The sequence below is a fragment of the Pedosphaera parvula Ellin514 genome (genome assembly GCF_000172555.1).
Lineage (GTDB): Bacteria > Verrucomicrobiota > Verrucomicrobiia > Limisphaerales > Pedosphaeraceae > Pedosphaera.
In genome coordinates this window covers 1-57,671 of sequence record NZ_ABOX02000039.1, presented here as the reverse complement: position 1 = coordinate 57,671, position 57,671 = coordinate 1, and the positions used below count along the sequence as shown (strand labels likewise).

General features: G+C 51.8%; 31 protein-coding genes and 1 pseudogene (1 of these 32 running past the window's edge). 23 read left to right on the top strand and 9 right to left on the bottom strand.

What is annotated here, in order from left to right; genetic code table 11:
- The 6 genes and pseudogenes from CFLAV_RS23330 to treY form a co-directional block, all read left to right on the top strand.
- On the top strand, window positions 1-1,236 hold the 3' portion of the coding sequence (locus CFLAV_RS23330) for a glucose-1-phosphate adenylyltransferase (RefSeq protein WP_007417314.1). Its footprint begins 75 nt before the window's first position; only the last 1,236 of its 1,311 coding nucleotides appear in the window; its start codon lies beyond the left edge, outside the window; the stop codon is at window positions 1,234-1,236.
- A 159-nt stretch (window positions 1,237-1,395) separates the two neighbouring features.
- On the top strand, window positions 1,396-4,788 hold the full coding sequence (treS, locus tag CFLAV_RS23325) for a maltose alpha-D-glucosyltransferase (RefSeq protein ID WP_007417313.1): 3,393 nt from the start codon (window positions 1,396-1,398) through the stop codon (window positions 4,786-4,788).
- On the top strand, window positions 4,760-6,631 hold the full coding sequence (gene treZ / locus CFLAV_RS23320) for a malto-oligosyltrehalose trehalohydrolase (RefSeq protein WP_007417312.1): 1,872 nt from the start codon (window positions 4,760-4,762) through the stop codon (window positions 6,629-6,631). The genes treS and treZ overlap by 29 nt, the downstream gene beginning before the upstream one ends.
- A 4-nt stretch (window positions 6,632-6,635) precedes the next feature.
- On the top strand, window positions 6,636-9,074 hold the full coding sequence (locus tag CFLAV_RS23315; RefSeq protein WP_007417311.1) for a DUF3536 domain-containing protein: 2,439 nt from the start codon (window positions 6,636-6,638) through the stop codon (window positions 9,072-9,074).
- A pseudogene (locus CFLAV_RS36635) lies at window positions 9,071-9,454 on the top strand (alpha-amylase family glycosyl hydrolase); the annotation flags it as partial. The gene CFLAV_RS23315 and the pseudogene CFLAV_RS36635, both read left to right, overlap by 4 nt.
- A gap of 610 nt (window positions 9,455-10,064) precedes the next feature.
- On the top strand, window positions 10,065-11,957 hold the full coding sequence (treY, locus tag CFLAV_RS33730; RefSeq protein WP_083809106.1) for a malto-oligosyltrehalose synthase: 1,893 nt from the start codon (window positions 10,065-10,067) through the stop codon (window positions 11,955-11,957).
- A gap of 89 nt (window positions 11,958-12,046) precedes the next feature.
- On the opposite strand, the gene CFLAV_RS23305 is transcribed toward treY, so the two are convergent.
- Window positions 12,047-13,072, bottom strand: a complete 1,026-nt coding sequence (locus tag CFLAV_RS23305; protein ID WP_007417308.1) for an SDR family oxidoreductase — start codon at window positions 13,070-13,072, stop codon at window positions 12,047-12,049.
- Between the two features lie 218 nt (window positions 13,073-13,290).
- On the opposite strand from CFLAV_RS23305, the gene CFLAV_RS23300 reads away from it, so the two are divergent.
- From CFLAV_RS23300 to cls, 5 genes are all read left to right on the top strand, one after another.
- Window positions 13,291-14,358 carry a glycosyltransferase family 4 protein gene (locus CFLAV_RS23300; RefSeq protein ID WP_050785926.1) on the top strand — a complete coding sequence of 356 codons (1,068 nt, stop codon included), beginning with the start codon at window positions 13,291-13,293 and terminating at the stop codon, window positions 14,356-14,358.
- On the top strand, window positions 14,348-15,292 hold the full coding sequence (locus tag CFLAV_RS32930) for a glycogen debranching N-terminal domain-containing protein (RefSeq protein ID WP_007417306.1): 945 nt from the start codon (window positions 14,348-14,350) through the stop codon (window positions 15,290-15,292). Before CFLAV_RS23300 ends, CFLAV_RS32930 begins: the two co-directional genes overlap by 11 nt.
- Window positions 15,228-16,559, top strand: a complete 1,332-nt coding sequence (locus tag CFLAV_RS32925; protein ID WP_160164645.1) for an amylo-alpha-1,6-glucosidase — start codon at window positions 15,228-15,230, stop codon at window positions 16,557-16,559. The genes CFLAV_RS32930 and CFLAV_RS32925 overlap by 65 nt, the downstream gene beginning before the upstream one ends.
- 173 nt (window positions 16,560-16,732) lie before the next feature.
- On the top strand, window positions 16,733-18,139 hold the full coding sequence (locus CFLAV_RS23290; RefSeq protein ID WP_007417304.1) for a sensor histidine kinase: 1,407 nt from the start codon (window positions 16,733-16,735) through the stop codon (window positions 18,137-18,139).
- 111 nt (window positions 18,140-18,250) lie between these two features.
- Entirely contained in the window at window positions 18,251-19,615 is a 1,365-nt protein-coding gene (gene cls, locus CFLAV_RS23285) for a cardiolipin synthase (RefSeq protein ID WP_007417303.1), read from the top strand.
- 54 nt (window positions 19,616-19,669) lie between these two features.
- Here the strand turns inward: cls and CFLAV_RS23280 are convergent, their stop codons facing one another.
- Entirely contained in the window at window positions 19,670-20,698 is a 1,029-nt protein-coding gene (locus CFLAV_RS23280; RefSeq protein WP_007417302.1) for a ThuA domain-containing protein, read from the bottom strand.
- A 220-nt stretch (window positions 20,699-20,918) separates the two neighbouring features.
- On the opposite strand from CFLAV_RS23280, the gene CFLAV_RS23275 reads away from it, so the two are divergent.
- The 10 genes from CFLAV_RS23275 to CFLAV_RS23225 all read left to right on the top strand — a co-directional run bounded on the left by CFLAV_RS23275 (window position 20,919) and on the right by CFLAV_RS23225 (window position 29,087).
- Window positions 20,919-21,608 carry an NUDIX hydrolase gene (locus CFLAV_RS23275; protein ID WP_040549873.1) on the top strand — a complete coding sequence of 230 codons (690 nt, stop codon included), beginning with the start codon at window positions 20,919-20,921 and terminating at the stop codon, window positions 21,606-21,608.
- Window positions 21,609-21,623: 15 nt separating this feature from the next.
- The gene (locus CFLAV_RS23270) at window positions 21,624-22,457 is read left to right on the top strand and encodes a TIGR02452 family protein (protein ID WP_007417300.1); all 834 of its coding nucleotides are present in this window, start codon (window positions 21,624-21,626) and stop codon (window positions 22,455-22,457) included.
- Window positions 22,458-22,488: 31 nt separating this feature from the next.
- Window positions 22,489-23,436 carry a DUF1152 domain-containing protein gene (locus CFLAV_RS23265; RefSeq protein WP_007417299.1) on the top strand — a complete coding sequence of 316 codons (948 nt, stop codon included), beginning with the start codon at window positions 22,489-22,491 and terminating at the stop codon, window positions 23,434-23,436.
- A gap of 33 nt (window positions 23,437-23,469) precedes the next feature.
- Window positions 23,470-24,096 carry a bifunctional nicotinamidase/pyrazinamidase gene (gene pncA / locus CFLAV_RS23260; protein WP_007417298.1) on the top strand — a complete coding sequence of 209 codons (627 nt, stop codon included), beginning with the start codon at window positions 23,470-23,472 and terminating at the stop codon, window positions 24,094-24,096.
- Between the two features lie 5 nt (window positions 24,097-24,101).
- Window positions 24,102-24,635, top strand: a complete 534-nt coding sequence (locus tag CFLAV_RS23255; RefSeq protein WP_007417297.1) for an NUDIX hydrolase — start codon at window positions 24,102-24,104, stop codon at window positions 24,633-24,635.
- A 6-nt stretch (window positions 24,636-24,641) separates the two neighbouring features.
- A complete protein-coding gene (locus CFLAV_RS23250; protein WP_007417296.1) occupies window positions 24,642-25,544 on the top strand; it encodes a metal-dependent hydrolase in 903 nt (300 codons plus the stop codon).
- A gap of 393 nt (window positions 25,545-25,937) precedes the next feature.
- A complete protein-coding gene (locus tag CFLAV_RS23240; protein WP_007417294.1) occupies window positions 25,938-26,510 on the top strand; it encodes a hypothetical protein in 573 nt (190 codons plus the stop codon).
- Entirely contained in the window at window positions 26,507-27,472 is a 966-nt protein-coding gene (locus CFLAV_RS23235) for an ADP-ribosylglycohydrolase family protein (protein ID WP_007417293.1), read from the top strand. The genes CFLAV_RS23240 and CFLAV_RS23235 overlap by 4 nt, the downstream gene beginning before the upstream one ends.
- Window positions 27,472-28,527, top strand: coding sequence for an ADP-ribosylglycohydrolase family protein (locus CFLAV_RS23230; RefSeq protein WP_007417292.1), 1,056 nt, complete (start codon window positions 27,472-27,474; stop codon window positions 28,525-28,527). The genes CFLAV_RS23235 and CFLAV_RS23230 overlap by 1 nt, the downstream gene beginning before the upstream one ends.
- A 5-nt stretch (window positions 28,528-28,532) precedes the next feature.
- Window positions 28,533-29,087, top strand: a complete 555-nt coding sequence (locus tag CFLAV_RS23225; protein ID WP_007417291.1) for an RNA 2'-phosphotransferase — start codon at window positions 28,533-28,535, stop codon at window positions 29,085-29,087.
- 63 nt (window positions 29,088-29,150) lie between these two features.
- On the opposite strand, the gene CFLAV_RS23220 is transcribed toward CFLAV_RS23225, so the two are convergent.
- Entirely contained in the window at window positions 29,151-29,843 is a 693-nt protein-coding gene (locus tag CFLAV_RS23220; protein WP_007417290.1) for an arylesterase, read from the bottom strand.
- Window positions 29,844-29,948: 105 nt separating this feature from the next.
- On the opposite strand from CFLAV_RS23220, the gene CFLAV_RS23215 reads away from it, so the two are divergent.
- Both CFLAV_RS23215 and CFLAV_RS23210 read left to right on the top strand, forming a co-directional pair.
- A complete protein-coding gene (locus CFLAV_RS23215; RefSeq protein ID WP_202796948.1) occupies window positions 29,949-30,647 on the top strand; it encodes an ABC transporter ATP-binding protein in 699 nt (232 codons plus the stop codon).
- Complete coding sequence (locus CFLAV_RS23210; RefSeq protein WP_007417288.1) at window positions 30,640-33,228, top strand: ABC transporter permease; 2,589 nt, start codon at window positions 30,640-30,642, stop codon at window positions 33,226-33,228. The genes CFLAV_RS23215 and CFLAV_RS23210 overlap by 8 nt, the downstream gene beginning before the upstream one ends.
- Window positions 33,229-33,314: 86 nt before the next feature.
- Here CFLAV_RS23210 and CFLAV_RS23205 read toward each other — a convergent pair whose 3' ends face one another.
- The 6 genes from CFLAV_RS23205 to CFLAV_RS35705 all read right to left on the bottom strand — a co-directional run.
- Window positions 33,315-43,145, bottom strand: coding sequence for a cadherin-like domain-containing protein (locus CFLAV_RS23205; protein ID WP_160164644.1), 9,831 nt, complete (start codon window positions 43,143-43,145; stop codon window positions 33,315-33,317).
- A gap of 14 nt (window positions 43,146-43,159) precedes the next feature.
- On the bottom strand, window positions 43,160-44,143 hold the full coding sequence (locus tag CFLAV_RS23200; RefSeq protein WP_040549869.1) for a peptidylprolyl isomerase: 984 nt from the start codon (window positions 44,141-44,143) through the stop codon (window positions 43,160-43,162).
- A gap of 26 nt (window positions 44,144-44,169) precedes the next feature.
- Window positions 44,170-46,911: a Calx-beta domain-containing protein gene (locus CFLAV_RS37015; RefSeq protein ID WP_007417285.1), complete on the bottom strand. Its 2,742-nt coding sequence runs from the start codon at window positions 46,909-46,911 to the stop codon at window positions 44,170-44,172.
- Between the two features lie 19 nt (window positions 46,912-46,930).
- A complete protein-coding gene (locus CFLAV_RS23190) occupies window positions 46,931-55,795 on the bottom strand; it encodes a PA14 domain-containing protein (RefSeq protein WP_007417284.1) in 8,865 nt (2,954 codons plus the stop codon).
- Window positions 55,796-55,810: 15 nt separating this feature from the next.
- Entirely contained in the window at window positions 55,811-56,368 is a 558-nt protein-coding gene (locus CFLAV_RS23185) for a hypothetical protein (RefSeq protein WP_007417283.1), read from the bottom strand.
- A gap of 27 nt (window positions 56,369-56,395) precedes the next feature.
- Window positions 56,396-57,671 (bottom strand): hypothetical protein (locus tag CFLAV_RS35705; protein ID WP_007417282.1); only part of this gene is annotated, 1,276 nt, incomplete at its 5' end.

Sequence of the window (57,671 nt, the reverse complement as noted above, 5' to 3'; positions counted from 1 at the left end):
ACGCGTTTGTTCCCCCTCACAAAGGACCGTTCCAAACCCGCAGTGCCGCTCGGTGGCAAATACCGGCTCGTCGATATCCCGATCTCAAACTGCATTAACTCCGGCATGCCGAGGATTTTCCTGCTCACACAGTTCAATTCCGCCTCGCTTCACCGTCATATTTCCCAATCTTACAAATTCGATGTGTTTTCCGCGGGGTTCGTAGAAATCCTGGCGGCGGAACAGACACTTACCGATACTTCCTGGTACCAAGGCACAGCGGATGCGGTGCGCAAGAATTTCATCCATCTCTCCAACCTGCATTTTGATTACCTGCTGATTCTCAGTGGTGATCAGCTATATCGGATGGATTATCGGACCATTGTCGCGCAACACATTGCGAGCAAAGCCGATGTCACGGTATCGACAATTCCTGTCACACGCGACCAGGTACCGGGATTCGGAATTATGCGAATGGATCCGGATTTTCGAATCACCGAGTTCGTTGAAAAACCAAAAGACCCCGCAGTTCAGGACAAATTTCGACTGGGACAGGAGTGGTACGAGAAGCTGGACATTCATGGAAATCAGGAATTGTTTCTGGCTTCAATGGGAATTTACGTATTCAGTCGTAAAGCATTGTTTGACCTCGTTGAGGAGTCGCTGCATGACTTTGGCAAGGATGTTATTCCGCAAGCCATTCGCACACACCGCGTTTGTGCCTATGTATTCCAAGGGGCCTGGGAAGATATTGGAACGATTCGGGCTTTTTTTGACTCCAACCTTGATCTCACAACCCTGCAGCCGAGATTTAATATTTTTGACATGACCGCCCCGATTTTTACCAGGCCAAGGTTTCTGCCAGCGGCAAAGATTAACGGCGGCATAATTGAGCAATCGCTGATCTCGGAAGGTTGCATCATCACGCGCGCCAAAATCACACAGAGTGTTCTAGGTTTACGCAGTATCATTGGAGAGTCAGCCCAATTGGATCGAACCATTGTTATGGGCAGCGATTACTATGAGACAGGGAACTCGATTAAGCAGCATGAAGCGGAAGGCAAGCCCCGGATTGGTATTGGCAGGAATACCCGGATCGATAATGCCATAATTGATAAGAATGCCCGCATAGGTGACAACTGCACCATTTCCCCTGTTGGCAAGGCGAAGGAACTCGATCACCCCCTCTATTTCATTCGTGATGGAATTGTAATCATTCCAAAGAATGGGTTAGTCCCTCATGGGACAACCATTTAGCTATCCTTTTAGAATCTACTGAACTTCATATGAGAGCCCGAATACACGCTTCAAGCCCTTGAACGTTAGACTCAGCAGTGGAAATTTAAAAGTGGCCTCCTTCCCATGGGTATCCTGGGAGGCTTGTCTCCCATACCGGCCAATTAACAGATTTTAAAGATGGCAAGAAGTAAAAAACAGCTGATTCTGCTCGATAAAGACCCACTTTGGTACAAAAATGCAATTATCTATGAACTGCATGTCAGGGCATTTTTCGATAGTAACGGCGACGGCATAGGAGACTTTCGTGGCCTGACACAAAAACTGGATTACCTTCAGGACTTGGGGGTAACGGCACTCTGGCTGTTGCCATTTTATCCCAGCCCGCTCAAGGATGATGGTTACGATACAGCAGATTATTATTCCATAAACCCGATATATGGAACCCTGGCTGATTTCAAAACTTTCATAAGAGAAGCCCATCAAAGAGGCCTGCGTGTCATTACCGAACTTGTATTGAACCATACATCCGACCAACACCGCTGGTTCCAACGAGCCCGGCGTGCCAAGACCGGTTCGCCAGAACGCGACTTTTATGTATGGAGCGACACGCCTGAAAAGTACAAAAATGTCCGCATCATCTTCAACGATTTTGAGCCTTCCAACTGGACGTGGGATCATGTGGCCCAGGCATACTATTGGCACCGGTTCTATTCTCATCAGCCGGATCTGAATTACGACAATCCCCGGCTGCATAAGGAAATAATCAACGTCCTGGACTTTTGGCTCGACCTGGGTGTTGACGGATTTCGCCTGGATGCAGTTCCTTATCTCTACGAACGTGAAGGAACTTCCTGTGACAATCTCCCGGAAACCCACGAGTATCTCAAAACCCTGCGAAAGCACCTTGATGACAAATATGGCGATCGGATGTTGCTTGCGGAAGCCAACAACTGGCCCGAAATCGCCGTAACCTACTTTGGCGCCGGTAAAGGGGACGAATGCCAGATGGCCTTTCATTTTCCGCTTATGCCCCGTCTTTTCATGGCCGTCCGCATGGAAGATCGAATTCCCATCGTTGACATCATGGAACAAACCCCTCCCATTCCCGAAACCAGTCAGTGGGCGTTGTTCCTGCGCAACCATGATGAGCTGACGCTGGAAATGGTGACCGATGAGGAGCGGGACTATATGTACCGCGTTTACGCCAACGAAGCCAAGGCGCGGATCAATCTCGGAATCCGCCGCCGATTGGCTCCTCTATTGGGAAATGATCGTAAAAAAATTGAGCTTCTCAACCTGCTGCTTTTGTCAATGCCGGGAACCCCGGTGGTTTATTACGGCGATGAGATTGGGATGGGCGATAATATTTTCCTCGGAGATCGTAATGGTGTGCGGACACCCATGCACTGGAGTTCGGACAAGAATGCCGGCTTCTCGCGCGCGTCACCTCAAGCCCTGTATTTCCCCATCATCCTCGACCCGGAATATCATTACGAATCCGTAAACGTGGAGGCCCAACAACGCAATCCTCATTCCCTGCTCTGGTGGATGAAACAGGTCCTGACCCTGCGCAAACGTTGGCATGCGTTTGGTCAAGGGTCGCTTGAATTTTTAAAACCCAATAACCGGAAAGTTTTGGCTTTCATCAGGCGACACGAACAGGAGCGCATCTTGGTGGTTGCCAATCTCTCCCGCTTTACTCAGCCAGTTGAATTGGATTTGTCGGCTTTTAAAGATGCCATTCCCCTGGAACTTTTCGGTCGCACCGAATTTCCTCAGATCACTGAAAAACCTTATTTTCTAACTCTGGGGCCGCACATGGCTTATTGGTTCTCCCTGGAACCCCGGCCAGTCGGGGAGGCGAAACATCTGCCGGTCGCCACTCCTGTTCTTACCACGCTCACCGTGTCGGATGCATGGGAGGAGGTTTTTACCGGACGCGCTCGCCGTGAACTGGAGAATTGCCTGCCCGGCTATCTGAAGCTCCGCCCCTGGTTTAACGGTCTGGGAAGGGAGATACGTTCCGTGCGTATCAAGGAAACCATTCCATTCAACTTTGATTCTGAAAAAGGAATGATCTGTATTGTCGGGGTGGACTATGTTCAAGCGGACCCGGAGCAATATCTGATTCCTCTCGCCTTTGCCTCCGGGAAGAAGGCTGAACAGGTCGGAACCGATTATCCCCACTTGGAGGTTGCGCGCTTGCGCCTGACCGGACGTGAGATCGAAGGCATACTGTATGATTCAGTCTGCAACAAAGCCTTTGGCAGCACGCTGCTGGAAGCCATTGCCAAGCGGCGGACGTTTCGCGGGAATGAAGGTGAATTGACAGTCACTCAAACCTTTGCGCTGCGAACAAATCGTGACGGCTCTCCGCTGCCCAAAGATGCCATGCTTGACAAGGCTGAACACAGGAACACTTCAATTCAGGTTGGAGAAAAGTTTCTGATCAAATTATTTCGCAAGATTGAGGCTGGAGTGAATCCGGATTTGGAGGTTGGCTTGTTCCTGACCGAGAAGAGGTTTTCCCATAGCCCGCCGGTAGCCGGATTATTGGAATATCAAGGAAACACCGGCACCTCCTCCAGCATTGGCATCGCTACAGTGTTCGTGCCCGGCAGCAGGCTGGCCTGGGATCTGACCCTGGATTCTCTGGGCAGATTTTTCGAACGAGTCCGGACCCTGCCCGAGCAATCTCAGTTGTCTCCTGCTGTTGATGGCACGGCAGTATCTCTGGTCGATAAAGAAATCCCGAATGGAATCCTGGAAATTCTCGGTGCTTTTTCCGAATCTGTCCGACTTCTGGGACAACGCACTGGCGAGCTCCATCTCGCTCTGGCTTCGGATTTGGAAAACAAGGATTTTGTTCCTGAACCATTCACACCTTACTACCAACGCGCCCTTTACCAATCCATGCGCAATAGGACCGTTCATTGCGTACGGTATCTCCGAGGGCAGATCAGTCATTTGGCGGGAGCAGAAGCACAGTTATTGGAAAAAGTTGTTAATTCCGAGAGTGATATCTTGAAGCGTCTTCGGGCGATTTATGAAACACGCATCACCGGGATGCGCATTCGTTGCCACGGCAATTTCCACCTCCGGCAAGTACTCGATACAGGCAAGGATTTCATGGTAATCGACTTTGAAGGCGAACCGGCACACACGTTGGGCGAACGCCGGATTAAACGCTCCCCGATGTACGACGTAGCGGTGATGATTCGTTCCTTGTATTACGCAATGCATTCTGCGGTCTTGAAGCAGGTTGAGCTGGGGACCTTCCATCCCGAAGACGTGGCGCGTTTGGAACCTTGGATGCGTTTCTGGCATTTCTGGATGAGCGTGATTTTTTTGAAGTCTTATTTGCAGGTGGTTGGCAGGACTGATCTCCTGCCTCAATCCAGGGAGGAGCTTGCTGTTCTGCTGCAGGCGCACTTGCTTGAAAGGGCGGTATTTGAAACTGCCTATGAACAATACCATCGCCCTGATTGGATAAAAATTCCCATGCAGGGCCTTCTTGAGTTGCTGGCAGCGGACAATAACAATGAATCAAAGAAATCAACCAATCCTTGAAGCGAGCAGGCTTCAACTGGGTGCCACCTATCTCGGTGAAGGGCGTTGCTCCTTCGAGGTTTGGGCACCCAATGCCAAAATAGTGGAGTTACACCAGGTCAGTCCAAACGATCGCATCCTGCCCCTGCGCTCCGAACGGGGTTATCACCGAGCAACCTTCGAGAAGGTTGCACCGGGAGCACGATACTTCCTGCGGCTTGATAATACAATTGAACGACCGGATCCGGTTTCAAGGTTTCAACCCGAAGGAGTCCACGGTCCTTCAGAAGTTATTGATTCATATTTTGAATGGACCGATTCAGACTGGTTTGGGCTGCCTTTGCGGGACTACATTATTTACGAACTCCACGTTGGCACCTTCACTCAGGAAGGAACATTTGCAGCGATTATTCCCTATCTTCCAGAGCTAAAGGAACTGGGCATTACAGCGATAGAATTGATGCCCGTAGCCCAATTTCCGGGCGATAGAAATTGGGGTTACGATGGCGTGGACTTGTTTGCGGTCCAGAACTCCTATGGTGGACCTAATGAACTCAAACGTCTGGTCAACGCATGCCATCAGGTTGGTCTCGCAGTCATACTGGATGTTGTTTACAATCATCTGGGTCCTGAGGGGAACTACCTGCGTGACTTTGGAAACTACTTCTCGGAGGATTACCACACCTTTTGGGGGCCAGCTCTCAATTTCGATGGTCCCGATAGTGATGAAGTCCGACGATTCTTTCTGGAAAATGCTCTCCATTGGCAAACGGACTTCCACATGGATGCCTTGCGTCTCGATGCAATCCATGCGATCCGAGATGCCTCGGCTTTTCCATTCTTGCAGGAACTCTCGCAAATCACTCAACGAAGATCCGAGATGCTAAATCGAAGGTTTCACTTGATCGGCGAAAGTGACCTTAACAACCCAAGGGTCATTTTACCCGGGAACCTCGGCGGGTATGGTTTGGATGCACAATGGAGCGACGACTTCCATCATTGCCTTCATGTGCTGCTCACTGGAGAGAAGAATGGTTATTACGCGGATTTCTGTGGGATTAAGCGCCTGGAAAAATTCTTCCGCGAAGGTTACACCTACACCGGAGAGTATTCATTGACGCGCCGTCGTCGTCACGGTCTTCCGCCAAAACTGAACCAGGCAAAACAATTCGTGGTTTTTTCTCAGAACCACGATCAAATCGGAAACCGGATGCTCGGGGATCGGTTAGCCAACCTCTGTTCCTTCGAAGATCTCAAATTAGCTGCTGGTTGCGTCTTGCTCTCTCCCTTTATCCCGCTCCTGTTCATGGGCGAGGAATATGGCGAACGCGCCCCTTTCCAATATTTTATCAGTCATACGGATCGCGGCCTGGTTGAGGCGGTACAAAAAGGCCGTCGCGAGGAATTTGCAAACTTTGTCTGGGAAGGTGAGGTGCCCGACCCGCAGGCTGAATCCACCTTCAATGCCTGCAAGTTAAATCACCGTTTGCGCACGCACGAAAGTCATCAAAATCTTTACGACCTCTACCGGGAGTTAATCGAGATTCGAAAATCGGTTCCCGCCATCACCAACGCTGAAAAGGACTCCTTGGAGGCTCAGGCGAGCGAGTCACAAAACGTGTTGTTTGTCCGGTACTACACACCTGATGATGAAATCTGTCTCCTCTTTTGTTTTGCACAGGAACTCACGACCTGCACCTGGGAAATACCAATTGGTGGCTGGCAAAACATTCTCGACTCCGCGATGGAACGTTGGAATGGCAAGGGCAGCAAAGTCCCCCATGAAATTCGCTCCAATGGAAGGCTCACCATTACTTTAAGTCCAAAATCCTTCGTCGTGCTACGACGAATCAAGCAGACGTAATAACATGGAAAAATTCATTTGCATCCACGGCCATTTTTATCAGCCCCCCCGGGAAAACCCATGGCTTGAAGAAGTCGAGTTTCAGGACTCAGCGTCTCCATACCATGATTGGAATGAACGGATTACTGCTGAATGCTATGCGCCCAATACCTGTGCCCGGATGCTCGATGGCGAAGGTCGCATCCAGAAGATCGTCAACAATTATTCAAAAATCAGTTTCAACTTTGGTCCCACCCTGCTCGCCTGGATGAAGGAGAAGGAACCGGATGTCCACGACGCCATCGTGGCAGCGGATCAACTGAGCCAGCAGAATTTTTCCGGCCACGGCTCCGCACTGGCGCAGGTTTACAATCACATGATCCTGCCACTGGGAAATCGCCGTGATAAATACACCCAAGTACTATGGGGTATTGAAGATTTTCAACATCGTTTTGGAAGGAAGCCCGAAGGAATGTGGCTGGCGGAAACTGCTGCGGACACGGAAACGCTCGAGGTCCTGGCGGAACAGGGAATAAAATTTACCATCCTCTCCCCATATCAGGCCAGTAGGGCCAGGGAAATTGGTGCTCGTAATTGGCGGGACGTAGACGGAGCGCGGATTGACCCAACGCGTGCCTATTTAATCAAACTCCCCTCCCGGCGAAGCATTTCGGTATTTTTTTACGACGGCCCCATCTCCCAGGGGGTCGCTTTCGAGCGCCTGTTGACGAGCGGAGAGAAGTTCGCAACTCGATTGCTGGGGGCTTTCTCAGACCGCGCGAATCGTGATCAACTGGTCAACATCGCCACGGACGGAGAAACCTATGGCCATCATCATAAGCATGGCGAAATGGCATTGGCTTATGCGTTACAATTCATCGAGAACAACAAATTTGCACGTCTTACCAACTACGCTGAATTTCTAGAGACACATCCTCCCACGCATGAGGTGCAAATCCATGAGAAAAGTGCCTGGAGTTGTTCTCACGGCGTAGGCCGCTGGATGGCCGATTGTGGGTGCAACTCGGGAGGTCGCGCGGGATGGAACCAGGGCTGGCGTGCCCCTCTGCGCGAAGCTCTGGACTGGCTGCGAGATCAAATCACCCCTCTATTTGAAGCGAAGGGCGCAGAGTTGCTGAAGAATCCATGGGGTGCACGCGATGCCTATGTGCAGGTCATTCTGGACCGACATCACGCAAATGTGGATAAATTCCTAACTGAGCAGGCAAATCATGAACTCAATGAAACGGAGAAAGTCCAGGTTCTCAAGCTCATGGAACTTCAGCGGCATGCGATGCTGATGTACACCAGTTGCGGCTGGTTTTTCGATGAAATATCAGGAATCGAAACGGTCCAGGTGATCCAATATGCAGCGCAGGTCATCCAATTGGCTCAGGAAGTATTTCATGAGGATCTCGAGCCCACATTTACCGGGTTGCTCGCCAAGGCTAAGAGCAACATTCCTGATCACCAGGATGGCGCCTGCATCTACACAAAATTCGTGAAGCCGGCCATGATTGAATGGAACAAAGTCGTGGCACATTATGCGGTTAGTTCCATTTTTCGCCCCTACTCCGCAAACCCGAAAATCTTCATGCGCAGTTTTGAACAGGAACACCGTGAAGATTTCTCCGTTGGCAAGGCAAAACTGGCGATAGGCAGAACTAAAGTGACCCATGAGGTGACGCATGAAAGCGCCCATCTGAGCTACGCGGTTATTTACCTGGGCGAACACAACCTCGCCGGCGGGGTCCAACCGGCTCAGGCGCAGGAAGATTATGAGCTGCTGAAGAAGGAGCTCGAGGAGGCGTTCCAGCGGGCCGATTTTCCAGAGGTCATCCGTCGCATTGATCATCATTTCCACGGATCAAATTATTCCCTGAAATCCCTTTTCAAAGACGAACAGAAAAAGGTGCTTTATCAAATTCTCTCTTCCACGCGGGAGGACCTCGAAAACAGGTATCGTTTAATTACGGAAAGATATGCGCCGCTGATGCATTTCTTGACCGACCTGCGGGCCGATCTGCCACTCGCCTTGCAGACTGCCGCAGATTTTATTCTACAAATAGACATAACCCGGGGTTTCTCGGCCGAGGACGTCGATCTGGAGAAACTTCGAAAGTTGTGCGCTGAAGGCAAGGCCAGGGACGTCAATGTTTTTGATGAAGATCTTTGTTACACAATAAAAAACCGCCTCGAAAACATGATGCGGGATTTTGCCGCCAACCCCGAGAACATGTCGCTTCTGCGGACCATGGAAGGGCTTACGGACATTGTTCGAACAGCGCCCTTGGACTTGAATCTGTGGCGTGTGCAGAACTTGTATTACGAAATGTTGCAACTCGCGGTGCCAAAATTTCGCGCGGCAGCCACGCAAGGCGATGTGATTTCCAAGGATTGGATGAACCTCTTTTTATCGTTGGGAGATCACCTGGCATTTGAAGTCAACCCTTTGGAAGCATGAGCAAATCACCGGGCTTGAGAAATACCAGACAACAAGGCCGCCGCACTCCATGCACAACCTATCGGCTTCAGTTCAATGCGGGCTTCACCTTTAAAGATGCCACAAAATTACTCCCTTATTTGAAGGAATTGGGCATCACCGATTGCTATGCATCACCGCTTTTTAAGGCCACTCCTGAAAGCAAGCATGGTTATGACGTTTGTGATTTTCAGGTACTTAATCCCAACCTGGGCACCGAGGATGATTTCAATGAGTTTACCAGCAGGCTGCGCGAGCTTGGAATGGGACTTGTCCTTGACCTCGTGCCCAACCACATGGGCATGAATCTCTCCAACCGTTGGCTCTTTGATGTCCTGGAAAACGGACAGCAGTCGCCGTTTGCCAGCTATTTCGACATTGATTGGCAGCCTCTAAAATCCGACCTGCACGACAAAATCATTTTGCCCATTTTGGGAGATCATTATGCAAGCGTACTTGAGAAAGGGGAGCTGCAACTGGTTTGGGACGATGACACTCTAAAGATAGCGTACTTTGATAAAATGTTTCCCGTTTCGCCCGCATCGTCCACCCCCATCCTTGAAAATGTAATGAATGAATTGGGTGCAGGCAGCCAGGCGATCTCCTCACAAATCAAGGCCATAATCTCTGATGCAGAGGATTCAAATTCCAATAAACTCCGGCTATCATCGTGGAAATTGGCACTTCGACAACTCCACAATGAATCACACTCCCTACAGCAGGCTATTCAAACAGTTTTAGGGAGGATCAATGGGAATGTGGATTCGCCTCAAACTTTTAATGTTTTGCATGATCTACTGCAAAAGCAGCATTACCGTCTTGCCTATTGGAAGGTCGGACCTCAGGAGATTAATTATCGCCGTTTCTTCGACGTGAACGAATTGATCTCAGTTCGAATGGAATCAGCCGACGTTTTCGCAGCGGCTCATGAACTCGTAATCCGCTGGCTGGCAGAAAGGGAAAGTAACAGGTTTGCGGGTAGATCATCCGGACGGCCTTTGGAATCCGGAACAGTATCTCGCCCGGCTGCAAAATACATTCCGCAAAAACCGATACAAGACCGATTCCGCCTCTCTCCCTCTTTATGTAGTGGCAGAAAAAATACTCACGAAAGACGAGCTTCTTCCCGAGGGTTGGCCGGTGGATGGGACCACCGGTTATGACTTTTTAAACCGGGTTAACGGAATCTTCATCGATTCCACCAATGCAGATGCGTTCGCTGACATTTATCAAACCTTTACTCACTGCGCCGGGGAGTTTTCAGAACTGGTTCACTCCTGCAAAAAGAGAATTCTCGATGAATTCATGGCAAGCGAGCTAACCGCCTTGACGCATCGGTTGAAGAGTGCCGCCCTGAGTTCCCGTTACGGGCAGGATTTTACTTTCAAGCTATTGCATGAGGCATTGGGAGAGATCATTGCCGCGTATCCGGTTTATCGCTCCTATGCAACCGAGACGTCAATAAAACCGACCGCGATCGAAGCAAGACACACCGAGGAAGCGATAAGCGCTGCGAAACAGCGCAACTCAAAAACGGATCAGGCAGCATTTGATTTTATCAGGAGTTTGCTGCTGCTGCAGCTGCCGGCGGATCTGGACGAAGCGGGGCGGCGACATTGCCGGGAATTTGTGCTGAAGTTTCAGCAACTCACCGGTCCGGTTATGGCAAAGGGGCTCGAAGATACCGTCTTCTACATCTACAATCGATTCGTATCATTAAATGAAGTGGGTGGCAGTCCTGAAGAGTTCGGAACCTCCCTCGCACAATTCCACCAACACAACCTTAGGATGGCCGGGCGCTGGCCTCACAGCATGCTCGCCACATCAACACACGATACCAAGCGAGGGGAGGATGTTCGCGCACGGCTCAACGTCATTTCCGAAATGCCGATTGAATGGAGAGCGGCTGTGGAACGATGGACTTCTTCAAACAGCAAATACAAAACCGAAGTCGCAGGAGCGCCCGCTCCGTACAAAAATGACGAATACCTCCTCTATCAGACACTGCTTGGAGCGTGGCCCTTTGACGCGGACCGTTCAGGCATGTTCGATGATTTCAAGAAACGTTTGCTTGCTTACATGTTCAAGGCGATTCGTGAAGCAAAGACCAACACTACCTGGAATGATCCCAACCAGGCCTACGAGGAAGCTGTAAAAACTTTCATTGTAGAAATTCTCGACCTTAATACTCCCTTCATGACGGATTTTCGGGAGTTTCAGAGCAAGGTCGCCTACTTTGGAATCTTTAACTCTCTCTCGCAAACCGTCCTCAAGCTAACCGCACCCGGAGTTCCCGACACCTATCAAGGAGCAGAGTTGTGGGATTTCAGCATGGTTGATCCTGACAATCGCCGCCCGGTCGGCTTCAGTCTGCGACAGGAAATGCTTATCAATTTACGGAACGCATCGGGGAAAGGCGGTTCCACCCATGGCTCGCAATTTGAAAAGCTTCTTGGCGAAACCCATACGGGAGCCGTCAAAATGTTCACTGTTCACCGGGCACTGGAGTTCAGGCGGCAACATCGAGTTCATTTTGAAAAAGGGGATTACGTCGCACTGAGTGCGGCAGGGAAAATGAAGAACCATGTCTGTGCCTTCGCACGCTGTCATGGGAGCAAAACCACCATTACTATCGTCCCACGGCTGGTGGTATCGCTCACCAATGGTCGACAAATGGCGCCAACTGGTAAAGAAGTGTGGGCAGATACCTGGCTTGCCCTGCCCTTCTCCAAAGCGGGAGATAAGTTTTGCAATGCGTTCACGCATGAGACGCATACGGTGCAATCGCAAAACAATGAGCCGGGAATATTCTTGAGCGATGCTTTGGCATATTTCCCTGTGGCCCTGCTTGAGAAAGTAGATTGAAGAAAGGCCTGAGAGCTTCGAGAAAACTCTCCTGGATTTAAGTTCTTCCGATTGTATTGGAGTGCTGATCGTCGTTCAAACGCACCTGATCAGGCGGTCGCTTTCGTTAGCCGATCCCGCACCTCCGCTATTGAGGAATGCTTTTGCTTACGGTATTTGTAAAATGCAAAGCCGGCACCCGCAAGAAATACTGCCGCCGCCGCAGTAATTATATTCCTGGCCTTGTGATCAGTGTCCAGCCAACCTCCATGTACAGAATTATATTCCGGCATCGGCGCGAACAGGTTGCCTTGCGAATGAGCGACAGGTTTGTCCAGGAAATGCTTCCTCTCAACTTTTGCAGCCACGAGGCGCTCCGAAAGCTCCGTTGAAAATTTGCGGAGCAAAACCAGGTGCCTGGCGGAACGTCCCACAAGCACTTCCCGCTTTGGATTTACGATACAACCAAGAATGGCTTCCGCAACCTGTTCCGGCTTGTAGACCGGAGGAAGTGCTTCTACAAAACGTCCGGTAAAATTGGCGGCATGTTGAAATATTGGTGTGTCCATGGTTGCTGGCAGCACAGTGCAAACATGTATATGCGGATCATTTTGCAACTCCATTCGTAAACTTTCCGAAAACCCGTTGATGGCAAACTTGCTGGTTGCATAGGCTGTAACGTATGGTGCGCCGGACTTTCCAAACGCGGAAGAAATGTTAATAAGAACTCCCCGTCCCTGTTTTCGAAAATGAGGCAGGGCCGCCCTGGCACCATGAACGCATCCAAACAGATTCGTCTCGATCACCCGCCGAAAGGCATCTGGTGGAGACTCCTCGAATTTGGAGTATAAAGCCACACCTGCATTGTTCACCCAGACATTGATTCTCCCATAAGTTTCAATTGCCTGATGTGCCAGCGCTTGCACCTGACTTTCATCGGTTACATCTGCCGTGACAACCAAAGCCCGCCCTCCCATCCGCTCACATTCCTCCGCAACTTCGCGCAAGGCCTTTTCCTGCCTGGAGGCCAGCACCACGGTTCCGTGTTTCCTTGCAATTGCGAGGGCGGTTGCTCTGCCGATGCCGCTGGAGGCTCCGGTTATAAGGATGATGGAATCTGAAATGTTTTCGGACATATGCTCCTTATGAAATGATTTATCCTTGCTGGTGAGCTAAAAACCGATGCCATGATTTGTAAATTAAGATTAAGGCGTCTTTAAAATATGCGCACTGGGGGAACCTACCCAAAACGACGGCGGCGACTTTCCTCTGCCAAACAGGCGTGATATAGTTCTGTGTTGAAAACAACACAATGTGATCAAAGGAAGGCGGGATTTAGACCATGCGTATTGCAATGATTTCAACCCCGTTTCTGGCGGTTCCTCCCAAGGGCTATGGCGGAACGGAACTGGTCATATTTGAATTGGTGGAGGGGCTCGTGGATCAAGGACATGAGGTGACCCTCTTCGCCACAGGTGATTCCAACACCAGAGCTGCTCTTTGTTATCTCTATAAGAAATCCAAGTGGCCGCCGCATCCGATTGTTGATTTGAACCATGTCACCTGGTCGTTTTCCCAAATCAATTCCGGCAAGTTCGATGCCATTCATACCCATTCACCCTCGGCTTTGGCCATGAACCGCCTGGTTCCGGAGCTCCCAATGATCTATACCATTCACCATGAACAGGAGCAGGAGCTTTCGGAATATTATTTGAATTTCCCGGAGGTTCATTACGTGACGATTTCACAGAACCAAAAGAGTTTGGAAACCCCTCTTCCACATTGTGATGTGATTCATCACGGACTGGATCCTTCCCGTTTTGAATGCGTTGATGTACCCAGGGATTATGTCTGCTTTATTGGGCGCTTCTCCAAGGATAAAGGACCACACACGGCAATCGACGCCGCGGGTAAAGCCCATCTCACAATTCATGTGGCAGGTGAAGTGCATCCTGACAGCGCGGAATTCGCTGGAAAGCTGCTCAAACCCAGACTCAACCTGCCGCACGTAAAATGCATCGGATGTGTCGGAACCAGTCAAAAGGTACCCCTGCTGCGCGATGCGAGAGCATTGCTCGCTCCATTGGAATGGGAGGAACCGTTCGGCCTGGTCCTGATCGAAGCCATGCTTTCGGGATGTCCGGTTGTAGCCTATCCTCGCGGAAGCGCGCCCGAATTGGTGGAAGCAGGTGTTACCGGCTACCTTGTCGCTTCGGTTGAGGAGATGGCTGAAACCATCAAAAAGGGTGGATTGCTGGACTCATTTGACAGGCGACGCTGCCGTGAACGCGCCACGGAACGATTCAGCCGGACGCGCCTGGTCACTAATTACTCCGCTCTATATGAACGGGTGATTTCAGCTCGCGCCAGACAACCTTGCGCTCAAAGAGCGAATCTATCCTTATTGTCGTATGAGCGTTGAATTCGCTGAAGCCCCGCTGATTCCCATTGGCATGGAAGAGGCTGTAGGGCATCGCGCGCTTGAATGTGCCGCTCAAACTTCCACTGAGAATACGGTGGTGTTAAAACATGACCGCTATTTTCTTATCACCGACCACCACGGTAATATCATCGCTCCATGTCAGCAATCTCCTCTGGGGCTCTATTACGAGGATACCCGCGTTCTCAGCCATTATGAATTGAAATTGCGAGGTGGGACACCAGCACTCCTCTCGGTTCAGGTGTCCCATGGCTATAGGGGACAGTTTGATCTCGCCATTACCGACGCTGAGTTCGGAGGAAATAGTTGGGATCCAAAAAACTGCATCCATATCCAACGTGAATTATTGATCTCAGAATCAATGATTGAGCGGATCACCCTATCTAACTATCTGCCCAGGGCAATTGACTACTGGATGGAATTGTCCCTTGCTGCTGACTTTTCGGATATCTTTGAAGTCAGAGGATGGAAACGGGAACGCATTGGACAATTTTACGCTCCTCAGATCAATCATTCTTCCATCCGCTTTCCCTACTGTGGAAGCGACAACAGCCTGATGATGAGCGCGATTAAATTTCATGAACCTCCCACTGAGTTGCATGCCAAAGGAGCTCGTTGGAAACTGGCCCTGCCACCCAAGGGCAACTTCCAGATCGAATGGGAAATCCAGGCTGGCAGGGAAAACAATGATCAACATGTCTGGACCGGATATGGCGTGGAGGAATTGCATACGAGCATGGATGAGCAGTATGCTAAATGGTCTGCCGCCTGCACCCATTTTCATACCAACCAGAACGAGTTTGAATGCATTCTGAATCGGGCCACCGACGATCTGCGTGCACTTTATGTTCATGATGATAAAGAAAAGATTGTTTCCGCAGGCATTCCCATGGTACTCAGCACCATTTGGACGTGACGCCTGCATCACTTCGATTCAAACACTCTCACTGAATCCGCAAATCGGTGTTGATACCCTTAGGTTCCTCGCGCGGTACCAGGGCAGGCGCGAAGATTCCTTCACGGAAGAACAACCGGGAAAGATCATGCACGAACTGAGGCGTGGCGAACTGGCCCGAAGCGGCGAGATTCCCCACGTTCCTTATTATGGGACGATTGATGCAACGCCACTGTGGTTGATACTTCTGCACGAAACCTGGCAGTGGACTGGAGATCTCCACCTGGTCCGTGAGCTGATGCCGAATGCTGAGCGAGCACTGGAATGGATGGACCGTTATGGCGACATGGATGGGGATGGTCTGATCGAATACAGCGGCACCTCCAGAAAAGGTTTGAACAATCAAGGTTGGAAAGACTCCGGCGATGGCGTGCCCTTTCCCGATGCCACGCTGCCACAGCCTCCCATCGCCCTGGTGGAAGTCCAGGGTTATGCCTACGATGCCCTAAGGCGGACTGCTGAACTCTATTCCGCGCTCGGAAACGAGCCGCTCTTCAGAGGCCTCAAGAAGAAAGCTGAGGATCTACGTGAGAAGATCATTCAAGCTTTTTGGATTGAAAACCTTGGCATGTTTGCTCTTGCCCTCGACGGCAAAAAGCAAATTGTGCCAACTATTACATCAAATGCCGGTCATCTGCTTTGGAGCGGGGTACCGGATGCGGAGCAGGCGGGAAAGGTCGTCAAACACCTGCTCAGTCCTGATATGTTCTCCGGCTGGGGTATTCGCACCCTAAGTTCCTCCCACCGTGTATATAATCCCATGAGTTATCATAATGGTTCAGTTTGGCCACATGATAACTCAATAATTATAGCAGGCCTGACGCGGTATGGGTTTTCCCATGCGGCAGTGCCCGTGGTTCGCGGAATGTATGATGCTGCAATCCATGGCGAATCACAACGCCTGCCCGAGTTATTCTGTGGGATGTCTCGGACTCAGGCCACGCATCCTGTTTGGTATCCGGTCAGCTGCTCTCCCCAGGCATGGGCCTCAGGTGCAATGTTTCTGTTCATGCAAACCATGCTCGGGATCAAAGCCGAGGCACCGGCAAATGTTTTGCACGTACGGAATCCTGTGCTTCCCGACTTTCTGGATGAACTTACCATATCAAACCTCTCCGTGGGACATTCCAAAATATCTCTCCATTTCAAAAGGCATGGAGACCGTACCTTATCGAACCTGCTATCTGTTTCAGGCGACCCGATTCAGATTCGGATTGAACTAACCTGATACCTCGGCCTGCCTCATGACTTGATTGTGGGTCACAACGAGTCGAGCTGATTTCGTTAAAAGCCTTTCATTGCGCTTTTGTCCTGTGTTCATATACTCGGGTTGGATGAAAATTACTCAGTGCACCACAGCCGCAAATCAGACTGTGGTCCCTGAATTGAACGAAGTTATCTGTGAGTTCCCCTTTTAATAAGTTTGTAGCTGGTAGTTTCACACTGGCACTGGTCATTTTCGCATCCATTGGCGTCGTAACCTTCCGCACGACCAATAACCTGATTCATACAACTGAGCGGGTTGCACATACGCGGGAAGTACTGGAAACATTGGGCTCGCTCCTCTCTGAACTGGACGAAGCAGAAGTGGGCGAGCGTGGTTATGTAATTACGGGAAACCAGGAGCTTCTGGAGCCTTATCATTCCGCTCTGCGCCAGATCAAACACGAAGCCAGTCGACTTCGGACGCTGACTCAAGATAATCTTCAACAACAAGGGAGGATGGACAAAATGGATCCTCTCATTAATTCAAAGCTCACCAACATCGAACAGATCATCAAAATTCGATCGTCGCAGGGATTTGAACTGGCAGCGGCTGCTGTTGCCGCTGAAGAAGGTAGGCAGGTGATGGATAAAATCCGGTCTCTGGTTACTGAAATGAAATCAGAAGAGGCACACCTCTTGAAAGGCCGCACTGAAATATCCCACACGGATGCCACTACTGCACTCGAGTTCTCACGTGCGGGTACGATCACAGGTTTTGTCCTGCTTCTGTTATCTTTTTACTTTTTGCGTTATGAAATAAAACGAAGGGAATTGGCCAGGCAGGAAGTTACAAACCTTAATGAATATCTCAAGAGTCGCACGGCCAAACTCGAATCCGCGAACGAGGAACTTGAAGCTTTTTCGTATAGCGTGTCTCATGATCTGAGAGCTCCGATTCGCCACATTAGCGGCTTTGTCGATCTTCTCAGCAAACAGGCGTCGGTCTCCCAGGATGCAAAGAATGCGCGCTACCTTAAGTTCATCAATAATGCAGTGCACCACATGGGTGCCTTGGTTGATGACCTGTTGTCCTACTCCAATATGTCAGGTGCGGAATTGCGCATTGAAACAGTGGATCTAGGCCGCTCGCTCAGGGAGGTAAAGGACAGTCTGTCCGATTCTTACGCCAAACGCTCCATCGTCTGGTGCATTGATGAAAACTTTCCAACGGTCCAGGCTGATTCTTCCATGATCCGTCTGGTTTTTGTAAAACTTTTGTCAAATGCCATCAAATATACTCGTCCGCGTTCAGAAGCACACATCACGATTCAGTATTCCTCCACCCGGTCGGAACACCTTATCGAAATAAAGGACAATGGCGTCGGCTTTGACATGCAATATGTAAACAAGCTTTTCGGTGTATTTCAAAAGCTCCATCATCCGGACGAATTTGAAGGCACAGGGATCGGCCTTGCCACAGTTAAGCGGATCATTTCACGACATGGTGGACGGACTTGGGCAGAAGGCACTCTGGATAAGGGTGCAATGTTTTCATTCTCGATTCCAAAAGATCAAATTTCAAAAGCCGCAGGAAGTGAGTAGATTCCTGCATGACGGTCATTGGGTGTGGCCACCCTTCCGCTCGTCAGAAAGCAAAACTTGGTTAACTGGAGTTTAATTTATTTATTAAGCGAATGGACCATCCGATTGGTAATGCTGGTCTATGTTCCACAACGACGGAGCGCCGCCGCATCCAGAACCTGGTTGCTTCTTATTTTCCTGCTCCCCTGGCCCGGCTTGGTCGCCTATCTACTCTTTGGCAGAATTTATCTCCCGAAAAACAGGCTTGAGCGCCAGGAGCGAGCCTCCCGCTTCATTCGAGAGGCACAGTCTCAGATGGGCGTGCGCACGCTGGCAACCCCCATGCTCCCACCGAATCTCGAACCGATCGTGAATCTCGCAAGCCGCCTGGGCGACTTCGAGCCGTTCGGAGGCAATAAAATTGAATTGCTCACGGAATATGCACCCGGCATTCAAAGACTCATCGATGACATTGATCAGGCCAGGAATCATGTCCACTTGCTTTATTATATATACGGAAATGATGAGTGGGGACAACTCGTCGCGAAGGCTCTTGCTCGTGCAGTAAAGCGCGGGGTGAAATGCCGGGTCCTCCTTGATGCGGTTGGTTCCAAACATGCCATTACTCATCTCGCTCCACGCATGCGACTCGAGGGTATCGAAGTGCAAGCCATGCTTCCGTTTCACTTATTCCGCCGTAATAGCGCCCGCTTTGACCTTCGCAATCACCGTAAAATCGCGGTGATCGATGGCAGGATAGGCTACACCGGCTCGCAAAACATCGTTCTTCCCAATTTCGTAAAAGGCTTTCCGAATGAAGAGTTGATGGCCCGGATAATTGGTCCCGTAGTGATTCAATTGCAAGCCGTCTTTCTGGCAGACCAATATTTTGAAACGGGCACCAGGCTCGAGCACCCCGATATCTTTCCAGATCATTCTCCTGCTGAAGGCGCAATTGCACAAGTAGTTCCCAGCGGCCCAGGTTACAAGCACGAGAACGGCCAGGAACTCATGATCGCCATGCTCTACGCAGCCCGCCAGCGCGTGGTCATAACCACTCCTTACTTCGTGCCAGACGAACCCTTTCTGCAGGCCATCCGATCGACTGTTCTTCGTGGAGTGGATGTGCATCTCGTTCTATCCAAGCATGCCAACCAATTGATCACACAACTTGCCCAGCGCTCCTACTATGATGAACTTCTGGAAGCGGGTGTAAAAATCCATCTCTACAAGCCCCGCTTTCTCCACGCCAAGCACTTCACTATCGATGATGAAATTGTGCTCATTGGCTCAACCAACATCGATATCCGATCATTTGCACTGAATGCAGAAGTTAACATCCTTTTCTATGGCGCCGAAATCGTGAATGAAATCCGCGCCATTCAGGAGGGTTACATTGCAAACAGTGAACCGGTCAATCTGGAACAATGGCGTGAACGCCCGCTGATCATTCGCACCATTCAGAGCATTGCCAGACTGGCGGATTCCTTTTTATGACCGGTCTGTATAGCAGCTGAATTAGATATCCCAGCCGCAATTCCTGATTATGAATCACGGTTTAGGCAAATCGTTCTTAAGCTCTAGGGAGGCTGGTTTCACATCCTTCTTAAACTCACCAAAGCCATACATGGTTGGCTGATAATCTCCCACCAAACTCACTTCAGCCTTCGTCGGCACCTCCATGCCCAATCCCCAAAACACCGCGTTCACCAGCAGGCGCCTTAATCCTTCATTCTGCAAATCAGTTGCTGCGCCCATCGTGGTGCAGAGAATCTTGTTCGTCTTCCCTGCTTCATTCTTGTGAAGCCTCGTCCAAACCACTGGCTGCATTGGTTCATTCTTTTTGCCCTGAACCGGCCCATCCGTTGGGTTCATGCCGGTCAACACCTGTCCGCGTACCAGTATCCTCGCATCTGCGGGTGGGTTCGCAGTGTAAACATCCGTAGTTCCAAAAATATCCGAAACTCCGCGTAAGATCACGTCCTCCTTGACTGAGTCCTCGATAATTCCACGGGTCGCTTCCTTTTTATGTGCCCCATGATGCGCCACCCAGGTCTCGCCCAAAACCTGCTTTCCAAATCCGCCCGGCCAAGCCGAACCGTTCCAGGTATATTTCGCGTAGGGGCTCGTCGAATCCTTGTCGTAAGAAAATGCGTGGGTGCTCGTCCGTAGTGCAATAATAGGCTTGCCCGCCAAATACGCATCCACGAAATGCTTCATTTGTGCGTCAGGCCATTGGCGAAACCGCAACAGCATCACAACCGCATCTGCGGAATCCAATGCCTCAGCTCCCGGCAGGCTCTTTGTATTCGTCGGATCAATCGTTCCGTCCTTCGGGTTGATCGCAAATAACACTGTGCATTTAAATCCCTCGCGAACCGCAAGGATTTTAGCCAACTGCGGCAATCCCTCTTCGGAACGGTATTCCTCGTCTCCACTCAGAAACACAATGTGTTTCCCAACTCCCGGCCCCGACTTCCCTTCATAAACCACGAAGTCAGCTGCTCCAGCCACAAGACCTGATTGCAAAAGAACTGCCAACAAAGCCCAGAGATAACTTTTTATTACAGTCGTTTTCATAATTCTCGGTGAACAATCCATTAATTACATCAGGACGCTCTGATTGTCAGTTTTAATCACTCTCCTTCTTATCTGGATGCGATATTTCGCTTCAAACAGAGCCCTTTTCGCTGCCCTGGCTGGAACTTTCCATCCTCCATTCCAAACCAGCTTTGAACATTTCCCTTGCCTTAGTGTTTATATTACACTATCATTCTTCAACGAATTTGGATTAAATGCTATGCCATTCACCTACGAATATCCTCGAGCGGCCCTCACGGTCGATTGCGTTGTCTTCGGCTTCGACGAAGGCGAACTCAAGGTCATGCTCATTCAACGCGACCTTCCGCCCTTCGAAGGCAAATGGGCTCTCCCCGGCGGATTCGTCCGTGTGGATGAAACCCTCGACGAAGCCGCCCGCCGTGAATTGGAAGAAGAAACGGGCATCGGCAAGGTTTACCTCGAACAGCTTTACACCTTTGGCGATCTCCAACGCGATCCCCGCGAACGTGTTGTAAGCGTCGCCTATTACGCCCTCGTCAAACTGGGCGAATACCGCATCAAGGCGACTACCGACGCCCGCAACGCCGCCTGGTTTGGTGTCTCGGATATTCCGAAACTCGCTTTCGACCACGATAAAATCCTTGCCGCCGCCCTGCAGCGACTCCAGGGAAAGGTTCGCTATCAGCCCATCGGTTTTGAATTGTTGCCGCCCAAATTCACCTTATCTCAACTGCAACACCTCTATGAAACTGTGCTCGAGCAAAAACTCGATAAACGCAACTTTCGCAAAAAAATCCAGGGCATGGGCCTGCTCGTCGAACTGGATGAAATCGAACAAGACGTCGCCCACCGCGCGGCCCGTCTCCATCGCTTCGATCAAAAGCGTTACGACCAATTGAAGAAGCGCGGATTTAATTTTGAACTATAAAAAGTAATTTTTGTTATGAGCCGCACAATCAGAAGCACTATCGCTCAGCAAACCGTCTCCATCCTCGAAGCCGGTCACTACACCGCTCCGAGTGGCAGAAAGGTCGAGCTCGCCGACGCCATCAAACACGCCCTCGCGGGCACCACACTCCATGAAAACGAGGTCTCGGCAACCGTTTCCATTTCCCCTGCCCTCGCGCAAACCAAAATCGAAGTCACTCCTGAAACGACCTTCGAAGCCAGTGCCCGTCTCGCTGCCCAACCGGACGGTCCAATCGCCTGCCTCAATTTTGCCTCAGCAAAAAACCCCGGTGGCGGCTTCCTCACCGGCGCCCAGGCGCAGGAGGAATGCCTGGCCCGCTCCTCGGCTCTTTATCACTGTCTCCTGTCACAACCCGCTTATTACGAACGCAACCGGGCCAACCGTTCGACGCTTTATCTCGACCTGCTGATTTATTCGCCGGATGTTCCATTTTTCCGCGACGACGCCGGACAGCTTCTGGAGAAGCCTGTCTTTGCGTCGGTTATCACAGCACCAGCCCCCAATCGTGGAGCCCTTGCCGACAATGAGCCCCAAAGCCTGCCCCTCGTCGAACCAACTCTTGCCCGACGTGCCGCCATGGTTCTCTCAGTCGCTGCCGGCAAACGCGTGAAACGCCTCATCCTTGGAGCATGGGGTTGTGGAGTTTTCCGCAACGATCCGCGCATGGTGGCGCAATGTTTTGCTGCTTATCTTGACAAAGGTGGTAAGTTCGCCGGCTGCTTCGACGAAGTAGTGTTCGCGATTTATGACAAATCTGAAAATCGCGCCACTTATTCTGCGTTTGCAGAGGTCTTCGCGAATCGCTGACCACATTGAATAACTTGAACTGTTGGCAATAATGAAACTCGCCTTTTTCAACGAGATCGAGAAAGCCCAAAACGTTTTAATCGTTGGGGCTGGCGGAGGCTTTGATATTTTCTCCGGCCTTCCACTTTATTTCGCACTGCGGAAAGCGGGTAAAACGGTTCATTTGGCCAATCTGTCTTTCTCCAGGATCGATTTTTGTGAGGGCGAACGTCCGATCCCGTCTCTGCTTAAGGTGACCCCTGGAACCTCCGGTCCTGCGAGTTACTTCCCTGAAGTCTACCTCTCGCAGTGGCTTTCTAATCGGTTCGGCGAAACACCAATCTATGCCATCAGCCAGGCAGGTGCCCGCCCGGTTCAAGAAGCTTACAACTGGCTTGTTCAGACGCTTCGTCCCGATACGTTGATTTTGACAGACGGGGGCACAGACAGCCTGATGCGTGGCGACGAAGCCAGCTTGGGCACCCCTGAGGAAGACATGGCTAGCCTGTCGGCAGCGCACTGCGTCGAGGGTCCCGAACGCAAGCTGCTTGTATGCCTCGGCTTTGGCATCGATTTTTTTCACGGCATTTGTCATGCTCACTTTTTGGAAAATGTTGCGGCACTCATAGCCGAAGGTGGGTATCTTGGAACATGGAGTGTCACCCGCGAAATGGAGGAGTTCGGGTTATATGAGGAAGCGTGCGAGTTCGTTTCCGCCCGCATGCCGCGCCAACCCAGCATCGTAAACAGCAGCATCATTTCCGCCATCAATGGAAATTTTGGAGATTTTCATTCGACGAAGCGCACCGCGGGATCGACGCTGTTTATCAATCCTCTCATGGGTCTTTATTGGAGTTTTCGATTGGAAAACGTGGCCCGGCGCAACCTTTATCTCAATGATATCAGGGATACCGTCGCCTACCATGAACTGTCATTGGCCATCGAGAAGTTCCGCGCCATGCAGCAAAAAACCAGACTTTGGACGGACATACCATGTTGAGTCTGACTCAACTTACGAATTTAAAAAATAATTATGAAAGCACTTATTCTAGTCGACTTACAAAATGATTTCCTCCCCGGCGGCGCTCTGGCTGTCCCCCATGGGGACACAGTTCTCCCCTTGGCGAACAAACTCCAAAGCTCGTTCAAGCTCATTCTGGCCACGCAGGACTGGCACCCAATCAATCACAGCAGCTTTGCCGTTAATCATCCGGGCAGAACACCAGGTGAAACTGTGGTACTTAAAAAGCGTCAGCAAAAACTCTGGCCTGTGCATTGCGTTCAAAACACCCGCGGCGCTGAAATCACCACCGGGCTCATGATGAACAAGGTCAATAAGGTTTTCAAAAAGGGCGTCGATGTGGAAATTGACAGCCATAGCGGCTTTTTCGACAACGACCATCAACGTTCCACCGGCCTCGGTGAATATCTCAAAGAGAAAAAGGTCAAGGAAGTCTACATCCTCGGCCTGGCAACCGATTACTGCGTCAAAGCCACTGCCCTCGACGCCGTCGCCCTCGGCTTCAAAACTCACCTCATCGAAGACGCCTGCCGTGGAGTCAACGAAACTGATTCCAAAAGCGCCATCGAAGAAATGCGCAAAGCCGGTGTCGAGATCACCAAAACCAGCGTCGTGCTCAATCCACCAAAGAAAAAATAGATCTTATGGATGATGCAAAAAGGGAACTTCTGTACGAAGGCAAACACGTCCGGCTCTTCCGCATCGGCCATTGGGAATTCGCCGACCGCGTTAAAGGCAGTGGTGCCGTTGTTATTGTCGCCATCACTCCGGAAGGCAACCTGCTCCTCACCGAACAATTCCGGTTGCCAGTCAATGCCAATGTCATCGAACTGCCTGCGGGCATCGCCGGTGATTTAGCCGGACACGAACAGGAAGCACTTGCCACTGCCGCCCATCGCGAGTTGCTCGAGGAAACGGGCTACGAAGCCAAAAACATGACCTTCCTCACCACCGGCCCACCCTCCGCAGGTCTTGCCACCGAAATCGTCACCTTCATGCTCGCCACCCATCTCCGTTGCGTTAACTCCGGCGGCGGCGATGAACATGAAAACATTACCGTTCACCAGGTTCCATTGAAAGACGTCCCAGCCTGGCTCAATCAAAAAGCCGCTCAAGGTCTCATGATAGATCCCAAAGTTTACGCCGGCCTTTATTTCGCCCACCAACCAACGATGTAATGTTCTATGGACATCCTCACCCATGCGGCCATCGGCTTTATCGCAGCAAGTCCCTTTGCTGCGAATAGCCCGGAGCTGGCGGGTGGAATCGTCCTTGGTTCTGTGCTGCCGGACCTGGATACATTCAGTCGTGTTTTCGGCAAGCGCGCCTTCCTTAAGTGGCATCAAACGTGGACTCATTCCATGCCCCTCGCACTCGGACTGAGTGCAATCCTGGCAGTTTGCTCTGCTTCCGTCGGTTGGAACGGAGTGCAACTAGGGATGGGCATATTCGTTGGCATGCTCGGCCACATTCTCCTGGACTACAGCAACACCCTGGGCATCGCGTTATTGAAGCCATTTTCCCACCGACGCTTCTGCCTCGAATGGGTCTTTTTCATTGATGCCACTGTCCTCATTGTCACCTTGCTCACAACAGCCGTCATCCTATGGAACTGGAATCAAGGACAGCTCGAGAACTACCGTGCCTCATTGGCTTGTGGCATCTTCCTCATTGTTTATTGGCTGGTCAAAGGCGCCTTGAGAAATCGTGCCGGTCGCCTTGCGCCTGCTGGAACAATTTCTCTGTTACCCTCCGCGTTCATTCCATGGAAGTTTCTGGGAGCGAAAATTGAAGGAGTCCAAGCATCGTTATTCCATTTGAACGCGTTCACGGGTGCGACTCAGCCGAAGCCCTCTGTTCCCATTCACGATGCCACCTTCAAGTCTATGCTGGCTCAATTGCCTGAATTTAAGATGATGCAGGAACTGTCCCCTGCTTACCACGTGGTGGACGTGGCCACCGAAGGCACAGGTAAACGCCTGCTCTGCCGCGATCTTCGCACTCGTAACTTCAGCACTTCTTTTGGCGATCTCACCGTCTGGCTCAACGACACAAACCAAATCACGAAGGTTCACTTCCATGTCTAGCACCGCCACTCAACCAAAGGTCCGCACGTTTGGCTTTCGTTTCTCAGCAACCGATGCGGGAATAATTTTGGTTTTTATTGCTGTGACGTCTCTCTTGAAGTTGGCTGGCAGTCCACATGCATGGATTCTTCCGATTGTCGCCTGTCACTTTTTCCTTTTCTGCAACGTGTTCCGCGTACGTCCACGTTTCGAGCTGGCCTGGGCAGGTTTGTTTATCGTCAACGTGGTCACCTGTAGTTTATTGGACAAACTGGAATGGAACACGGTCCTGCTTACTCAAATCCCTGTTACTATCATCGTCATCCTTGCGGAAATGAAAACCCCTCGCTACCACGGTATATTTGCAGCCCGCCTAAATCCTCGCCTCCCTGAATACCTGAGAGGAGAAGTGCCATGAAATCCAGGATTCGCTTGTTTGCCAACGTCGTTTGTGCTTCGCCCGAAGTCCGTACTGCTTTTCGCGCACGTGGAATCATGGAACTGTGGTGGAAAGGCCTTCTGGCTCTGCACCAAAAACCCAATTTGCTGAAAATAAATCGCTCTGAAGAACGAAGCATCATAGCTGCTGGGTTTCGTTTCTATGCCTCTCTATATCAATACCTCGGCCTGATTTTTCTGACCTTGTCGATGGTAAACCTTTCTGTGGCATTCGTGGCAGGTTACTGGACGCTTCTGGGCATTTTAACTTCAGTTTACCTTTGGCTGGCCGGCAGCATCGCACGTTCTGGAGCTCGCGATTTTGAAGTAGGAACCCTTTCAGGAACGATTTCTCTCGTCTGCTTTCTTTTCATGATAGCAATGTTTCTGGCCGCTTTCGTGATTGCGGCCAGCATTGCTTTTCATTGTCAGCAGAGTCTGCCCACCTTTTTAAATCTTTTCCTGACCACACTTCTGTTTGTGTTCGGGATAGGTTCGTACGCTCTCGAACTGGTTTACTTATTCGCCAGGAGGATCGAACTGAAATGAAACCGCTCTCGACACGTGATCGCATTCTCGGCGGCCTTTGGGGCGCATCTGTGGGTGATGCTCTGGGTGTTCCGGTCGAATTTAAAAATCGCTTTGTTCTCAGCAGCGATCCCATCACCGGCATGCGCGGCCACGGCTCGCATCATCAACCAGCCGGAACCTGGTCCGACGACACCTCTCTGACTCTCTGCGCCATCGAAAGTCTTCTCTACGGCTTCAATACTGACGATATGGGCCAGCGTTTCGTCGATTGGCTTCAGCAGAATCGCTGGACTCCGTGGGGTGACGTCTTTGATATAGGTTTGACAACCATGGACGCTCTCTCGCGGGTCGCCAAAGGCACCAAAGCGGAGGAAGCAGGCAGCAGGGACGAACATAGTAACGGCAATGGCTCGCTGATGCGCATTCTGCCATTGGCATTATTATTCGCATCAGAACCAGTTGATCTCCTGCTGGACCATGTTCATCGGGCATCCGCCATTACTCACGGACATCCGCGCTCCCAAATGGCCTGCGGATTCTATTGTATGTTGGTTGCAAAACTTTTGAAGGGCTTTACGCCTCTCGATGCTTATCTGCAAACTGTCGAGGAGTTCAATTCACATTATCAAAAAGAGCCACTGTTCGCCGCGCAGCTACCTCGCTTCTCACGCCTGATTAGCGGAAATATCCACGTCAAAAATAGCGATGACATTGTTTCCAGTGGCTACGTCCTGCACACCTTGGAAGCCAGCATTTGGTCACTGCTCACTTCGAACTCCTTTGCAGAAACAGTCCTAAAAGCGGTGAACCTCGGCGGTGATACCGATACGACAGGCTGCGTCGCTGGCGGTCTCGCCGGAGTTTTCTACGGTTCGAGGGCCATCCGCGAAGACTGGATCAAAATCCTCGCTCGTAAAGGTGATCTCGACTGCCTCTATCACGAATTCGCCGATCTCTGTGAAACAAAAAAGGGTTCTTAATGTCTCTCCATATCCAAAGTCATCTGACTGACGTTCTCATCGGAACTGCCGTTGGCGATGTTTTGGGTCTTCCCTCAGAAGGCTTGTCGCCGGAGCGCATACAGCGACGTTGGCAGGGCGACCTTGCCCATCATTTCATTTTCAATCATGGAATGATCAGCGACGATACTGAACATACTCTTTTCGTCGCTCAAGCGTTGCTCTCTCACCCGGAGAATCCCGCCGGATTTCAACGCAGTCTCGCCTGGAAACTTCGTTTCTGGCTGTTGGGCATTCCCGCAGGCATTGGCCTGGCAACCCTCCGCTCCATCATCAATCTTTGGCTCGGCTTTCCATCAAATCGCAGTGGAGTTTTCTCGGCTGGCAATGGCCCGGCCATGCGCACCGCAATTCTTGGCGCTTATTTTCATGACCGTCCTGAACTGCTTCGCACTTACGTATCCGCCTGCACTCGATTAACCCACACCGATCCCCGTGCTGAGATCGGCGCTCTGGCCATCGCCCAGGTCGTTGCGTGGGACATGCAACATCCGAATGATCCAACCGGTGTTTTGAGATTTCTCGTGGAGGAGTCCAATGATCCCGAATGGACTGCCCTGCTAAAGAAAATGGATGCCGCCTACCACGCAGGCCTCTCTGTCAGTGAATTTGCCCTCAAACTGAACCTCAACAAAGGCGTCACCGGCTACGTTTATCACACCGTTCCCATGGCCATCTTCACGTGGCTGCGTCATTACGGCAATTTCGAAGCCGGCCTCAAGGCAGTCATCGCCTGCGGTGGCGATACCGACACCGTCGGTGCAATTACCGGCGCACTTTTGGGATCAACTGTTGGAGCCAAAGAGATTCCACTCGCCTGGCGAAAAGGAGTTTTGGAATGGCCTAGATCGCTTGCCTTCTTGGAACGAGTTGCCATACGGCTTGCTGATCAAAAAGCATCAGGAATCATTTCCAAACCCGTCCCTTACTTCTGGCCGGCATTAGTCCCGAGAAACTTTTTCTTTCTTGGTATCGTTCTGGATCACGGCTTCCGTCGCCTTGCACCACCCTATTAATTCCTATGAGTAGCCGAACCGTTAAAATTAGTAAATTCCTCAGCCTCGTGCTGCGACATGAACCCGGGAGAATCGGCATCCAACTCGATTCCGCCGGTTGGGTGGATGTCGATGAACTTCTGCGCGCGTGCACTGCCCATCAATTCCCTTTCTCCCGCGATGAACTCAATCAGGTAGTCGCCACCAACGACAAAAAGCGCTTCGCCTTCAGTGAGGACGGCAAACGCATCCGCGCGAATCAGGGGCATTCCGTCGAAGTGGAATTGCAATACGAACCCAGCGTGCCTCCTGAAATTTTATATCATGGCACAGCCGATCGTTTTCTCGCCTCCATTCAGCAGGATGGCTTGATCAAAGGCAACCGTCATCACGTCCACCTCTCCACCGAGCTCTCCACCGCCATCAGCGTCGGCCAACGCCATGGTCGACCGCTCGTTTTTCGCGTTCTCGCCGGACAGATGCATCGCTCAGGCCATCAATTCTTCGTCTCCGCCAACGGCGTCTGGCTCGCTGACCACATCCCCGCAAACTTCCTACAAATCCATACCGGGGAGCAATAATGCTATCGTAGCCTTGTGACAATCTGCCAGGTGTTGTCGTTCACCTTTCAGGTGCCATGTTCATCACTTCTCCAACACCGGCCTTAACACCTTCCACACATTTTCCGCCACAATCTTGTGCCCCTCCACATTCGGATGAATATGGTCCGCCTGATTTAATTCTGGATTGCCTCCCACTCCTTCCAGCAAAAATGGAATCAACTCCGCATGGTTCGCCTTTGCCACTTCCGGAAAAGTCTCTCGATAAGCCTTGTTATATTCCTCTCCCATATTCGGCGGCATCTGCATCCCGGCCACGATAATTTTCACATCAGGATATTTCTTCTTCGCCTTTTCGATAATGGTTTGAAGATTGGTCCTCGTCGCTGCGACGGGAATCCCTCGCAGGCCATCGTTGCCACCTAATTCCAACACCAGCACATCCACTTTCCGTTTCAACAACCAATCCATCCTGCGCAACCCGCCCGCCGTTGTGTCCCCGCTCACGCCTGCATTGACCACCGTGTAATTCAAGCCAGCTTCATCGACTTTTTTCTGCAACAACGCCGGAAAAGCTTCACTCGGGTCCACGCCTGCCCCAGCCGCCAGACTGTCTCCCAGAATCATGATGGTCTTTTTGTCTGTTGAGCCCGCGCCCTTCTCGGCAGCGTTGGCAGCCTTCACGTCGGCCAGCCCAATAACCGCAAGCACGACCGCCATAACCCACAGTTGAAACTGATAAGCGCTCCGTCTCAATGCCCGTTCCCAAAAAATCATAACCCCAATATAAGCTCCAATCCTTGAATCTTGCCAGCAGTCCGTTTTGTATAAAATACATGACCATTGTTTGACGTGACGCCCCTCTCATGGAATAACAAGCCAGTGAGTTCGAGCGCCATATTGGATGTTCAGCATATAACCAAAAGTTATCCCGAAGGAAACGGCACGCTGACGGTCGTCAAAGACATCAATTTCTCCATCCCTCGCGGTTCCACCTGCGCCATTCTTGGCCCTTCCGGTAGTGGCAAAACCACGCTGCTCGGTCTATGCGCCGGTCTCGACCGCCCTTCTGATGGCGAAGTGCTCCTCGACGGCACGCAGTTGAGCAAACTCGACGAAGACGGACGCGCCCGCGTCCGCAACGAAGTCGTCGGTTTCGTTTTCCAAAGTTTCCAACTCATCCCGACACTAACCGCTCTCGAAAATGTCATGGTTCCACTGGAACTGCGCGGCCAAAGAAATGTCCGCGACGAAGCCGTCGAACTCCTCCGCCGCGTCGGCCTGGGTGAACGCCTTACCCATTATCCAACTCAACTCTCCGGTGGCGAACAACAACGTGTCGCCCTGGCCCGCGCATTCATCAACAAACCCAAGATACTTTTCGCCGACGAACCGACGGGTAATCTCGACGCTGAAACCGGCCAAATGGTGATCCAAAACCTGTTCGCCCTCAATGCCAACTCCGGCACCACTCTCGTCCTCGTCACGCATGACCTCGAACTGGCCAACCGCGCCCAGCGCATCATCCGTTTGAAAGCCGGTGTCGTGGTCAGCGATGAGCCCACCATCGGCAATGACTGAACCCTCCTCAACGAACCAGCATGTCCGGAAGCAAAGAGGCTTCCTGCAGCATCTCTTCTCTGCCTGGACCTGGCAAATGGCCTGGCGTGATAGCCGCACCAGTCGCAAACGCCTGCTCATTTTCTCCTGCTCTATTGTTCTTGGAATCGCCGCCTTGACCGCCATAGGCTCTCTCGGCAGTAATCTCGAACGTGCCATTGAGGAGCAGGCCAAAGCTTTGCTTGGCGCGGACCTCGCATTGAGTTCCCGTCAGCCATTCCCGGCAGAAGCGGACGATCTTTTCGAGGAACTTGGGGGAAACCAATCGCGTGAAATTTCCCTCTCCACAATGGTCTACTTTGTGCGCGGTGAAGGCACCCGCCTCGTCCAGTTACGCGCGCTCAGTGGCGCGTTTCCCTATTACGGCGATATTGAAACCGTCCCCGTAGAAGCGGCTGTGGAGTTCCGTAAAGGTGGTGGTGCGCTGGTCGAAGAAAACCTGCTCAATCAGTTCGGTGCCAAGGTGGGCGATACCATTCGTGTCGGGAAACTCACCACTAAAATCCTTGGCGAACTCAAAAAAGTTCCCGGTGAAAGCGTTGCCTTCTCTACCATTGCCCCGCGCGTCTACATTTCCATGAGCGACCTGCCGCAGACGGATTTATTGCGCCAGGGCAGCCTCGCGAACTACAAAGTTTTCTTTCAATTCCCTCCGCAAAAGGATGTTTCAAAACTCGTCGACCGCATCAAACCTCGATTGGACAAACTGCGCCTGAGTCAGGACACCGTGGAAAAGCGCAAGCGCGAACTCGGTCGCGCAATGGATAACCTCTATCATTTCCTCAATCTCGTCGGCTTCATTGCGCTGCTGCTTGGCGGCGTAGGGGTCGCCAGCGCCATCCACGTCCATGTAAAACAGAAGCTCGGCACCGTTGCCTTGCTTCGTTGTCTGGGCGGCTCCATTGCCCAAACGTTCGCGATTTATCTCGCTCAAGGCATGGCGCTTGGATTGTTCGGCGCTTGTTTTGGTGCCGCGTTGGGCGTGCTGATTCAGTCGCTGCTACCAAGGATTCTCTCTGACTTTATTCCCTTTGCGTTTCAATTTCACACCTCCTGGCTGGCCATCACTCGCGGCGTCGGCATCGGGTTTGCCATCTGCCTTCTCTTTGCGTTGCTCCCGTTGCTCAGCGTCCGCCGGGTTTCTCCACTCGAAGCCATCCGTGCTTCCTTCCAATCCCACGCCGGTAAGATCGATCCACTACGCTGGCTGGTAATGGGATTATTGGCCTTTGGCATCGTTGCATTTGCCATCAGCCAGAGCCGCAATTGGCGCATCGGAGTCGGTTTCGCCGTCGGACTCGGGATCGCCTTTGCCTTGCTTACCGCCACCGCCAAGGCGTTGATTTTTGTTACCCGCAAGTTCACACCCGCCCTGCCCTTTGCCTGGCGCCAGGGACTTTCCAATCTCCATCGCCCCAACAACCGCACCCTGTTGCTGCTGCTTTCCCTCGGCCTCGGCACATTCCTCATGCTCAGCCTCTATCTCGTTCAACAATCTCTCCTCACCCAATTGGTCTCGACGGGTGGAGGCAAGGACCAGGCTAACACCATCCTGTTTGACATACAGGCTGATCAACGTGAAGGCGTGACCAACCTGGTTCAATCTCTGAATTTTCCAATCCTCGATGAAGCACCCATCATCACGATGCGCATCCTCTCGCTGAAAGGTCAGTCGGTCGAATCCATGATGGCCAACAAGCAAAATGGCATCTCCAAATGGTCTCTGCGTCACGAATACCGCAGCACCTACAGCGACCATCTGCGCGACGGTGAAAAGATCATTTCCGGCAAATGGATTCCACAAGTTGCTCCGGATACAAAAGTCACCCCCATTTCTGTTGAAGAAGGAGTCGCAAAGGAATTGCATCTCGGACTCGGCGACGAAATCGTGTTCGATATTCAGGGCGTTCCCGTAACCAATCGTGTTGCCAGTCTGCGGCAGGTGGAATGGCGTCGTATCCAACCAAACTTTTTCGTCATCTTTCCGAGGGGCATTCTCGACGACGCACCAGCCATGGATATCCTTGTCACGCGCGTTCCGACTGCTGACGACTCTGCTAAATTGCAACGTGAAGTTGTAAAACGATTTCCCAATGTCTCCCTCATAGACCTCCGCCTCATCCTCGAAACGGTTAACTCCATCGTGAACAAAATCTCCTTCGTCATCCGCTTCATGGCCATGTTTACGGTTGCAACTGGCCTTTTGGTGCTCGTTGGCGCCTTGTTGACGGGGCGCTATCAGCGCATTCAGGAAAGCATCCTGCTCCGCACCCTGGGTGCTTCTCGCGGACAAATCTTCCGCATTCTCTTCATGGAATATTTCTCTCTGGGTTTGCTGGGAGCTTTGACAGGCATCCTGCTCGCACTCTCCGCCGCCTGGGCGCTCTCGCATTTCGTTTTCCACATCCACTTCTCCCCACAATTGATCCCACTGGTAATGGCTCTGCTTTCAGTCCCTGCTTTCACTGTGCTCACAGGACTCCTCATGAGCCGAGGTGTATTGAACCAACCGCCATTGGCCATTCTCCGTTCCGAAGCCTGAGGTTCGCTCGTCAGATTCAGGAAAAAGAAAATCTCTGTTGCCCAGTCGGACAACAGAGATTTTGAAGATACAGTCTATACGCCCGCTTACGGGAATGTGGCGCGATAGAACGATTGCGCGGGTGCGTTCACATCATAGAAAACTACGATTCCATTGCTATCTGCCACCGCCGAGTTCAGATCTGTCCAAACGGTGCTGTTCCCCTGCAAAGCCGCAGTCCGTTGCAACCGATAGGTGATTCCCGGATTTCCTGCCATCACGATTGTTGCAGTTTGACCGAAGGAATTGGGCTGCACCGTTACTGATAGCAGGCTGAACACGTTCGGCACCACCGTGCTTACCGACAAGTTCATTTGACCTGTGCGGGCCTGGCCAGCCGAATCCGTGGCAATCACACTGATGACATAGGTTCCCGGAGCGTCCGGTGTACCGCTGAAAGTGCCGGTTGCTGGATCAAAAGCCAGCCAGGCAGGCAGCGGTGAACCGGTGCCCAATGAGAGGCTGAAGCCATCACCTGTATCTGCATCGGCAAATGTCGCACTCGGAAGCGTGAAACTATACGGCACGTTGACGGTGGCGAACTGGTTCGGAATTGGGGTCGAAAGGCTCGGCGCATTGTCGAATTCAACCCGGAACATAAAGGCTGTTCCAAAGCGCGTTGCACCATCAAAACCGTTCGGAGCGCCCATGGCAATCGTCCCCTGGCTGAGTGACACGGAAGATCCAAAATTATCCCCTGCGCCCACACCCACTGGCAAAAACCCATCCAGTTGACCCCATTGATTGCTGCCGCCTTGATTGCGCCCATAAAGATACGCAACGCCGGAATCCACACCGTTGTGGTCCGCTAATGCGGCACCAACAATAATTCTATCTCCATCCAGAGAGACTGCAGACCCAAAGCTATCGCTGATAAAGCCATCAACTGCAGTTAGCTTCCTAGCTTGTCCCCATTGCCCGTTGCCGCCTTGATTGCGCCCAAAAATATAGGCCGCACCATAGTCGACACCTGCGGCACCATCAGCACCCGGCGATCCAGCAACTATTGTATCCAAATTCACTGTAACCGAACTGCCAAACCGGTCGTTGGCAATGGTATCGGTCCCAACCAACTTCTTTACTTGGCCCCACTGCCCAAGCCCGCCTTGGTTCCGTGCAAACACATATGCACCGCCATAATCAGGGCTCGAACCAGCCAATGGACCATCCGAACCGGGTGAACCCACAACGATTGTATCACCGTCGATTGAAACGGAGGTTCCAAACAGGTCAAACGGCTTGCCATCCGAAGGTAGCAGCTTGGTCACCTGGCCCCATTGGTTGGATCCACCCTGATTGCGTGAGAAAATATAAGCGCCGAAGCCAATGCCAGATTGCCCCACCGTCATTGGTGCGCCGATGACGACCGTGTCTCCACTAACAGCAACCGCAGATCCAAACACAGCACCGGCGAAGCCATCTGAAGCCAACAGTTTTTTAACCTGGCCCCATTGGTTGGATCCACCCTGATTGCGTGAGAAAATATAAGCTGATCCGGCATTCAATCCTTTCTCGTCGCCATATCGCGCCCCAACCACGACTATATCTCCATAGATGGCAGCCGAGTATCCAAATTCATCGGAGGCAGTGCCGCCGCCAGGCAGGAGCTTCTTAATCTGCGTCCAGGTGTTTAACCCATCCTGACTGCGGCCGAACAGGTAAGCGGAACCAGTGCCCCCATTCAGACTATCGTGCGGCGCACCGACCACGACCACGTTGCGAGATGCACCTACCGAAGCGCCGAAGAGCGCGGGATTGGCATGATCACCAGCCACCACTCTGCCCGTGAACGGATGCATTGCTATTACTGTAGTGGTGTTGTCCACCACAGGTGCTGCAAAGTTGTCTTCCACCTGAATGGTGAAACGAGTTGTTTCTGGTGAAGAAGGCGTCACTCGGCCTGCAGTGGTGGGATTAAAAATTAAACCTCGCATTGCTGTCGTGGCCGCCGCTGCGGTAACACCAGCATTGGTGCTGCCAAGGGTATAAACTCCCCCGCCCAGGCTCACAAACCCGCCCAGTGAGGTTAAATTCCCCTTGATAGCATTGTCCAAAGTCACAGTTACTTTCAGAGGTTGGAGTTGGAAATCATCCAAATCTCCAATCACAACTCCTGCGAAAGGCTTGATGCTGGAACGCTGATAAACGGTCTGTCCCGCCACGGTACCAGCGATGGTTGGTGCATCATCGGCAGCGGTAACATTAACCACGCTGCTGGCATTCACGACCGGTTGCACCACATATCCGTCATCGACAGTGATGGTAAAGACAGCGGCTTCAGTCGTCGGCACTGTTATGCGATTTTGTGTTGGAACAAAGACCAATCCACGAATCGCAGTCGTGATATTCGATCCCACGCCGTGATAAGTGTAAAAACCTGGACCTGCATTCACGAATCCGCCAAGGCTCTGCAGCGAACCTTTGACAGCATTATCCATCGCAACGCTGACCGTAAGAGGTTGCAATCCGTATTCATCAAGATCGCTGATGGTGACGTTGGCAAAGGGCTGCACTACCTGCTTGTCGGTGATTTGATTTGTTCCCGTTCCAACGATTTGTGGCACGTCGTTCACACCAATGACCGTGATGGTTACCATCCTTGTATCGCGGTCAGAACCAGCGCGTATCACCCGAACAGTCACGTTGCCACTCACCACCGCTCCCGAATCATCCTTGCTTTGATAGCCGAAATGCTCGGCTCCCACAAAGCCAGGTGCGGGTGTATAAAGAACCATCGTGGCAGAAGAGTTCGTGGTAACGATGCCTCCGTGATCGGGTGCCCCCAAGCCAGAGATAGGACGAACTCCTGTGCTATCCGGGAAGCCTAAATCATTGGCCAAAACATCCAGGATGTTTGTGGCAGTGCCAGAAAGCACGCTGAAGGAATCATTCAGCGCGATGAGGCCGCCCACGGTTACCGTCAGAATGTTGGTGCCTTTGTCACCCTGTCCATCCACGAATTCATAACCAAATGTTTCCTTTCCGATGAAACCAGCCTTCGGAGTGTAAACCAAAGTGTTATTCGATCCACCGCCGCTGATGGCCACACTTCCGATCAAACCATTGGTTTTCAATCCCGTGATCGTCAGGCTGCCCGGTGTGCGCGGGAGAAGATAATCATTCTTCAACACTGCGAGAGTATTGTTCGCACTGTCCCGGCCCACGGTATATGCATCCGGAGCAGAGCTGATCGTGGTGGTATCCATCACTTTCACGCGAACGTGTCCCAGTGCCCTGGTGGATGTTCCGTCCGATATCTCATAAGTAAACAGTTCTTCACCCGTGAAACCGGTGGCTGGAGTATAAAGCAACCCTTTTCCCGCCCCGTTGATGGCAACGGCGCCTCCTTTGTTTGGAGCATTCGTTCCAATTCCGATTCCACTGATGTAAAGATTCTGACCCAAATTTGGCAACTCGGCATCATTCACAATGACGCTCAAGGTATTGTTCGCGCTTCCCTTCATCACGGCAAAGACGTCGTCATTTGCGAACAACCCGCTCGGTTGCACTTTGATCGAAACACTCGCTGTGGCGGTACCGCCCGCACCGTCCGAGATTGTATAGAAAATAAAGGGTTCCTGATGATTCGTCAGGCCCACCGCAGGTTTGTAAACCAACCGGTTGTGAGCACTGTTGATAGATATCGTTCCAACCAGACCATTGGTTTGGATGGAAACAATCGAGAGATTGGTGTTGCCGCCTGGCAGAATTTGATCATTCGCAAGCACATCAAAGATGTTGTTTCCGCCGCCAGCGACCACCACGAAGTTGTCGTCATTAGCTGCCAGAGTGTTGTTTCGATCAACGACCGTTACGGCTACGGCACCTGTGGTTTGCAAGCTGCCACTCGTGATGACATAACTGAATGTTTCGACATAAGGATAGACGTTCGTTGAAGCCGGCGTGTAGGCAATCAGATTATTCGGACCAGTGCCGTTCAAGCTGACCAGGCCGCCCTTGTCAGTACCGCCGACCGAGGTGATCGAAATGGCGGCACCTGAAACAGGCAGGATGTTGTCGTTCGCGAGCAAATCCAGATTCACACTGGTTCCCTTGGCCACCACAAATGCGTCTGCATTGGCGTTGAGTTGGCTACCCGATATCAGCACCTTCACAGTGGCAGTGTCTGTGCCGCCGATGCCATCGGAAATGGTGTAGGTAAACGTATCCGTCCCCACAAAGTTGAGTTGCGGAGTGTAGAGGACGGCCTTGCCTTGAGCAGCAATGGCAACAGTTCCACCAGCGCTTGGGGCGCCAAGTCCGACAACACTTAAACTGCCTCCGGCCTGCGAGAGCAATGCGTCATTTGCCAGCACGGGAAGGAGGCTGCCTCCACTGCCACCTTGGAGGCTGAACACGTCGTCATTCGCAATGGTCAGGCTGTGATCGGTCACCGTATAGGCGAAGGAGTCATTTGTTGTGGCACCTTCCTTCAACCAGCTGAAGGCACCTTGAGGATCGTAGATAAAGCTGCCGTCAGGATTCATTGTGACCACTGCGCCACCAATCGTTGTTTTGCCCAGGAATGGGATTACGCGCAGCGTATCGTCCGGTAACACACCGTTTACATCCGGATCGTGGTCGTTGCTCAACACACCGGGACCGCTCACAACCAAAAGTGATTTTTCGTTGGCTGTGTAATGATCATCAGTTCCAATGGGAGCATCATTAACTCCGGTCACAGTTACGCTGACTACGGCATTGCTGAATCCTCCGTAACCATCGCCAACCGTACATGTAAATGTATCCACCACCACTTCCTTCCTCGCCAAGGCATTCAAGTTGGAAGAAACCGTCGGATCATAGATGACGTTGGTGCCGACAATTTGCACGCTGGCACCCAGCGCGCTTAATGGCGTTACTGCGGTGATCTGCAGTTGGGTTGGCATAGGATTAATGATGCCAGTGTCTGGATCGGTATCATTGCTGGTCAAAGCCGTCCAGGGTAAGATCAAAGGCGTTTCTTCGTCCGTGGCGAAACTATCCGGGTTGGCGGTAGGAACATCATTGACGCCAGTGACTGTCACGTGAATGGCGGCCGTGCCGATGGCGCCGTACCTGTCCATCACACTGTAATAAAATGTATCAGAAGCAGTCTGTCCCTGACCCAGGGCATTCAGAATGGCTGAACCGCGGGGATCATAAGTGATATGGGTTTCATTGCGATTAAAACGAATATCCAGCGTTACAAACGCACCTAGCGCACTCACCGTCTGGAGCGAGTTCGAATATGCAGGTACGGATTGGACTGAGATAATCTTAAGCGTCGAACTATTGTCATCGCTATTCGGATCGGTGTCATTCGACTGGATGCTGTTCGCGGTGGTAAAATCAAGCACTGTATCTTCCTGCGTGGTCAAAACCGGACTTGAGTTCACATCGTCATCCTGCGGAGTTGGCGCGAAATTCACACCGGTGATATTCACCGTTACAGTGGCGGTGGCCTTCACCAAGTTTTGATTTATGTCAGACTGGATTGCACCGCGCACATGGTCCACTCCGTTGGAGGAATCAAGAATCGTGTATTGGAAGGTATCCACCACGTTGCTTCCAGCAGGCAATGAATGAATGAATGCCGAAGCTGTGGGATCGTAGGAGATACTTGCACCCGATTGTGGTGAGTTATTGATAGTCAGCAAAGCTCCGAGAGCACTGTAAGCAGAAACGTTGGTTACACCAAAATCGACGGCATTGGTGACGCCTACACCAACCACGCGAATAACATCCATGCTGTCCGGGTCGAAGTCATTGGCCAGAACCGGAACCGCCTGCAGGATGGTGGCGGCATCCGTCGATGCCACATCGTTGAACGCTCTGGGCGGAGCGTTGCCAATCGCGAGCGGGTTGCCACTCGCATCATAACCAGGGTTGGCAAATTCACCTGGATTTGGAATCCTGCCACCTTCCTTCTGCACCACACGTTGGTAAGGTAGATACACGCCTTGGAACTGCGGACTCAACACCAACGACTGATTTGTCGCAGTCAAAAAGCCAGGATCATTGGGATCAGAGGAAGTAAAGGAACCAACATAACTAATCTCAAGGACAGTTTGGTTGGATGTATTCTTAAGAGTGACGGTTCCAGCAAGGTTATCCAGCAGCAGGTTATTGGTTGCAATCTGCTTATAAACTCCTCCTGGAACGACCGTACTCACAGCATTTTGTGAAAACAAAACCAGGGCTTCGCCCGGGTTAAGATTTTGACTCGCAAAAGTATGTCGCAAAGCACCGCCCACATAAACCTGGTAGCCAGCGAGGTTTAAAGCAGTGGAATCACGTGGCACATAAAATTCAATGAATTCGTCGTTGGTGTTTGGCGGAGCCGGGGCAAATTGAATTTCTTCAATTATGATTCGCTTCGATGCATTGAGTTCAAAGGCCCCAATATCCGGACTTGAGTCACGAATAAATCCACGTTGATCGGTTCCCAAGGTATCGAAGAATGCTGCGCTGGGTGTGTTTGAAACGGCACTGCCGATGGCAACACTGGTTTGGCCCAGGGCATAGGTCAAAGTGGGACCGCCGTAGTTCGTTAACGTCAACAAGGAAGGAATCGAGTTTGTGAAGTCCGAGAATTGGTCCAAAATGGTTGTTGCCACTGGGGCTCCGCCTGCAGAGAAAATGCTGGACGTTGCATCATCCGAGATATTTCCCCCGAGCGAGATAATGGCACCGCTTTGATCCATTTCCAGATTCTTGCCCTGCCCATCAGCCACAATGGTATTTTGTAACTGCACCACCGTGTTGAAGACATTCGGCCGGATGGAAGTACCATGGCCAGCGGCATCAGTATTTTCGTGGAACGTGCTGTTGACCACGAACACATCCAGTTCCACACCGGGATCAAGGTCTTCAACATACATCGCACCGCCACCCAACCCGCCACCAGAGAGTTGCCGGTTACCCGAGAACGTGGTGTTCGCAATGACACATGGCAAATCTGAATAAATTGAAATTCCACCGCCGCCCTGCCCTGAGGAGGCACTGGTGCTGTTGCCCTTAATCAGGCAGTGATCCAGGTAAATACTCCCACCATTCACATCGATACCACCGCCCCACACGCTCGCACTGCTATCGGTGACCGCACAATAACTCAACTTGAGGCTGCCGCCCTGGTTTACCTCGAAAGCACCGCCCGAAAAGGAGTGCTGCCCTTTGGTGAAGCTTAAACGGTTGATTGTGACCTGGGCATTAACTTGGAACAATTGCACGTCGGCAATGCCGTCACCATCCGTATCGCCGCTCAAGGTCAGCAGGTTCGCTCCCGGCCCATCAAAAATTACATTCTTGTTCAGGAAAAGCGTGCGCTTAAGCCTGATGATCGTGGGATAATCAGGAAGACCAGGATCTGAGGAACGCAGATCGAAAGTGATATGGTCATTGCTGCCGGCATCCGCGACCGCTTTGCGCAACGTTCCATACTTCTGGCTGTCAGGCACGCTGGAATCATTCGGATCATAATCAGTTGTCTTCGTGACGATGATCGAACGCTGATTCTGCCTGAATGTAATCGCGAGATTGGCTGAAGCGGAATTGCCGGTCGTATCCTGTGCGCCGATGGTGAAATAAATTGCGGTGCCGATCGCCAGATTTGTGTTGGGCAGGAACTCGATATTTCCCAGTGCCACCGTTGCGTTACTCGCGCTGCCCCCAAAGACATAGGTGCCAACGGCGCTGTTGGTAAAGCCGTTGGTCGCCAAGCTGGTCGCGTTAAATGAACCCCAGGTTGCGTTTGTGAGTTGCAAGGTGACGGTGACGTTTTGCGGTGCTTCAATGCTCACCAAACCAAGAGGCTTTACTGGCGGAGCGACGGGTAGCGAAACGGGTTGCACATTGGGAACAGACACCACCGGACCACCATTAAGAGCGGCTACCCGGATGATCGTGCTGCTATTGGCCACAATTCCTCCGTGCCCGTCATCCACGGTGATGGCGAAGGTTGTATTTTCAGTCAAGCCGACAGGCAACCGGTGCGGCGTGGGGACAAATACAAGCTGTTTGATGGCGGCCGTGGCACTCGCAGGTGAACCGCTGAAGGTATAGTTTCCCGCGTTGCTCACAAATCCGGATACAGCAAGACTGTTGGTGTTGAAGGTTCCCTTGGCATTATCATCCAAATGGACGGTTACTGTCAGTTGCTGGTTTCCAAGCTCATCAACGTCAGTAATCAGAACTGTAGGAAATGGTGCGCTCGAACTGGTGTCCGGAATCGTTGCCAATGCCGAGATGCCCTGGATGGAAGGAGCATCGTTTACCGGCGTCACAATGATGCTCGTGGTGGTATCCGGTACATTGGTCACCCCGCCATCCACGAGGGTGACGGTGACGTAAGTGGTTTCGTTGGTGGAGCCGTTGATGCGATTATTTGTTGGCTGGAACAGCATCTGTCGAATCGCGGCGGTTGCGGCCTCACTGGTTCCGCTGAAGATATAAGAGTTCGGAGTCGTGCTGGTTGACTTGCTGAAACCACCAAGGTTGACCAGTTCGCCTTTTGAATCGCTATCCAATTGAAGGATTACACTGAACGCGCCGGCATTAAAGCTTTGGATGCTGACGTTGGAGAAAGGAGTAATGGTGCTGTTATCATTGACTCGCTGGTCGGCGCGAGTTCCAGTCAGTCCGGGTGGGGAGACAGGAGTGTAAACATCCACGACCGTGGTGGTGTTGGTGGCTCCCGCGTTGAAAGTATCAGTCACCGTTACCGTAAATCCGACGGAATTCGTGCCTACAATCGGCAGGCTCTGGGCCGTGTATAACAGGCTGCGGAGTCGAGTGGTGGCTTCTGTTTGGGAGATGCCGGAGGCAATGTAGGTATTTCCAGTGATGTTGTCGCCTTGCAATTGGCCGCCAGGATTGCTGCCCTGGAGTTGAACGATCAGGGTGAGACTCTGTCCCAAAACATTTGTGCTGGTGTCGTTGGGATCGGGATCAGAAATAATTGCGTTCGCAAAAGGGGTGATGGAGCGTCCCGTGGCGACTGGTTGATGTGTTGCCGTCAGACCGGTCAGCGTTGGCGCATCATTTACTGACGTGGAGATAATTGTGGATGTGTCTATATCAGAAAGCTCAGAATCGCTGACGATGATCGTAAAGGTGGTTGTTTCAGTAGATCCGACGGGCTTGCGATTTTGTGTCGGTTGATAGGTTAAAGCCTTGATGGCCGTGGTCGCGGCAGCGGGAGTTCCAGTGAACGTGTTCGTGCCGTTACTCGAATTAAATCCGCTTGCATTAAGCAGGATGGTGCCTTTGGCGAGATCATCCTGAAAGACTGTTACAGTCACCTGTTGTGTCCCACTATTATCCACATCGCTAAGGGTGACGTTGGGGAAAGGAGCTATGGTTACTTTATCAGTCGTACTCCTTGCCGCTGTGCCGGCGATTGTTGGCGCATCGTTCACGGGATTGACCGTTACGAAGGTATTCGAATTGGTGCTGGAAAATAAACCCGTCGAATCGGTGACATAGACAGTAAATGTGAAGGTCTGACTGGAACCGATTGGTATCTGATTAATTGTGGGAACGAAAACCAGACGATCCTGTAGAAAGCTGGTGGCGCTCGAGGTGGACCGTTGACTGATGGTGTAAGTGCCGCCGACATTGGATAAGCCGTTGGTGGATTGAAAACTGCCGCCGTTGGACGGGCTGACGGTGATTGTGACCGTCACCTGGTCATTATCGGCATCATCAATGACGGCAGACCCGGGGAACGGGCGTCTGTTCTGGTTATCATTGATGGTGCTATTCGCAGCGGTGGCGACAATCGTAGGGGCATTGGTGCCTGCGGCCATGATCAATCCAGGCGCGCACAACAGGCATAAAAGCGCGAGCAGCGCAAACTTTGATGGGAATAAACACTTCAAACTGTATCTTTGTTTCATGGCAGTTAAATTCATTATGGACGAGCGAGCGCAGGTGGCAGCGACTCTCCGGCCTTCGCTACGGTGGTGGTCGGATATTGCACCTTCGCCAATGCATCCGAGTCCGTCTGGACTGGAGCGAAAGCACGCATTTCCCTGACAAAAGTCTCTTCGAGTTGCCTGCGTTTTTCCGACAATAGACGACGTTCAATGGAAGCCTGAGCCTGCTCCAGCGGAGTAATGACCTGATCTCTCAAATCGAGTTTCATCACGAGATAAAATCCATCGGCAGTCTTGATGACGTCACTGATCTCACCCTTGGCCTTCAGAGCAAAACCGGCTGCAACCACTTCCTTGGGCCACCGATATTCCACCAGTCCTTCATCGTACCAACCGACATCACCGCCCTGGTAGCGACTTGGCTGGTCGTCAGAAAAATCGACGGCAATACGGCCAAAGCCTGGAGTCGCCGTTGCCAGCGTGTGGGCCTGCTTTTGGGCTTCATGCATGCGCCCTTCCAACTCGGCGATTTTTTCAGCGCTCAGCTTGGAATTGGCCTTGATGTAGATCAGCGCCAGTTTCGCCTTCGCCGGGCGCGTGTATTTCGCAATATCCCGGTCATAGGCAGCACGGATCTCATCGGCCGAAACTTTGACAGCTTCCAAGCGCGATGTGAGTTGCGTCTCTTTCACGCGGGCCACCAGTACATCCTCGTAGGTGCGGCGAACCTCTGCATCGTTCTCCAAACCGGCAACCTTCGCCTTCTGCAAGTTCAACTCATGCAGAATCATTTCCTGCAGCAAGGCTTGCTTATCCGGCAACGAACGCTGGGTCTTGATACGCCATTGCACTTCCTGTTCGAAATCTGCCGTTGTGATTTCCCGGCTGCCCACCTTCGCCAGCACTGGTGAATTCACGACGACCTTCTTCGAACAACCCGCGAATAATGGAAGCATGGCCAAGAGGCTGATAATGACAGCCACCCGGCAACGGTTCGCGATTATTCTCTGGGAACTCATTTTCATTCTTCGAGGAGCACTCAGGATTACTGCGGAGCCACGGTTACGCGCATATATTGTTGCGGCGATCCCTGGACTGACTTCGAGCTGCGGTAGGAAACTGATTCCACGTCGTTGGTGTTCAAAGATGGCAGGACTTGCACGACATCATCCGAACTCGAGCGCCAGGTGACGAGATCATCCGAAACCTCCACAGTGTATTGAATATCGGAAACCGAAGTGGGTTGCTTATATGTAACTGTGAGGTGGTCATTCACAATTTGATAGCTCGGCAGACCTTTGGAGGCTTGTGGATTTTGCGGGTCCAGGCCGAAGGCATAGCGAAAGATATTCTTGATGCCGGTGCTCGATGCATCTTGTCCGGCAAAGATCGACCAATCGCTCGTTGAGGTTGGGAAATTATTCTGCTGCCATTGAGCCAGCGTCATTAGTTGGTTGACGATGAACACCCTGGCCACTGACGGACTGAATACCTTGTAGGAAGGATCAGGCTTGACCGTGAGCTGCACGTATTTCATCCCATTCGTCAGCACCGACGTTGTTTTTGGCGTGATGGTCAAAAGCGCGGTGGTCTGTTGGGGCGCAAAGTTAACTAGTGTGGAGATACTGCTGTAATCGGTGCCATTGACGGCCGTGCCAGCGATCGTCAACCGCACGAGGACGCTTCGGTCGATCGCTCCGCCACGAGTGATCAGGAAAGTCCCAGGAGTCTGATCCCCTTTCACAGCCACCGGCTCGATGGCCTCAATCGTAATCTGTGGTGCGAACGGCTCAATGGTGACTTGAGCCAAATTGGAAGTTGCAATTTCATAGCCACTGCCTGATATCACCACCATCTGGACAACCTGGGTCACCAGAATCGAGTTGGCATAAGGATTGATCTGCAAATCGACGGTCCGTTGACCCGCATTGAAAGAAACCTGCGGGGCTACATATTGGTAATCTGTGCCATCAGCCGCTGAGCCAGTAATCTGCAGATTCACGAGCAAGGAGGAATTGATGGAACCGGTGCGACTTACCGTAAACTGTCCCGATACGGGCCCATTCTTGCTGGCTGCCGGAATACTCGCCACGATTGAAACTGTCGGAGCAATAACCTTGTCGCCAGTGATCAGATTGCCATTATTGACCAGCGTCCGGAGATCATTTTGGGTGAAATGCGTGTTAAGTAGCGTTAGCACCATGTTGGTGAACGTGGTGCCGGTTCCATTGAAGTTGATGCCGATATAGGAGTTAGTGCCGGAATTGGTAATCTGCACGTAGTTCGTCAGCAGACTGGAAGTGCCAACCAAAACTCTGGAAATATCAATCGCATCGTTCTCGGCAGTATTGAAATCTTCTATGGTATCGTTCCCATCATTGGGACTGTTGATAACGAAGAGATCGCTGCCACCATTGCCGCGCAGGGTATCATTACCCCGACCACCCACAATGATGTCGTTCTCCATGCCGCCCACTAGATGGTCATTCCCTGCTCCGCCAACCAGCACTTGCTTGCGATCACGACCAAAGGAACCAACGTATTGAGCATATTGGTTTGAGGAGAGATTGGAACTCGCAACCAGCACTTCCTGTCCGGCGGAGGCGCGCGAGGCATCCCAAATGGTATAACCCTGATCGCGGCTGAGGAAATAGTTGATAACCATCTGCTGTTCATCCGTCGACAATCCTGCCAGGGCGGTAAAGCCAGCCGGTGATGCCGCAATCGACTGCGCCAACTGAATTATCCCGCTCGGGTAGAGCGGTCGATAGATGTTCACCTTCACCACTGCATTGGTCTGGGGATGAGCAGCGTTTTCGTCGTGCAGAGTTACCCCAAAAGTCGTGGCGACCACTGAATTGCTCCCGGTCTGAGACACAAAGATCAAACGACCTTTGTTGATGTCATCCTGGGTGAAGACGGAACCGTTCGTCAACACAGCATCACTGTTGGAGACATTTGTGAGGGCATTCCGCAGGTAAAACAATCCGCCTTGGGGCAGGCTGGTCAAGGAATAGAAGAGGTTTGTCGGCTGGCTATCCGAGTCGATGGCATTCAGGCGAATTCCGGTTGTACCATCGGCATAAACATAAATTTCATCAGTCGCCAGCGTCGGGATGCGATTGTCCTGGTTGGGATTTGAACCATGGAGGAACTCCTGGAGATTTGACCAACCGTCATGGTCTGGATCTGCATTCGGATCGACAATGCCGAATTGATTTTTCCACCAATCTGGAATCCCGTCCCCAATGGTGTCAGGCAGCGCGTTTCCTACTTCCAAATCCAGACGATAGGTGGAAGCGCGCAAGCTCTGGGCGATAGCGAAGCTGGCCGATCCCGGAGCCATGATACTGGCGGCATTTCCATCCACACTAATGAGGATGTTCGTGCAAATAATCAGCTGCGTTGGCAGCGGAACAGAGTTCGTGGACACTGAAACACCGTAGGTCAGCGCTTCGTGAGGGACCAGCAACTGATAGGAAAACTCTCCAGCGTTCAACGGCTGCAAGGTGGTGGTCAGGGTTATCTGTTGACCATCCGGACGAATGACGGTCCAGCTCAAATTGCCTTTGCTCATCAAGTATTCCTCCCCGCTGGTGCGGTTGATGATCTTGCCGTAAAAAACTGTTTCCGGCTCCGTAATTTGAGCATGAACGGGCATGCCCAGGAACAGCATTCCGAACAGGAGTGCGAGGATTGCGGTGTCGAACCACGAAGCGGATAAAACCCGCGCTCCCAGTTGCTTCATAACTGGCGCCTGCTTTTGTCTCGAGGAGAGATTCTTCATAACACTGCTTTTGTGATGATCAGTTTCCGGAATACCCGTAAGTGTTAAAGATGAGTTTGATGTCCTTGACGCTGTTGATGAACAGGTCGAGGCCGTGCGTTGGATCTGCGTTGAAGGTGGCCCCAGGAATAATCAACATCCACTTCGTATTCCATGCCGAGCGTCCTGTTAAGCGAGCGTTATAAATCAGGCTTCCCTGTTCGAATGCGCTCAGCTGACTGTGATCGAAGCCAAAGGCGCGGAAGCTGGAGAACCTTCTAATGTCTCCGTAAGAGCCACTAAGACTATCGGTCAGCGGCTTGTAAGTTGGATCATTCAGGTTGGCGGAATCCGCCGGATAAGGCACCGGGATATTTTGATCCACCACATCCCACAACCGAACTGCGAGGTCCGGACTGGTCGGAACTGTCATGATGTCCTGACCAATGGGGATTAGGTAAACACGGGGAGTCTGGGGCAGGTTGACCGTGTCATAGCCGGAAAACCAGACACCGGCAGAACTGATTCGGGTGGCGTAGACACTCGGATCATAACTGCTGTCCTTGCCGCCAAGCGGCCAGCCGAAAAAGTTTTTATTCGGACGGATCTGGGTGCTGAATGTGATAACAAGACCAGGTTGTGCGCCGTTGGTGGCCGAGGAGAAGGGGCGGCAAAAACGACGGTATTCGGGTACTTGCCAAAGGTCGCTCTTATATATGGCCGAATTGCGCAAAGTGGAAACCCAGGTGGCATCGGAAGTATTAGTGCTCAGGATGCGCAGAGCCTCGCTGCGAATTGAAAAAGTGGCCTCTTCAATTTGCGGATTGTTTATGCCCAGCCGAGTCTTCAGGACTTGATAGTTTGCCTGCAGTTTTGCAAGATCTTCCGCCAGTCCTCCAGCCCCAACCGCCGGCTGGCCGTTGCTGCCGATCAGACCGATTGTCCGCTGACGAACGATATCGGTAAGAATGTCCGCCGGGGAACCGGCATCATCCCATCCCAAATTGGTATCATAATCGAAAGCCGTGCCGGCGAGGTAGGTATAACGAGCCGCGAGATCAAAAGCAGACCGGTATTTTTCCAAGGCCGCATTGCGGGAAACCCGGAACGTCATGTCCTGATAACGATTCTTTTGGGTTTGAGCCGCGACGCGTTGGTTGTAGGCTGTCCGTTCCTCCATCAAGCGAAACCCTTCGGCCAGTTTGCTGCGATATTGATCAGAGAGTTCAGAGAGCACTTGCACCTGTTTGAACACCACCACGCGTGCGCTGGACTCGTTATACGAATTGATTTGGAGTTCTGAAAGATTTTGGATCAGATCCAGGTCCCTTTCATCGCCATCGATTTCCAAAGCGAAAATGGAATCACCAATCGACTTAGCCAGATCGGTACCGTCTGCCAGTTTATCGAACAGCAGTTTGAAGCCGATAAACGTTGTCTTGGCACTAAAACCTACTCCCTTGATTGCTCCCCGGGCGGGGGCCAATGCGTCACCGAGAGATACTGCCAAACCGACTGTGGGCGTGGTAGTCGGAAACATCATGGCCGCTGTCGCGCCTATGCCATCCGCAATCTCAGACGACAACTCGCTGACAGCGGAAATACTCTTGAAGGTCAACCCCAGGGCTCCCATGACAGAGTCATAGGCAATCTGGCCTTTCATGTTGTCGCGAATCTTCTGGTTATAATCAAACTTGGCATTGATCATTTGCAGAGAGGAAATCATCGAATACTGCGTGCCGTCCCAGTCGCTAATTGCAGTGTTGAGATCTGCCTGGGCCTGCACCATTTGATTGATGATGTCCTGGAGTGCGCCTGGTGACTGGCGGCTTCCCCAATCACTCGGTGCAGTGTAGGTATAACCCGACGCCATGATTGGCAGGTTAAGATTTTGCAACTGATTCACGAGCGGGAAGCTGTTCGTGTCCGAGAAGTCCGAATAATTAATGGAATTGGTAATTTGATTTTCGTTGAGGAAAGTCAAATTGTACGTGGTCTTCCAACTATTATCGACACCATTGACTACTTTGGCGTCGCCCGTAATCTGATTCTTATAAGCGTCGTAGTAAGAGGCGGGCGGCTGTGGAACCGTACTGTCGTTGACGTTATTCACATCCACATACATATAGAGCATCGTGTCCGGCCCTTGATATCCGGCTGGATAAGCCTTGCCTGAACCAATTGTGCCATCGTACGGGGTGCCAAAAATTTCGATGAGTTGGTTGCGATATGAGACATCTTGTTGATACACCTGGTCCTGAAATGCCGCCTGGGAATTCGCAACCTGTCGGATCAGGTTGTTAAGCTGATTCGCATTATCAAAGGTTATTTTTGCATTGCCCAGTGCCGCCAGTGCCCGTTGATACATCTGATCGAACAAGGTTTGTCCATTGCCAGGTGCGGTGGTTGGATTGGTGACATCCAAAGTGGGAGGATCAATGTCAAATGAAAGTGAACCATTTTCCAACCCCAGCGGGTTGTTGCCGTTGTTTACTTCGTCGACCTTGGTCTGGATGGCCTGAAGGCTTGCGCTGACTAGCACGATATCCTGCACTGTGGTCCGGTCGACCTTTTGAATACCTGTGTAATTGGTATTGGGATGTACTGCTGGCAGCAATGAATTGGCGGATATCCAATCAAAGTAAGCGCCCTGACCTGCACGCCGAGCCCATTCTTCAACACCCCAGGCGCGGGTCTTGTCAGTATCAGTATAGCCTTGCCACTGACCGTTTGGATCAGCGACGTACTTGTCGCGATAAGTCAGGTTGACGATTTCCGAGCCGGCCTTGGCTTTCGCGGCGGCGATTTGCGCAAATTTGCGTTCATCCAGAAAATCCACAGGAATCACGATGTCCTGCAGGTTGTAAAATTCTGAACGCGAGACCCAATTGAAGTAGGGTTGGCGCAGTAATTCGTATTGCATCTTTATGGCGCTCAAATAATGGCCCCATGCGTCTCCATGCCCCTGTGGGTAGAGAATCATCGCATCGTTTTCGTCGATAAAGCCATCCTTGTTCATATCGCTGATGTTGTACTTCATCGCGTAGGCTGCTTCACCCTCACCTTTGGTGAAATTCCAGAACAGGCGGTTATAAACGGGCGCTGCCTTGTTGTCGTCCTGGCCACGGAGCAGGGCCAGTTCCTCCTCCAAGAGGGAGGAAACCTGGTTCTGGAACGCAAAGACAGAAGGTGCCAGACTGCCATATTGCACACTATCGCTGCCGTAGCCTATGGTGGGATTCTGGGAATCCGAATAGGCTTCGTTGCCGAGCAACATATAGAAGTCTCCCAAACGGGTGGAGGCCAATTCCAGCGCGTTCGCGATGGCGGGGGTGGAAACAGGCGTTGATAAGTCAATGCTCAGGCCGCGACCACGTTGGAGGATCGTTTCATACAGCGCGATCAGTCCAACATTCTCAATCACATTTTTGTCCGGGTTCAAGGCGACCGGTCCTTCATAGCGGGCGCCGAGTTCCTCAATCATGCTGGAGTAAGTTGCCGGACTATCTCCCGTGAAGTCGTTGATGCGCGCTTCGTAAGGGTTAACTGCATCCAACACCCGTTTGATCCAGCCTTCGGCCAGTTGTGGTTTGTAATCAGGCAACCCATCCTGATTCAAATCCTGGGGGGTCGAATTGCCTGCGCCTGCCCAGTCGTAAGGTATGCCCGGCTTGCAATCATTCAACACACAACGACTCTCGCCGTTGGGTTGTGGCACTTCCCAGTTCACACCGCTCGTCACTTCATTCTTATGACGATAACGGACAAAGAAGAGCGTATCGGCCAGCAAAGCTTCCGGAGCACTTGGATTGCCCTTCAACGTCAATTGATAAAACCCGTTACCTAAATTTCCGGAAGGATCAGCAAAAAGCTTCCACGGACTTGGCGGTCCCTGACGATCAGGTGTCAAGGCAGTGGTACCATCTTCGGGGCGATACCACCACTCAAACACGAGATCATCGGCATTGCCGCCGAAATCAGCCGTATGACGCAGGACAATGTTCTCATCAAAAACGTTATCCGAGAGGATGGTTTTGATCGCGCCGCGATACCGCTGGCTCTTGTCCACCTTGACGATGTGAAGCACCACCGGGGAGGAACCCAGGCTATCACTGTTGTTTTCTGCAACCGTTACATAGCTAATCTGGGTTGAATCATTGGGGTCAAGGAATGCCGGGTTAGCTACCAAGGCCAAGCCTGGCCCGAGCGCCTGCTGTTCGGCACCCTTCGAGGCATCACGCACATACGAAACGATACCGGAATTGGTTTGTGTAATCGGAAGTCCGTTGATTTGCCGTTTGATTTTTTGTTCCAAACCTACGCGATAAGCCTGGTCTACACCGTTGCTACCTTTATCTAGTTGGTTTGGGTTGCGGCAGAGATCGAAAAGGGTATCCATAGCCAAGGCGAAGGCGCCACCTTGCAAATCAGCAAATGGGCTGCCCGCAGCCGTGCCATCAAGAATTGCTTTTTCCTGAAGCGTCAGGACATTCGGCTCCAACACATAAACAGCGGGCGGCGAAGCCGTGAGGGTTGAGTCGGCGATATCCTTGTCATTAAGGAATCCCTTCATTACGAGCTTCGCACGGAGAGGATCGTAGTATACGCGTTTCTGCAGGGAGGAGGGAAGCTCGACAAACGCGTAGTTTCCATTCTTGACCTGAGTGCGTTTGTTAGCAGGCAGCAGCAAATCCGGGAATTGATTTACGGGCAGATCGACTGTGCGTTCTTCCAAGGCGGGGAACAATCTGGCAGTATAACGATCAAAAATTGTCTGATCGTTCATGACTGGATTCAACGTGTCGTAAATGATCTCTCCTGCTGCCCAACCGACAACTCCGGGTAATCCCGGGGTATCTTCGGTCACCAAGTCCCCGTTATCATCGATAACTGTCGTAATTGGATTGTCGGCATGATACTCGCCGCCGGGGAAGGTTAGGGTCTCGCCCACCTTCAACACGGGCACGTTCTGCGGCCAGCTGGTGGTATACAGAATTTTCTGTGCTGTGGGATTCTGGTCATTCCGTGTATAATCGATGTTAAAGAAGGCATTTGTATCACGCGGAGTGTTTGACAACCAGGCCACAGAATCTCCAGGTTGCTTGTTATCCGCCGCAGGCCACCAGAAATCCGGGCTCAAGGGATAATAGAAATACATGTAAAAGAAGCCATCGCCGGAAACGGCCCAACCGGTTCCCTTATGATCCTTCCAAAAACAACGCTGTGCAGTCGGCTGACCGTCGCGGCCATAGGTGGCTGCAGAAGGCGTGGCTCCAATTACGGACACCAATGGATAGAAAGGAATGACGGGTTCACCTGCATTCATTTCCTGGTTGAAGGAATATTCATAACTTAGGTCGCCGGCATTCAGGTTGGTTGCTGCACGAACAATATTATACACCTTCATCTTAAACTCTTGATCCAGAGCGTCGAAAAACTGGACGAGCACGTAAGGATCGGAAGTATAGCTGGCGTCGCGATTGGTCACGTTGAGGTCGTTGTCGCGCAAGGCATAGGCAGCCATGGGACGGGGAGAAATCGCGGCTGAACGCAACGAAGGAGCAAGCAGTGCATGTTCTTCGTTTGGATTGTAACCCGGGATCGTGGAATCCGGCTGGTTATAAATTTTTAATTGTTGAAAACGTGCCGGATTGAAAGTTGTCTCGACTGGTATGACATTGGTGCCAATCATCTTTGCAGGAGTCACAATCTGATCAGTACCATCGGCAGCCACGCTTTCATTGCCGTACCGACTGGCAAGCACAATCCTATTCAGTCCCGTTGCCGGGGTTGGCCAGGCAGGCGTGTACTGCACTGCCTGGTAGGGCCAAGTAATTTTATCGCGATTCTCATACCACACCACCACGAGTTGTTCGGTCGGTCCAGCGGTGGGGAAAAGGTTCACCGGTATAATTGGCCCGGTAATGGTATCACGGTTATAAATAAACGGATTGTATCGCGCATTCTTGAAGAACAAATACCCCGTTCCCAATCCGGCGGTGTCATAGGCACTGGTGATTTTCTGTCCGATGTAAGCCACTTGGGTAGCGGGCAGTTGATCGTTCCACTTCTTGGTTTGCACCACACGAACCCGGTAAGTTTGAATCTGGCCACCACGACCAGAGCTGCTGGTTTCATTAAACAGCAGGACTGTGTTGCCAGGACCGGTAGCCGTAAAATTATTGCTGCTATCCACCGCCGCGCTCGTGGTGGGCTCGGTATATTTCAAGGAATTAAAGCTCACAAGGTCGTTTGTGCTCGGATCCAGATTCACGGCGGGGGTGCCGGCAATGTGTCGATAGTGAGGAGAGACTGGATACTTGAAGGTCAGCCGGATAATCACGCGAGCTGCCGGGTCGCCTGACGTGAACCAGTAGGACAGGACCACGCCGGGACGGAGCGGATAATACTTCTTCCCTTGCGGATCCCAGATGCCCATATCATTGCCAGTACTTCCCTGAGGCCCCTCGCTCACATCCACATGATCAGGTGATAAATCCGATCGCAAAATCGCTTTTACTGCCGGGTCGTCAACGGTACTAAAGGTTACCGAATTTCCGATATAAACTGTTTCTTCGAAAATGCGATCGCCGTAATCCCACATGACGCGACCTGGCCGGACGAGGTCAGGCACTCGCGTGGAGACATAGGTTTGCACCCCGTTGGTGGTGGTGACCGTAAATGATGAAGTCAGATTGGAGAGAGCTCCAGTGTTGGCAAAGATATAGCCGTCCCCGTTCAACCATCCCTTCACCTGGACCACACCTTGATTTTTCAAAGTTCCAATATCCACCGAAGTGTGCTCATCAAAGTAGAAGGTGCCTGACCCTGTCCCATTCGATTGTGCTGGAGGAAGACTGTTGGTCTGCCCGGGGTCCTTCAATACCTTCACCAAAGGCCAGCCACTGGATTGTGGGCCGGTTGTGTTGACCTGCACACCAATCTTGAGCTTCCAGCGATACTGAATGGAAGCGGGTCCATTCATGACGAACTGTGGAACCTGTCGCCTGACTTCGTTGCCGGAAAAGCTAATGAAATTGGTTTGCAAACTATTCAGAGGATTTGCCGGGCCGGCCGCGCTGTAACCTGTCACCACGTATTTGATTGGCAAGCCGGGGTTATTAAGATCCATGGTCTCGGAATCGATGGTGGCGATTACGGTATCGCTCTTTGCCACCCAATGTTTCTGAACTGATGGGACAGGATTTCCTGATGCCAGGGAAGAAATACCAGAAATTCCGGCTAGACCGTGGGCAGGATCGCCCGTGCCGACCGTGCCGGACAAATCTGAATCGATGTTGAGGGCGTAATCCACCTGCCAGTTGAATGTGACAGAAGTATCCTTTGTGATTGTGAAGGTATAACTCTCCGCATTGCCAGTGGCCACGTTGTTATCCACTGAATAGCCGTTATTGCTAATACGGGTATCGGCCTGGTCATCAGAAATGACATCCACCTGTCCTTTGCGGAAAATGATCTTCGGCACCGAGGCGGTTACCGGAACCCCTTTGATAACATATTGTTGATTAGTGGAAGTTGGGTTCCCGCCAACGAGCGGACCACCAAAGGGTTTAATCTGTGACACGCTGTTTCCATAATCGGAAATCACGGTCAGCAAAACACGTTCGGTAAAGGTGCCGTCCGGTTGAAGCACAGTTAAAAAACCTTGTGTGCCATTTAACGTAACTTGAGTTGTGGGCTGTCCCAGGGTGAGGCTGCCGTTGGCGAAGAAGCCAGTCCAAAAGAGGCGTTGCAAGACTGAATTCCAACGCACCTTGGATGCGGTGGAGAATGATCCGGGAATCGGACTGGTCGGCTGGTTGACCCATTGAAAATCCAGGTTCGAGTTAAGTTGAGCTACAAACAAACTGGTTTGCGGCGATGAAAGCGAAGTAAATTTGCGATCCTTCGTTGGATCCGTGCTGCTTCTATCCCCATTGCCGGTAAAGTCAACCGAGCCAGGACCATAGGACCCTACCACGTAGATATTTCCATTGTCGTCCGGACTCACGCTATAGCCTTCATTATTCGCGCTGCCTTTAACAGTGGCGCGCCCCTTGAGCTTCAAATCCGTATCGAGTTTTACGATGTCAATATCAGTGGAGCCGTTGACGGACGTATCCTTCAAGCCAATATCAGGATTGTTGGCCACACCTTGCCAGGAGCCGACGGCATAAACCCAGCCTTGTGCGTATTGCAATTCATGAAAAGCACCGCCACTGCCGGGCGTTTCGGAGGCAGTAAAATAAGCATTCTTAAATACTGTTAAACCGCCATCAAACTTGGCCACATAGGCTTTATTTTGGGTATCTCTTAACTTGGTCGGTTGCAACCAATAGACGTAGGGACTCCCTGGAGGAGTGAATAACAATTCTGCCGAGGTGGCACCACCGCCTTGAAATTGGATGTAATCCGCAAAATGAAGTCCACGTGTTAGAAAAATTGCACCGGTGGTTGTACCAACACCACGCGAGCCAGTGTAAACGAGAACTTGGGTGCCATCGATTGACAGACTTGTACCGTCATCAGTGCTGCTGGAAAAGGTATAAACCCCATCACTAGGAATGTATATTTCGCCGGTGGCATGGAGAACGAAGTTGTTAGCCACACCGTTCGGAAAGGGGGCATCTCCACCAAAACCTCCGTCGCTGCCGCTACCAAAGTTTATTTTATCCCAATAGCTGGTATTGGTGGAGGTCGCACCGGCTCCCCCCAGCACGGCATTGGCAATATAGATATCAGAGATACCGACGGAAGCGCTAACAACATCCACCCGCCATTGACCGGAACCGTCAAAGGAAGTATCCGAGGTCAGACTGCCACTGCCAAAATGACCGCTTACGTAAACATCGCCGGCTTCGTCCACGGCCAGAGATTCGGCAGTGTTCAGACCTGATCGGCGCATAGTACACACGCACTGCTACTGTGAGATCTGCAGCAGCTTGCAAACCGCGGACTGACTGCGCGCGCATCGCAGTTTGGCGAACAGACCACCTGAACCAATGTAATGCCGCAAATATAAACCAAGCCGCCGGGAATAATACACAGCGTTCGGCACCATGGAGGCAGGAACGGGAAGTGGAGTAGTGTTGGAAAGACCGCTGTCACGGCTCACGCGAATAATGTTCGCAGAGCCCACAATGTAAAGGTTGGTGGTGCCAGCAGCGACGCAGAGCGCGGTGGGGGTACCGAGGGTATTGGTTCGGATTGTAACCGGGCTGGAGCCGCCCACCCAAGCTATGGGTGAACCGCTGGAGTCATACTTGATTAACAAGCTCTCCCCCGCCCCGTCCTTTCCCAGCACGTAAGTGGTGCCGAAAGAATCAATCTTGGTATCGACGACTTGCACTCCGGGCAGCCCAACGACAAACGAGGACGCGGCAAAACTGACGGAGGCCATGCAGGTAAGCATGACCAGCAGCAGACCCGCCCAAAGTCTTTTCCGCATGAACGACTGAGTAACGCAGCAAGTTTTCATGGCTAAATTTCTGATCTAAAAGCAATTTTACTGATTCAAAGTGTCAACCAGGCTGAGGCGATTCAGGGTGATGGTACCTTCGGTAATGAGCCCGATATTCTGAGCTGTTCCCAACGGCTTATGCAGCCCCGTTATTTCTTCGCGATATGTTCCCGTGAGTTTATCGACGCCAAAGCTGGCAGTTTGGAAAGCGTTGGTGCCGGAGGCGGAATCAAATTGAATGCTGAGATTGCGCGTGATCGGATAACCAATGGTATGATCAGGATGCATCCGGTGGCGGAAAGGATTGGTGGGATGACTTGCACCAAGGTAGATGCTCCCGCTAAGAGCGCCACTTGCAGCCAGTGTTCCGCCCATCAGGACTTCGTTGACCACCACGCCATCAGCAGCGGCAAAGACCTTTGCATCGGTCAAGGCTTTGAGAGCCGCGGAATTTGCCTTCGCTTGAAGCTGGCTGGCGGTGCCGCTGCCAGCCTGGGCAACTGCAGAGGCTGCCGCCGCACCAGCAATTTGCGCGCTGGACTGGAAAGTCGAAGTGGCAATAAAACTCTTATAACCTGGAGAAACGATGGATGGAGCGGTCTGAGCGTTGGTCAGAGCTGCCAGAGCGGCATTGGTGGCGTTGCTGCCCACCACAGCCGCGGTCAAATTGGAATTGGCTGAGGCGGCGGCGGCATTTGCAGCGGCGCTGGCAATGGCATCCACGGCTGCCGCATAACGGTTATCCGGGACGAACGATGAAGCTTGAAGCGCCAACGCATTGGTGCGTGCAGTCACCACCCGTGCATCATTGGTCGCCGCTGAATAGGCATCAGCGATCACTTGCAGTGCTGTTCCACCAGCATTTTTACGGCTTACCGCGCCATTCTTGGCGGAAACGGCAGCCCCGCCAACAGCATTGTTTAGGATGGTCCCGCTCACGAACGCGGCGTAGCGCGCATCCACATCTGCACCCAGTAAAACTTGGTTGGCTGCATTCGTGGCATTGGCTCCATTGGCAGCCGCGGTGGCAGCTGAAGCTGCCACCTGGTTTAATATCTGAATCACCTGATTGTCACCAAAATCGAACGCAGCTGCAGAGATGCGTTTTCCCGGGCTGACGAAGTTCGGGTACAAAGTCTCGTCCGTCACCAACGCCAAGTCGCTTGGATTGTTGGTGGACCTTGACAGGACCGCAACGCTCTTCAGCAACCGCACTTGTCCCAGACTGTCGACGTGGAAAATGATGCGAATATGTGCCGGGGTAGACACGGGTGTTGTAACGGCTGGATCAGGCAGCACGACGTTATTCGCCGCATCAATT

What these genes read in the sequence shown, in the direction of transcription:
- treS (WP_007417313.1), top strand. Translation starts at nt 1,396, where the DNA reads ATGGCAAGAAGTAAAAAACAGCTGATTCTGCTCGATAAAGACCCACTT.
- treZ (WP_007417312.1), top strand. Translation starts at nt 4,760, where the DNA reads ATGAATCAAAGAAATCAACCAATCCTTGAAGCGAGCAGGCTTCAACTG.
- CFLAV_RS23315 (WP_007417311.1), top strand. Translation starts at nt 6,636, where the DNA reads ATGGAAAAATTCATTTGCATCCACGGCCATTTTTATCAGCCCCCCCGG.
- CFLAV_RS23305 (WP_007417308.1), bottom strand. Translation starts at nt 13,072, where the DNA reads ATGTCCGAAAACATTTCAGATTCCATCATCCTTATAACCGGAGCCTCC.
- CFLAV_RS23300 (WP_050785926.1), top strand. Translation starts at nt 13,291, where the DNA reads ATGATTTCAACCCCGTTTCTGGCGGTTCCTCCCAAGGGCTATGGCGGA.
- CFLAV_RS32930 (WP_007417306.1), top strand. Translation starts at nt 14,348, where the DNA reads ATGAGCGTTGAATTCGCTGAAGCCCCGCTGATTCCCATTGGCATGGAA.
- CFLAV_RS32925 (WP_160164645.1), top strand. Translation starts at nt 15,228, where the DNA reads ATGATGATAAAGAAAAGATTGTTTCCGCAGGCATTCCCATGGTACTCA.
- cls (WP_007417303.1), top strand. Translation starts at nt 18,251, where the DNA reads ATGCTGGTCTATGTTCCACAACGACGGAGCGCCGCCGCATCCAGAACC.
- CFLAV_RS23280 (WP_007417302.1), bottom strand. Translation starts at nt 20,698, where the DNA reads ATGAAAACGACTGTAATAAAAAGTTATCTCTGGGCTTTGTTGGCAGTT.
- CFLAV_RS23275 (WP_040549873.1), top strand. Translation starts at nt 20,919, where the DNA reads ATGCCATTCACCTACGAATATCCTCGAGCGGCCCTCACGGTCGATTGC.
- CFLAV_RS23270 (WP_007417300.1), top strand. Translation starts at nt 21,624, where the DNA reads ATGAGCCGCACAATCAGAAGCACTATCGCTCAGCAAACCGTCTCCATC.
- CFLAV_RS23265 (WP_007417299.1), top strand. Translation starts at nt 22,489, where the DNA reads ATGAAACTCGCCTTTTTCAACGAGATCGAGAAAGCCCAAAACGTTTTA.
- pncA (WP_007417298.1), top strand. Translation starts at nt 23,470, where the DNA reads ATGAAAGCACTTATTCTAGTCGACTTACAAAATGATTTCCTCCCCGGC.
- CFLAV_RS23255 (WP_007417297.1), top strand. Translation starts at nt 24,102, where the DNA reads ATGGATGATGCAAAAAGGGAACTTCTGTACGAAGGCAAACACGTCCGG.
- CFLAV_RS23250 (WP_007417296.1), top strand. Translation starts at nt 24,642, where the DNA reads ATGGACATCCTCACCCATGCGGCCATCGGCTTTATCGCAGCAAGTCCC.
- CFLAV_RS23240 (WP_007417294.1), top strand. Translation starts at nt 25,938, where the DNA reads ATGAAATCCAGGATTCGCTTGTTTGCCAACGTCGTTTGTGCTTCGCCC.
- CFLAV_RS23235 (WP_007417293.1), top strand. Translation starts at nt 26,507, where the DNA reads ATGAAACCGCTCTCGACACGTGATCGCATTCTCGGCGGCCTTTGGGGC.
- CFLAV_RS23230 (WP_007417292.1), top strand. Translation starts at nt 27,472, where the DNA reads ATGTCTCTCCATATCCAAAGTCATCTGACTGACGTTCTCATCGGAACT.
- CFLAV_RS23225 (WP_007417291.1), top strand. Translation starts at nt 28,533, where the DNA reads ATGAGTAGCCGAACCGTTAAAATTAGTAAATTCCTCAGCCTCGTGCTG.
- CFLAV_RS23220 (WP_007417290.1), bottom strand. Translation starts at nt 29,843, where the DNA reads ATGATTTTTTGGGAACGGGCATTGAGACGGAGCGCTTATCAGTTTCAA.
- CFLAV_RS23210 (WP_007417288.1), top strand. Translation starts at nt 30,640, where the DNA reads ATGACTGAACCCTCCTCAACGAACCAGCATGTCCGGAAGCAAAGAGGC.
- CFLAV_RS23205 (WP_160164644.1), bottom strand. Translation starts at nt 43,145, where the DNA reads ATGAAACAAAGATACAGTTTGAAGTGTTTATTCCCATCAAAGTTTGCG.
- CFLAV_RS23200 (WP_040549869.1), bottom strand. Translation starts at nt 44,143, where the DNA reads ATGAGTTCCCAGAGAATAATCGCGAACCGTTGCCGGGTGGCTGTCATT.
- CFLAV_RS37015 (WP_007417285.1), bottom strand. Translation starts at nt 46,911, where the DNA reads ATGAAGAATCTCTCCTCGAGACAAAAGCAGGCGCCAGTTATGAAGCAA.
- CFLAV_RS23190 (WP_007417284.1), bottom strand. Translation starts at nt 55,795, where the DNA reads ATGCGCCGATCAGGTCTGAACACTGCCGAATCTCTGGCCGTGGACGAA.
- CFLAV_RS23185 (WP_007417283.1), bottom strand. Translation starts at nt 56,368, where the DNA reads ATGAAAACTTGCTGCGTTACTCAGTCGTTCATGCGGAAAAGACTTTGG.